40 protein-coding genes (1 of these 40 cut by a window edge) are annotated in these 53,135 nt (G+C 64.1%); 11 read left to right on the top strand and 29 right to left on the bottom strand.

Features of this window, described 5'->3' with window-relative positions; all coding sequences use genetic code 11:
- The 5 genes from iolD to ACP7EG_RS25230 form a co-directional block, all read right to left on the bottom strand.
- On the bottom strand, nt 1-1,719 hold a 1,719-nt coding region (gene iolD / locus ACP7EG_RS25250), incomplete at its 3' end, for a 3D-(3,5/4)-trihydroxycyclohexane-1,2-dione acylhydrolase (decyclizing) (RefSeq protein ID WP_426089803.1).
- Nucleotides 1,716-3,662 carry a bifunctional 5-dehydro-2-deoxygluconokinase/5-dehydro-2-deoxyphosphogluconate aldolase gene (locus ACP7EG_RS25245; RefSeq protein ID WP_426089801.1) on the bottom strand — a complete coding sequence of 649 codons (1,947 nt, stop codon included), beginning with the start codon at nt 3,660-3,662 and terminating at the stop codon, nt 1,716-1,718. The genes iolD and ACP7EG_RS25245, both read right to left, overlap by 4 nt.
- A gap of 8 nt (nt 3,663-3,670) precedes the next feature.
- Entirely contained in the window at nt 3,671-4,456 is a 786-nt protein-coding gene (locus ACP7EG_RS25240) for an ATP-binding cassette domain-containing protein (RefSeq protein ID WP_426056012.1), read from the bottom strand.
- A gap of 3 nt (nt 4,457-4,459) precedes the next feature.
- Nucleotides 4,460-5,581: an ABC transporter permease gene (locus ACP7EG_RS25235; protein WP_426089821.1), complete on the bottom strand. Its 1,122-nt coding sequence runs from the start codon at nt 5,579-5,581 to the stop codon at nt 4,460-4,462.
- 169 nt (nt 5,582-5,750) lie between these two features.
- Nucleotides 5,751-6,755 (bottom strand): sugar ABC transporter substrate-binding protein, encoded by a 1,005-nt coding sequence (locus tag ACP7EG_RS25230; protein WP_426089819.1) that lies wholly within the window; start codon nt 6,753-6,755, stop codon nt 5,751-5,753.
- Nucleotides 6,756-7,015: 260 nt separating this feature from the next.
- Here ACP7EG_RS25230 and ACP7EG_RS25225 point away from each other — a divergent pair, with 260 nt between their 5' ends.
- The 3 genes from ACP7EG_RS25225 to ACP7EG_RS25215 are packed head-to-tail and all read left to right on the top strand — an operon-like array spanning nt 7,016 to nt 9,926.
- Nucleotides 7,016-7,882: a MurR/RpiR family transcriptional regulator gene (locus ACP7EG_RS25225; protein ID WP_099759615.1), complete on the top strand. Its 867-nt coding sequence runs from the start codon at nt 7,016-7,018 to the stop codon at nt 7,880-7,882.
- Nucleotides 7,875-8,867: an inositol 2-dehydrogenase gene (gene iolG, locus ACP7EG_RS25220; protein ID WP_426089817.1), complete on the top strand. Its 993-nt coding sequence runs from the start codon at nt 7,875-7,877 to the stop codon at nt 8,865-8,867. Before ACP7EG_RS25225 ends, iolG begins: the two co-directional genes overlap by 8 nt.
- A gap of 36 nt (nt 8,868-8,903) precedes the next feature.
- Nucleotides 8,904-9,926, top strand: a complete 1,023-nt coding sequence (locus ACP7EG_RS25215) for a Gfo/Idh/MocA family oxidoreductase (RefSeq protein ID WP_426089799.1) — start codon at nt 8,904-8,906, stop codon at nt 9,924-9,926.
- A 13-nt stretch (nt 9,927-9,939) separates the two neighbouring features.
- Here the strand turns inward: ACP7EG_RS25215 and ACP7EG_RS25210 are convergent, their stop codons facing one another.
- Both ACP7EG_RS25210 and ACP7EG_RS25205 read right to left on the bottom strand, forming a co-directional pair.
- A complete protein-coding gene (locus tag ACP7EG_RS25210) occupies nt 9,940-10,236 on the bottom strand; it encodes a DNA-binding protein (protein ID WP_426089815.1) in 297 nt (98 codons plus the stop codon).
- Between the two features lie 187 nt (nt 10,237-10,423).
- The gene (locus ACP7EG_RS25205) at nt 10,424-10,621 is read right to left on the bottom strand and encodes a type II toxin-antitoxin system RelE/ParE family toxin (protein ID WP_426089798.1); all 198 of its coding nucleotides are present in this window, start codon (nt 10,619-10,621) and stop codon (nt 10,424-10,426) included.
- A gap of 230 nt (nt 10,622-10,851) precedes the next feature.
- On the opposite strand from ACP7EG_RS25205, the gene ACP7EG_RS25200 reads away from it, so the two are divergent.
- Complete coding sequence (locus ACP7EG_RS25200; protein WP_426089796.1) at nt 10,852-12,069, top strand: hypothetical protein; 1,218 nt, start codon at nt 10,852-10,854, stop codon at nt 12,067-12,069.
- Nucleotides 12,070-12,089: 20 nt separating this feature from the next.
- Entirely contained in the window at nt 12,090-13,118 is a 1,029-nt protein-coding gene (locus ACP7EG_RS25195) for a ParB/Srx family N-terminal domain-containing protein (protein ID WP_426089794.1), read from the top strand.
- 69 nt (nt 13,119-13,187) lie between these two features.
- Here the strand turns inward: ACP7EG_RS25195 and ACP7EG_RS25190 are convergent, their stop codons facing one another.
- The 5 genes from ACP7EG_RS25190 to ACP7EG_RS25170 all read right to left on the bottom strand — a co-directional run bounded on the left by ACP7EG_RS25190 (nt 13,188) and on the right by ACP7EG_RS25170 (nt 18,962).
- Nucleotides 13,188-14,297 (bottom strand): ABC transporter ATP-binding protein, encoded by a 1,110-nt coding sequence (locus ACP7EG_RS25190; protein WP_426089793.1) that lies wholly within the window; start codon nt 14,295-14,297, stop codon nt 13,188-13,190.
- 9 nt (nt 14,298-14,306) lie between these two features.
- The gene (locus ACP7EG_RS25185; RefSeq protein WP_071077886.1) at nt 14,307-15,182 is read right to left on the bottom strand and encodes a carbohydrate ABC transporter permease; all 876 of its coding nucleotides are present in this window, start codon (nt 15,180-15,182) and stop codon (nt 14,307-14,309) included.
- Nucleotides 15,179-16,063, bottom strand: a complete 885-nt coding sequence (locus tag ACP7EG_RS25180) for a carbohydrate ABC transporter permease (RefSeq protein WP_071077887.1) — start codon at nt 16,061-16,063, stop codon at nt 15,179-15,181. Before ACP7EG_RS25180 ends, ACP7EG_RS25185 begins: the two co-directional genes overlap by 4 nt.
- 113 nt (nt 16,064-16,176) lie before the next feature.
- Nucleotides 16,177-17,430 (bottom strand): ABC transporter substrate-binding protein, encoded by a 1,254-nt coding sequence (locus tag ACP7EG_RS25175; RefSeq protein WP_099759620.1) that lies wholly within the window; start codon nt 17,428-17,430, stop codon nt 16,177-16,179.
- A 245-nt stretch (nt 17,431-17,675) separates the two neighbouring features.
- Entirely contained in the window at nt 17,676-18,962 is a 1,287-nt protein-coding gene (locus ACP7EG_RS25170; RefSeq protein ID WP_081344739.1) for a maltoporin, read from the bottom strand.
- A 346-nt stretch (nt 18,963-19,308) separates the two neighbouring features.
- Between ACP7EG_RS25170 and ACP7EG_RS25165 the strand changes: the two genes are divergently transcribed.
- Together ACP7EG_RS25165 and ACP7EG_RS25160 are read left to right on the top strand one after the other, a co-directional pair.
- Nucleotides 19,309-21,222, top strand: coding sequence for a glucokinase (locus ACP7EG_RS25165; RefSeq protein ID WP_426089790.1), 1,914 nt, complete (start codon nt 19,309-19,311; stop codon nt 21,220-21,222).
- Nucleotides 21,206-22,291, top strand: a complete 1,086-nt coding sequence (locus tag ACP7EG_RS25160) for a LacI family DNA-binding transcriptional regulator (RefSeq protein ID WP_426089788.1) — start codon at nt 21,206-21,208, stop codon at nt 22,289-22,291. The genes ACP7EG_RS25165 and ACP7EG_RS25160 overlap by 17 nt, the downstream gene beginning before the upstream one ends.
- 34 nt (nt 22,292-22,325) lie before the next feature.
- On the opposite strand, the gene ACP7EG_RS25155 is transcribed toward ACP7EG_RS25160, so the two are convergent.
- The 5 genes from ACP7EG_RS25155 to ACP7EG_RS25135 all read right to left on the bottom strand — a co-directional run bounded on the left by ACP7EG_RS25155 (nt 22,326) and on the right by ACP7EG_RS25135 (nt 28,233).
- A complete protein-coding gene (locus ACP7EG_RS25155) occupies nt 22,326-23,966 on the bottom strand; it encodes a diguanylate cyclase domain-containing protein (protein ID WP_426089786.1) in 1,641 nt (546 codons plus the stop codon).
- Between the two features lie 232 nt (nt 23,967-24,198).
- The gene (locus ACP7EG_RS25150) at nt 24,199-25,131 is read right to left on the bottom strand and encodes a carbohydrate kinase family protein (RefSeq protein WP_426089784.1); all 933 of its coding nucleotides are present in this window, start codon (nt 25,129-25,131) and stop codon (nt 24,199-24,201) included.
- On the bottom strand, nt 25,128-26,342 hold the full coding sequence (locus ACP7EG_RS25145; protein WP_426089783.1) for an AGE family epimerase/isomerase: 1,215 nt from the start codon (nt 26,340-26,342) through the stop codon (nt 25,128-25,130). Before ACP7EG_RS25145 ends, ACP7EG_RS25150 begins: the two co-directional genes overlap by 4 nt.
- A gap of 68 nt (nt 26,343-26,410) precedes the next feature.
- Nucleotides 26,411-27,412, bottom strand: a complete 1,002-nt coding sequence (locus ACP7EG_RS25140; RefSeq protein WP_426089782.1) for an SEL1-like repeat protein — start codon at nt 27,410-27,412, stop codon at nt 26,411-26,413.
- A complete protein-coding gene (locus ACP7EG_RS25135) occupies nt 27,409-28,233 on the bottom strand; it encodes a tetratricopeptide repeat protein (RefSeq protein ID WP_426089780.1) in 825 nt (274 codons plus the stop codon). Before ACP7EG_RS25135 ends, ACP7EG_RS25140 begins: the two co-directional genes overlap by 4 nt.
- A gap of 152 nt (nt 28,234-28,385) precedes the next feature.
- Between ACP7EG_RS25135 and ACP7EG_RS25130 the strand changes: the two genes are divergently transcribed.
- A complete protein-coding gene (locus ACP7EG_RS25130) occupies nt 28,386-28,775 on the top strand; it encodes a DUF1090 family protein (protein ID WP_426089778.1) in 390 nt (129 codons plus the stop codon).
- A gap of 13 nt (nt 28,776-28,788) precedes the next feature.
- Here the strand turns inward: ACP7EG_RS25130 and ACP7EG_RS25125 are convergent, their stop codons facing one another.
- The 8 genes from ACP7EG_RS25125 to ACP7EG_RS25090 all read right to left on the bottom strand — a co-directional run bounded on the left by ACP7EG_RS25125 (nt 28,789) and on the right by ACP7EG_RS25090 (nt 43,277).
- Nucleotides 28,789-30,804 (bottom strand): SWIM zinc finger family protein, encoded by a 2,016-nt coding sequence (locus ACP7EG_RS25125; RefSeq protein WP_426089777.1) that lies wholly within the window; start codon nt 30,802-30,804, stop codon nt 28,789-28,791.
- Entirely contained in the window at nt 30,801-31,934 is a 1,134-nt protein-coding gene (locus ACP7EG_RS25120; RefSeq protein ID WP_426089776.1) for a VWA domain-containing protein, read from the bottom strand. The genes ACP7EG_RS25125 and ACP7EG_RS25120 overlap by 4 nt, the downstream gene beginning before the upstream one ends.
- Complete coding sequence (locus tag ACP7EG_RS25115; RefSeq protein ID WP_426089774.1) at nt 31,927-34,431, bottom strand: DUF5682 family protein; 2,505 nt, start codon at nt 34,429-34,431, stop codon at nt 31,927-31,929. The genes ACP7EG_RS25120 and ACP7EG_RS25115 overlap by 8 nt, the downstream gene beginning before the upstream one ends.
- Nucleotides 34,422-35,525, bottom strand: a complete 1,104-nt coding sequence (locus ACP7EG_RS25110) for an AAA family ATPase (RefSeq protein ID WP_099764172.1) — start codon at nt 35,523-35,525, stop codon at nt 34,422-34,424. Before ACP7EG_RS25110 ends, ACP7EG_RS25115 begins: the two co-directional genes overlap by 10 nt.
- A 17-nt stretch (nt 35,526-35,542) precedes the next feature.
- A complete protein-coding gene (locus ACP7EG_RS25105) occupies nt 35,543-39,283 on the bottom strand; it encodes a DUF4132 domain-containing protein (RefSeq protein WP_426089773.1) in 3,741 nt (1,246 codons plus the stop codon).
- 213 nt (nt 39,284-39,496) lie between these two features.
- On the bottom strand, nt 39,497-40,390 hold the full coding sequence (gene mmsB, locus ACP7EG_RS25100) for a 3-hydroxyisobutyrate dehydrogenase (protein ID WP_426089771.1): 894 nt from the start codon (nt 40,388-40,390) through the stop codon (nt 39,497-39,499).
- Between the two features lie 10 nt (nt 40,391-40,400).
- On the bottom strand, nt 40,401-41,915 hold the full coding sequence (locus tag ACP7EG_RS25095) for a CoA-acylating methylmalonate-semialdehyde dehydrogenase (protein ID WP_426089769.1): 1,515 nt from the start codon (nt 41,913-41,915) through the stop codon (nt 40,401-40,403).
- Between the two features lie 144 nt (nt 41,916-42,059).
- A complete protein-coding gene (locus tag ACP7EG_RS25090) occupies nt 42,060-43,277 on the bottom strand; it encodes an ABC transporter substrate-binding protein (protein WP_426089768.1) in 1,218 nt (405 codons plus the stop codon).
- A 121-nt stretch (nt 43,278-43,398) separates the two neighbouring features.
- Here ACP7EG_RS25090 and ACP7EG_RS25085 point away from each other — a divergent pair, with 121 nt between their 5' ends.
- The 3 genes from ACP7EG_RS25085 (at nt 43,399) to ACP7EG_RS25075 (ending at nt 46,881) form a co-directional block, all read left to right on the top strand.
- Nucleotides 43,399-44,316, top strand: a complete 918-nt coding sequence (locus ACP7EG_RS25085; protein WP_426089767.1) for a LysR family transcriptional regulator — start codon at nt 43,399-43,401, stop codon at nt 44,314-44,316.
- A 50-nt stretch (nt 44,317-44,366) separates the two neighbouring features.
- Complete coding sequence (locus ACP7EG_RS25080) at nt 44,367-44,897, top strand: isochorismatase family protein (protein WP_426089766.1); 531 nt, start codon at nt 44,367-44,369, stop codon at nt 44,895-44,897.
- A 106-nt stretch (nt 44,898-45,003) separates the two neighbouring features.
- Nucleotides 45,004-46,881, top strand: a complete 1,878-nt coding sequence (locus ACP7EG_RS25075) for a hypothetical protein (protein ID WP_426089765.1) — start codon at nt 45,004-45,006, stop codon at nt 46,879-46,881.
- A gap of 7 nt (nt 46,882-46,888) precedes the next feature.
- On the opposite strand, the gene ACP7EG_RS25070 is transcribed toward ACP7EG_RS25075, so the two are convergent.
- The 4 genes from ACP7EG_RS25070 to ACP7EG_RS25055 all read right to left on the bottom strand — a co-directional run.
- Nucleotides 46,889-48,052: a DUF1624 domain-containing protein gene (locus ACP7EG_RS25070; protein ID WP_426089764.1), complete on the bottom strand. Its 1,164-nt coding sequence runs from the start codon at nt 48,050-48,052 to the stop codon at nt 46,889-46,891.
- A 108-nt stretch (nt 48,053-48,160) separates the two neighbouring features.
- Complete coding sequence (locus ACP7EG_RS25065) at nt 48,161-50,248, bottom strand: TonB-dependent siderophore receptor (RefSeq protein ID WP_426089763.1); 2,088 nt, start codon at nt 50,246-50,248, stop codon at nt 48,161-48,163.
- Between the two features lie 71 nt (nt 50,249-50,319).
- On the bottom strand, nt 50,320-52,062 hold the full coding sequence (locus tag ACP7EG_RS25060; protein ID WP_426089761.1) for an ABC transporter ATP-binding protein: 1,743 nt from the start codon (nt 52,060-52,062) through the stop codon (nt 50,320-50,322).
- On the bottom strand, nt 52,059-53,135 hold the 3' portion of the coding sequence (locus ACP7EG_RS25055; RefSeq protein ID WP_426089760.1) for an ABC transporter ATP-binding protein. Its footprint extends 660 nt past the window's final position; only the last 1,077 of its 1,737 coding nucleotides appear in the window; its start codon lies beyond the right edge, outside the window — the gene reads right to left on this strand; it ends in the stop codon at nt 52,059-52,061. The genes ACP7EG_RS25060 and ACP7EG_RS25055 overlap by 4 nt, the downstream gene beginning before the upstream one ends.

Genomic DNA, 53,135 nt, shown 5'->3' with positions numbered 1-53,135 from the left:
TGTCGTGCGCGTGTCGTCCGTATTGATGCAGATCAGATACGTACGCGGTGCGGCGCGGGCACGCAGCATGGCCTGTTCCAGTTCAGCAATCGACCCCACGTGTTCGGAGAGCGCGCCCAACGACCGCGCATGCAGGGCAAAGTCGATGGTGGGGGCGCTGTCGGGCAACATATTGTTGAACGAGGCATTGCCGCAGGCCTGCTGCAATCGGTTGATGCAGCCGTAACCGCGATTATCGAGCACGACGATGATGAGTTTCTTGTCCAGCATGACGGAAGTGGCGATTTCCGAATTCATCATCAGGTAGCTGCCATCGCCCACCATGACGATCACCTCGGCATCCGGTTTCGCCATCTTGACGCCGAGGCCGCCGGCAATCTCGTAACCCATGCATGAGTAGCCGTATTCCATGTGGTAGCCGCCCGGTGTTTCCGTTCGCCACAGTTTATGCAGCTCGGCTGGCAAGGTGCCGGCCGCGCAGACGACGATGTCGCGGGTGGTGGAGTCCTCGGATGAACGCTGCACGGCGCCGATGACTTCGCCGTCATACGGCAAGCCGGCCACTTCCCTTTTCCCGGTGATGGATGCCACCGTCGCGCGCCAGGCCTTGCCCGCCTGCTGCGCACGGTCCATCCATTGTCCCGCACTGTTCCAGCTGCCCAGCAGCCGCGACAGGCCCTGCAAGCCAAGCGTCGCGTCCGCCTGCAAGCCCAGGCCCCGGCGTTTCAAGGCGTCAAAACTGTTGACGTTCAGGCTCACCAGTTGCGCCTGCGCAAACAGGGAGTTCGAGCCCGTGGTGAAATCCTGCAGGCGCGTGCCGACGGCCAGCACCACGTCCGCATCAAACGCCAGCGCATTCGCCGCAGGCGAGCCCGTCACGCCGATGGCGCCCAGTTGCAAAGGGTGGTCCCACGGCAAGGCACTCTTGCCCGCCTGGGTTTCCGCCACGGGAATGCCATGCCGTTCGGCAAACGCCTGCAAGGCGGCGCTGGCCTTGCCGTACAGCACGCCACCACCAGCCACGATCAGCGGCTGTCTGGCGTTTTTCAGCAATTCCACCGCTTCTTCCAGTTCCTGCTCGATGGGCGGCAAGGCGCGGAAACGCACGATGCGCGGCTCGAAAAAGTCGGCCGGATAGTCATACGCCATCGTCTGCACGTCTTGCGGCAGCGACAAGGTGACGGGACCGCAGGCGGCCGGGTCCGTCAATGCGGCAATGGCGCGCGGCAAGGCCGTCAGCAATTGCTCTGGATACACGATGCGGTCAAAGTAACGCGACAGCGGCTTGAACGCATCGTTGACCGAGACGCTGCCGTCGCTGCCATCTTCCAGCTGCTGCAGCACCGGGTCCGGTGCACGCGACACGAAGACGTCGCCCGGCAGCAAGAGCACGGGCAGGCGGTTCACGTGCGCCAGGGCGGCGGCCGTCAGCAAATTGGTGGCGCCCGGGCCGATGGAACTGGTGACGGCCATCATGCGCCGGCGCATGTGCGCCTTGGCATAGGCAATCGCCGAGTGCGCCATCGCCTGCTCGTTGTGGGCGCGATACGTGGGGAAGCTGTCGCGATACTGGTACAGCGCTTCGCCCAGGCCAGCGACATTGCCGTGGCCAAAGATGGCGAAGGCGCCGCCGAACAGGAGGTGGCCGTCCTCGGTACGCAATACCGACAGATAGCGCACCAGCGCCTGCGCCATGGTCAACCGAATAGTGGCGCTCATGCCGCACGCTCCAGCCGATTGCGCGTGCGTTGCCACAAGCTGATGAGTTGTTCGAAGTTGGCGCGCACGGCGGCGATCAGGCCCGCGTCGTCCAGGTCTCCGGCCAGCCAGCGGCGGCTCGGTTCCTGGAAGATGGTGCGCCCCACCATGAAGCCGCGGCAGGTCGTGCTGGCACTGGCCTGTTCAAAACTGGCGGCCAGTTTCTCGATCGGAGCATTCAAGCCCAGCAAGACGACGCCACGGCAATACGGATCGCGCTCGTGCACCAGCGCATCGATGGCTTGCCATTGATCGGCGCGCATGCTTTCCAGTTTCCACCATTCGGGGTAAATGCCCAGGTTGTACAGGCGCTTGACGGCGCGCAAAACCGTATCGTCGCCTTGCGGCAGGGATTCAGACGGTATGATTTCCAGCAGCAGTTCGTGACCGCTCACTTGCGCCGCGTCGTACAGGGCCTTGATTTGCGCTTCCTGTTCCAGCCGGTTTTCCACGGTGTCGTCCGGGTGCAGCTGCACCAGGCACTTGATCACGTGTTCCTTTGGCCAGCTGAGCAGATGCGAACCGATGGAGCGGCCCCAATCGAATTGCAGCGGATTCGATCCCGGCAATTCCACGGGACGGCCTATCCACCAGCCCCGCCCCGTCGCATCGTTGAGCGCGTCGACGCCATAGCGGCCATCGATCAGCACGCCCGTCTTGCCGGCCAGCTGCAAGGCCGTTTCCGTCTGCGCCACGGCTTGCACCATCAATTGCTTCAAGGCCGAGATACGCGACTCGGCTGCGCCCGTCTGTTGCGCCAGCTCAAAGAATTGCGTGCGGTGGTCGAAGGCAAACACGCACAGCTCGTCCCATTGCTGGCGCGCGACCGTCGTGCGGTGCAAACGCGACAAGGTGGCATCCTGGTCCGGTTGCGTCAGCTTGGCTGCATTGGCGAGGAAATAGTCGAGCTCGACGGGTGACGGCATGGCCGGTGCGCAGCCGTGGCGCGACACGACCAGGGCGCCGCAGCCATTTGCATAGCGGCAGCACGCCTCGTAATCCTCGCCGCGCAGCCAGCCTTTCAGGAAGCCAGACAGAAACGCATCGCCCGCGCCCAGCACGTTCAGCACTTCCACGCGCACGCCACGGTAGTTATACGCGTCATCCAAACTGGCCGGCACCACATTGTCGATGACGGCGCTGCCCAGCGGGCCCCGCTTGACGACCAGGGTGGCCAGGGTGGCGGCCCGCACGGCGCGCAAGCTGGCCATGATGTCGGCGCCGCCGCCGGCGATCATGAATTCCTCTTCCGTGCCGACGATCAAGTCGAATTGCGGCAGGATCGCCTGCAAATGGCTGGTCACGCCTTCGTTCGAAACGAAGCGCGTTTCGCCGTCCGCCTTGCCCGACAAGCCCCACAGCACAGGCCGGTAATCGATGTCGAGCACGGTGCGCACGTTGTTGGCGCGGGCCAGTTTCAATGCCTGCGTGCTGACGGCGTGCATGGCACTGGTAGAAAAATGCGTACCGGTGATCAGGAGCGCTTTGCTCGAGGCAATGAAGGCCGCATCCACCGACGCCAGGTCGATGGCCATGTCGGCGCAATTGTCCCTGTAAAAGATCAGGGGGAAGGTGTTTTTATCCTTGATGCCCAGCATGACGAGGGCGGTGAGCCTGTCGCGGTCGATGCCGACATGGCTGACGTCGCAGCCCTCTTTCGACAAAGTATCGGTGAGGAAACGGCCCATGTGGTCGTCGCCCACTTTCGACAGCATGGCCGATTTGAGGCCCAGGCGGGCCGTGCCGAAGGCAATGTTCGCCGACGAGCCGCCCAGGTACTTGGCGAAACTGGTCGCGTCTTCCAGGGTGCTGCCGATCTGCTGCGCATACAGGTCCACCGCCAGGCGGCCCAGGCAGATCACGTCGAGCGCGCGGCCCTGGGCAAATTGTGTCGGGTTATTCATGGTTATCCTTAAATCGTGACACCGTCGAGTTCAGCCATCAGCGTTTGCATTTCCGCACCGCCCGCCATCATGTCGAGTACTTCGTCCTTGGAAACGGTTTCCTTGGTGTAAGTGCCCAGCGACTTGCCCCGGTTCAAGAGGGTGAATGAGTCGCCCACGGGGTAGGCGTGGTGCACATTATGGGTAATAAAAATCACGGACAAGCCCCGCTCGCGCGCCTTGTAAATCAGTTTCAGCACATTGAACGACTGTTTCACGCCCAGCGCGGCCGTCGGCTCGTCGAGGATCAGCACGCGCGCGCCGAAGTGGATGGCGCGGGCAATCGCCAGGCACTGGCGCTCGCCGCCCGACATGGTGCCCACGGCCTGGTGCGGGTCGCGCACCATGATGCCCATTTCGGCCAGCTTGTCGCGCGCCGTGGTGGCCGCATACTCCATATCCATCACGGGCAGCACGCCGAACATTTTTTTGATCGGTTCGCGGCCCATGAAGAAATTGCGCGCCACGGACAGCAATGGCACCAGCGCCAGGTCCTGGTAGACGGTGGCCACGCCCAGGTCGAGCGCTTCCTTCGGCGAATTGAAGCAGACGGGCTTGCCGTCGACCAGGTATTGCCCGCTGGTAGGCCGGTGCACGCCGGCCAGGGTCTTGATCAGGGTCGACTTGCCGGCGCCGTTGTCACCCAGCAGGCAATGCACTTCGCCCGGTTTCAAGCGCAGGGTGACGTTTTGCAGGGCGATGACGGAGCCGAAACGTTTGCTGATGTTTTCCAGCGCAAGGATGTATTCGCTCATGGCTTATCTCGCTTCCGTGACACGTGCACGGACAAAGTTGTTGAACAGTACCGCGATCAGCAGCATGACGCCGAGGAAGACGCGGAACCAGTCCGAATTGATATTCGTATAAGTAATGCCGATCTGCACCACGCCGAAGATCAGCGCGCCGAAGCAGGCGCCGACGACGGAACCGTAGCCGCCCGTCAGCAAGGCGCCGCCGATGACGGCCGCGATGATGGCCTCGAACTCCTTTTGCATGCCGCGGTCGGCGGCAGCCGATCCCACGTCAAATACTTGCAGCGTGGCAAACAGGCAGGCACAGAAGGCGGTGAAGACAAACAGCGATACCTTGATGGTTTTCACGGGCACCCCCACGTTCTTGGCCGCGTTGGCATCGCCGCCGACGGCGAAGATCCAGTTGCCGATGCGGGTGCGGGCCAGGACGAAGCCGGACACCAGCGCCAGGCCGGCCCACCAGACGATGACCTTGGGTATGCCCTTGACCAGCGGTGCGCCATTGTCGAGCGCCGTGATCCAGCCCGCCTTGGCCATCCAGGCGAACAGCGAGGTGCCCACTTCGCCATGGAACAGGGTCGTGGCCAGCCAGTCGTCGGCGGCCAGCGCGCCGATGCCGCTGACGATGGTGCGGTTGGCAAACATGATGGACAGGGCCAGGGTCAGGCCGCGCAGGATGAACAGGAAGGCCAGGGTGACGATAAACGACGGCAAGCGCGTCTTGATGACCAGGTAGCCGTTGAGCCAGCCCAGCGCCATCGAACCGGCAAAGGCGAACAGGATGGCGGCCCACACGGGCCAGTGGAAATACACGGAAGGGATGGCGATCATCATGCCGGCAAAGCCGATCATGGAGCCGATCGACAGGTCGAATTCACCGGCGATCATCAATACGCAGGCGCCGATGGCGATGATGCCCAGGTAGGCGGCCACTTGCGCCCAGTTGATCACGCCGTCGAGGTTGAACATGCCAGAGTCGCCGGCCGTCAGGATGAAGAAGGCGAACACCAGGATGGCGCCCGAGATCGAGGCGAATTCCGGACGGCTGAACAGCCGCTTGAGCCAGCTGACCTGCCCCACGCGCTCATCGGTGCCCTGCTTTTGCGGCGGCGTGCCCGAGGCTGCCATGCCGCCCTGGTCCACGCTTAATTTCACGGTACTCATGCTATGTCTCCCTTGTTTATAGCAACCTGCCAGCCTCGACAACAATTCCAGGGCGGCAGGACCCGCGCGCCGGCAAGCATTGCCTGCGCGCGGGGACAACAACTAAGTCTTGATTGAATTGAAAAGCGGGTGCTTAACGGAACTGGCCGGCGTATTTCTCCACCTTGCCGATATTGTCCTTGGTGACATACCCAGGACCGGAACCGATATGGCGCGGGCCATACGATGGCGCCAAACCGTACTCGGCCAGGCGCGCCTTGAACTTGGCGTTATTGATCAGCTTTTCGCGTACCTTGGCCAGGTCCGTGGTCTTGTCCTGCTTCATGATGGCCAGCACGGCAACGGGGATGTAGCCTTGCAGGTAGGGTTGCTGGTCGATGGCAAACTGGATGCTGCCATCCTTGATCGCTTTCGAGATTTCATCGGACAGGTCGAAGGTGGCAAACCACATCTTGCCCTTCAAGCCCATTTTTTCCAGCGCCTTGAGCGAAGCGTGGGCCGAGGTGGGGCCCAGCGCCAGCACGGCTTGCGTCTTCGGATTGTTGCGCAGGTAGGCGCTCAGCTTGCTTTCGATGGTGGTCGGATCTTCGCCCGCATCCAGGGTGGCGGCCTTGAAGTCGACGCCGATCGCATCGGCAAAACCACGGCAGCGCTCGAACGACGATGGATTCGTCGCGTAATGATTGACGCAGACGAAGGATTTGATGCCGGCCGCCTTGGCTTTTTCGCCGGCGCCCTTGCCTGCCTCGTATTCAGGCTGGCCCACATGCATCACGGCGCCCAGCTGTTCGCTTTGCGCCAGGGTGCCCGAGTTGATCGTAATGAAGGGGATTTTCTTCGCCGCCACCAGGCCCAGCGGTTTTTGCAGCACGCTGAAATCGGCGATGCTGACGATCACGCCATCGTAGTTGCGGGCCGCCGATTGCTCGACCAGGCGCGCCATGTCGGCCAGGTCGCCATTCGGCGGGTTGCGGTAGTCGACGCTGACATTGAAGTCTTCACCTGCTTGCTTGACGGAATTTTTGATCGTATTCCACCAGGAATCGGAATCCGGTGCATGGCTGATCAACACGAATTTCTCGCCCGCCGCGTGGCTGGCGTTCATGCCCAGACCCAGTCCCAGGCCGAGGCCCAGCATGGCCAGGCTCTTCAGAAATCCCTTACGCTTATTGCTTTGCATGAATGTCTCCTTGAAGGATTAATTTTTATAGTTGCCAGCTTTTGAAGCGTGTCAACGGGGAGCCGGAAAGCCGGAAAGACCCGATGCACTGCGCACAGCTTAGGCCACAAAAAAGACAAATGCAATAAAATTTTCAAAATAAATTTAAATAGAAAATCATTTCTATTTTCTGAATTCACTCCTATAATTCTCGCCAGAACCAGCACAAAGGAAACAACATGGCAGCCACCGCCCCCATCGAACAACTGATGCAACATATCGCTGCCGAGTACGACAATCTGTCGCGCCAGTTGAAAGTCATCGCCCAATACATTGAAAAGCACCGGGCCAGCCTGATGCTCGAACGCATCAGCGACATCGCCACGGCTTGCGACGTGCAGCCGTCCGCCATCGTGCGTTTCGCGCAGCGCTTCGGCTACACGGGCTTTTCCGAAATGCAAGATGTGTTCCGCCAGGCGTACACGGACCAGGCCGGCGCCACACCCGACTACCAGCAGCGCATCCGCAAGCTCATTTCCACGCGCGACTCTGCCCTCAGCGCAGGCGACCTGACGCGCGAATTCGTCGGCGCCAGCCGTGCTGGCCTGGACGACCTGGCGGCAGGACTCGACGACGCTCAGCTGGAAGCGGCCGTCAATCTGCTGTTAAAAGCAGAAAATATTTATGTGATCGGCGTGCGCCGGTCCTTTCCGATCGCCTCCTACATCGCCTACGCGCTGGAACACACGGACAAGCGTGTGCACCTGATTAGCGGACTGGGCGGCATGCACCGCGAACAGATGCGCAGCGTGCGCGAACGCGATGTGGCGATCGCCATCAGTTTCTCGCCTTACGGCAAGGAAACCCAGCAGTGCATCAAGGCGGCGCAAGACAAGGGCGCCAAGGTCCTGGTGATTACCGACAGCAAGCTGGCCCCGCTCGCGCGGGCCGCCGACGCGCTGCTCACCGTCACCGAGGGCAGCGCCTTCGCCTTCCGCTCGCTGACCAGCACCATCTGCCTGTGCCAGGCGCTGTTCATCGCGCTGGCATACAAATTAGAGCTCGACATCGAAGAAATCCACACCCCAGGAGAACATGATGATTGAAGTAGCGTTGTTCGGCGCCGGACGCATCGGCAAAATCCACGCGGCCAACCTGGCTGCCCAACCCGGCGTGCAGTTCAAGTACGTGGTCGACGTCAACCAGGAGGCGGCGGCCGCGCTGGCCGACTTGCATGGTGGCAGCAGCGCCACGGTGGAAGCGGCGCTGGCCGACCCGGCCATCAAGGCCGTCGTCATCGCTTCCAGCACGGACACACACGCGGACCTGATCCTGCGTTCGGCCGCCGCCGGCAAGGCCATCTTTTGCGAAAAACCCGTCGACCTGACGCTGGACCGGGCGCGCGCCTGCGCCGCCGCCGTCAAGGAAGCCAAGGTCATGTGCATGCTGGGCTTCCAGCGCCGCTACGATCCCACCTTCAATGCCGTCAAGACACGGATTGAGGCGGGCGAGATCGGCACGCCGGAGCTGCTCATTGTGACCAGCCGCGATCCTGGCCCGCCACCGGTCAGCTACATCAAGGTCTCGGGCGGCATCTTCAAGGATATGCTGATCCACGATTTCGACATCTTCCGCTGGATACTCGACGACGAAGCCGTCAGCGTGCACGCCACGGGCAGCTGCCTGGTCGATCCAGCCATCGGCGAGGCGGGCGATCTGGACACGGCCGTCGTCACCATCCGCACGGCGAAGGGACGCTTGTGCCAGATCAATGCCTCGCGCCGCGCCGCCTACGGCTACGACCAGCGCTTCGAAGTGCTGGGCAGCGCCGGCATGCTGCAAGCGGGCAACCACAAGCCGACGGAAGTGACGGCCTATGGCGCCGTCAATGTCAGCGTAGACAAGCCGGAAGATTTTTTCCTGGAACGTTATCGCGTGGCTTACGCGCAGGAAATGGCGCACTTCTTTGACGCCCTCAGCCACGGCACGCCGCTGCGCACCACCGTCCACGATGGCTTGAAGGCGCTGGAACTGGCCGAAGCCGCTACCCTGTCGTGGCGCGAGGGTCGTGTCGTGACCCTGGCGTCGTAACTTTATAAACCAATAATAAAAATATCTGGAGACAGCATGTCATCCCCAACATTAAAAGTCGGCATCGTCGGCCTGGGCCGGCTGGGCCAGCGCCACGCCATCAACCTGGCGCAGCGCGTGCCGAATGCCGAAGTCGTGGCCGCCTGCAGCCCCGTGCAAGCCGAACTGGACTGGGCCGCCAGCACACTGGGCATCACCACCGGCTATGCCGACTACGACGCCTTGCTGGCCCATCCGGGCCTGGACGCCGTGTTTCTCGTCACGCCCACCTCGCTGCATGCGGACCAGATCATCGCCGCCCTGCGCGCCGGCAAGCACGTATTTTGCGAAAAACCACTGTCGCTGGACCTGGCAGACTGCCTGAGGGTGGAAGCGGAAGCGGCGCGCCACCCGCAGCTGACCATCATGATCGGCTTCGTGCGCCGTTTCGACGCCAGCTACCATGACGCGCAGCAAAAGATCGCCCAGGGCCTGATTGGCAAGCCCTACCTCGTGCGTTCACAGACCTGCGACCAGAACGACCCCAGCGGTACCTTCATGCGCTTCGCCCCCACCAGCGGCGGCATCTTCCTCGATTGCAGCGTGCACGACATCGACCTGGCGCGCTGGTTGCTGGGCAATCCCGTGCCCAAGCGCGTGTATGCGAGCGGCACCAACGCCATCCACACGGGCTTGCAGGCGTTCGGCGACGTCGACAACGGCCTGGCCACGGTCGAGTTTGCCGATGGCAGCATGGCCAGCTTCATGGCATCGCGCACCATGGCGCATGGCCATGAAACCCTGACGGAAGTGTTCGGTACGGGCGGCCGTCTGGCCGTGGGCAGCAATCCGCGTCTGAACAGGGTGGAAATTTCGGATGCGCATGGCGTGCGCAATGAATGCACGCCGGACTTCTATGCCCGCTTCGCCGACGCCTTTTTGATTGAGGCGCAGGAGTTTACGGATGCGGCGCTGGGCCGGCGCACCCTGTCACTGACCTTGCACGATGCGACGGAAGCGACGCGCATCGGCCTGGCCATGACGCAAGCCATGCGCGAAGCACGGCCCGTCGAGTTTTAAGCCGCCAGTGGACTCAGGCAGCCGGTGCAGAAAATGGACGTTCGGGCTGTTTGGGCTCCACAGCCAGGCGCAAGCCCATGGCATCGAGGATGGCCGTCAAGGTGCTCAGCGAGGGATTGCCCTCGGGCGACAAGGTGCGGTACAGCTGGGTAGGATTGAGCTTGGCCGCCTGTGCCACGGCAGGCACGCCGCCAAAGGCGCGCGTCAGCTGGCGCAGCACGGCCAGCAGTTCGCCGTGATCGCCATCGACGAGGATATTGTTGATCAATTCAAGGGCGAAGGCGGGATCGTCGCGGTACAGCTCAGCCATTGCCTCGTCATGCGAGCGGTCTCTCGGTGGTTTGCTCATGACCTCTTTCACATCCTCTTGCATGTCCTCTCTCCTTCCAGTCGTGCCAGCAGGCACAGGCGTATTCGATATCTTTCGGTTGCGTGCGCTTGTCGCCTCCGCACAGCAATAAAATGATCTGTTCCCCGGCAATGGCGTAGTAAATACGCTAGCCTGCACCCACATCGATGCGCAATTCCCACACGCCGTCGTGGCAAAACTTGTGATCGCCAAAATTGCCGGGAATCATACGCAGCACGCGCCGCACGATGGCCACCCTGGCCGTATTGTCGCGTTGGCGTTTCAGCCATTCCGTATATAAATCCCTGCCCGATGACGTCAGGTAGTGCCGGATCTCAAACATCATATTCGTCCATAAACGAAAAAAGATCAAGGAGAAAATCACGTGAATACAAAAGACCACGCCATCTTGCGACCAAACCGCGTGACGCAGGTGCCGAATGCCGGGATCACTGATGTATATCAAGATGCGTTCCCCAAGTTAGTGTAAAGAAATGATGTGGCGCGTACACGCCTTACACACATCCGATTGCGCTATACAATAAGCGCTGCCCAACCGCGAAAAATCCTGCCGCCATGACGCACAACGACAGCAACTCCCCTTCCCTCGCCCACGTGGCCGAACGCTACGTCAAGCTGGTCCTGGCCATGGGCCAGCACGATGCCTCATATGTCGATGCGTATTACGGCCCGCCCGCATGGCAGCAAGACGTGGTCAAACAGCCACGGAGTTTGAGCGATATCAAGGATGGCGCAAACGCGGCGCTGGCCCTGCTGGCTGATGACGCATCCTTGCGCGCCGTCAACCTGCGCAAGCAGTTGCAAGCCTTAGTGGCCAAGGCCGATATGCTGCAGGGAGCACGCCTCGATTTCGATACGGAAAGCGCATGCCTGTACGACGCCGTTTCGCCCCACCACAGCCGCGCTTGGTACGAGGCACTGGTGACGGAAATCGACGCCTTGCTGCCCGGCGACGGCACGGTCAGCGACAGGGTCAACGCCTTGCGCGCGCAACTCGTCATTCCCGCCGACAAGCTGCGCGCCGTCATGGAGGCGGCCATCCGCGCAGGCCGCGAACGCACCCTGCAGTACATCGCCCTGCCGGAAGGCGAAGATTTTGTACTGGAATTCGTCAGCAACAAGCCGTGGAGCGGCTACAACTGGTACAAGGGCAACTACCAGAGCGTGATCCAGATCAATACGGACTTGCCCGTGTATATCGATCGCGCCGTCGATCTCGGTTGCCACGAAGCCTATCCGGGCCACCACGTCTACAACGTGCTGCTCGAGCGCGACCTGGTGCGCGGCAAAGGCTGGATGGAGTACTGCATTTATCCGCTGTATTCGCCGCAATCCTTGATCGCCGAAGGCACGGCCAACTACGGCATCGAACTGAGTTTCACGGATGCAGAACGACTGAATTTCGAGCAGCAAGTGCTGTACCCGCTGGCCGGCCTGGACCCGGCGCTGGCGCCCCGCTATGCGCAACTCAATGCGCTGCTGGCCAAACTCGGCTACGCCGACAACGACATCGCGCGCCAGTACCTCGAAGGCAGCATCACGCGCGAAGAAGCGCTGGAATGGCTGGTCAACGTGCGCCTGTATCCGGCCGAGAAATCGGCGCAGCGCCTGCAGTTCTACGATGCCATGGGAGCCTATGTCATCAACTACAATCTGGGCCAGGACATGGCGAAAGCCTATGTCGAACGCCAGGGCGGTACGCGCGCCCAGCACTGGGCCGCCTTCCGCGATTTGATGTCCTCGCCGCGCGTGCCCAGCGCGCTGCTGGCATGAGGCGCACACAGGAGAGTCGCATGCACACCACCCACACTGCCAGCGCCCTGCTGCTGGCCCTGTTCTTCAGCCAAACGGCGTGGGCCAAGGATGCCGCCCTCGCCACGGCACCGACGCCGAGTGCACGCCAGCAGGCGCTGATGGCCACCGTCGTGGGCAGCGCCGCCCATCCGCGCATCCTGCAGGTGCGCCTCGATGAACTGCATCCGACCCAGCCCGCCATCGGCTACGACCAGGTGTACTACAAGCTGGGACGCTATGCGGCCGAAGAAAAACACATCGCCGACATCGCCAGGCCGAAGAAATTCGCTGACCTGTGCGAAGCCAATGGCCAGGGCGACGTCTTGCCCGACACGGCCAATGTGCCAGGTGCCACCCTGGCCGCGCCACCGGCCAGCTACCGCTGCAAGGCGGCCGTGGGCAGCCGTCCGGACGACATGAAGAGCGTCGTCATCGGCCCGCGCGGCGTCGTATACCTGACCGATGGCCACCACACGTTTTCCACCTTTTGGGAGGCCGACGGCGGGCGCAATCATCAATTGAAAGTCTGGGTCAAGGTCAGCGACAATTTCAGCGCGCTGGGCGAAGCGGCGTTCTGGAAGCGCATGCGCGCAGAAAACAAGGTATGGCTGAAAAATGGCAGGAACCAGGCCATCACGCCGCAGCAACTGCCGGCCGCCATCGGCCTGGCGGCGCTGGGCGACGACCCGTACCGCTCGCTCGTCTACTTTACGCGCGAGATCGGCTACAAGCCGCCTGCCCAGGCCGCGGAATTTCTCGAGTTTTACTGGGCCGGCTGGTTGCGCGACAAACCGGCGCTGGACCTGGCGCGCATCGACCTGCTTGATCGCGCCGCGTATGCCGGCGTCATCCTGCAAGCGGCGCAGGCCATGGTGGCGCTGCGGCCTGATGACATCGTCAGCGGCGGAAAGAGCGCCGCTGACCTGGGCGCACTGGACAAGGTCGAGCGAGAAACGCTGGAAGAATTGACGCAGAACAAAGGCAAGCTGGGCTACGCCATCGCGTACAGGAAATCGCTGGCGCAATAATCGCCGGCGCAAACAACAACGGCCCGCCTGTCAGCTGACAGGCGGGCCGTTTTCTATGGCAAGTGCCGTTTACGCGATGCGTTCGCCATTGGCCGGATCAAACAGGGCCGCTTTCGACAGGTTGAACGACAGCTGCATGGTCTGCCCCGGCAGCACGGCTTCGCGCGGATGCGTGCGGCAAGTGACGGCGGCGCCGTTCAGACGCGTCGTCAGCAAGGTGTCGGGGCCGGTCGGCTCGACCAGGTCGATCAGACAACCGAGTTCCTGGCCCACGTCGCCGTGCGCGCTGCTCATGTCCGTGATCTGTTCCGGACGCACGCCCAGAACCACCTCGCGGCCCGCGTAGGCGCGCAGCTTGTCGGCATCGAAAGGCAAGGCCAGGCGCATGCTCTTGCCCGCGTTTTCAATGGCGACAAATACCTCGTTACCCTCGATGACAGGCTTGACGGTAATGAAATTCATCGATGGCGAGCCGATGAAACCGGCCACGAACAGATTCGCCGGATTGTCATAGATTTCCTGCGGCGTGCCCAGTTGCTGCACCACCCCATCCTTCATGACGGCGATCAGGTCGCCCATGGTCATCGCTTCGATCTGGTCATGCGTGACGTAGACGATGGTCGCTTTCAGGCGCTGGTGCAGCAGCTTGATCTCGGCGCGCATTTCCACGCGCAGCTTGGCGTCCAGGTTCGACAGCGGTTCGTCGAACAGGAACAATGACGGCTTGCGCGAAATGGCGCGGCCCATGGCCACGCGCTGGCGCTGACCGCCCGACAGTTGCGCCGGACGGCGGTCCAGCAAGTGCGTGATCTGCAGGGTCTCGGCGACGCGGGCGACGATTTCTTCCTGCTCCGCCTTCGGCACCTTTTTTACATTCAGGCCAAACGCGATGTTTTCGCGCACCGTCATCGACGGATACAGCGCATACGACTGGAACACCATGGCGATGTCGCGGTCCTTCGGCGGCAGGTCGTTGACGACCTTGCCGTCGATGAGGATTTCGCCCGAGGTGACGCTTTCCAGGCCGGCCACCATGTTGAGCAAGGTCGATTTTCCGGAGCCGGAGCCGCCGACGAGGATCAGGAACTGGCCATCCTTGATCTCGATGTCGATGCCTTTCAGGACTTCGACGCCATTCGTGTACACCTTGCGGATACCGCGTATCGATAAACTGGACATATTATTTCCTTAACCTTTGACTGCGCCTGCGGTCAGACCGCGCACAAAATATCGGCCTGCGACCAGATAGACCAGCAGGGTAGGCAGCGCGGCAATCACCGCGGCCGCCATGTTGACGTTGTATTCCTTCACGCCCGTGGACGTGTTGACCAGATTGTTCAAGCCCACCGTGATCGGTTGCGAATCGCCGCTGGCGAAGACGATGCCGAACAGGAAGTCGTTCCAGATCTGCGTGAATTGCCAGATGATGCAGACGACGAAAATCGGACCCGAAATCGGCAGCACGATCTTGCGGAAGATCAGGAAGAAGCCGGCGCCATCGATGCGCGCCGCCTTGATCAGTTCTTCCGGCACACCGATGTAGTAGTTACGGAAGAACAGGGTCGTGAAGGCCGTGCCATACACCACGTGCACGAAGACGAGACCCGTGGTGGTATTGGCCAGGCCGAATTCGCCCAGCAGGCGCGCCATCGGCAGGATCACTACCTGGAACGGAATGAAGCAGCCCACCAGCAAGGCGGCGAACAGCATTTCCGAACCACGGAAGCGCCAGTGCGCGAACACATAGCCGTTGAAGGCGCCCAGGAAGGTCGAGATCAGCACGGCGGGTATCACCATCTTGATCGAGTTCCAGAAGAACGGCTGCATGCCGTCGCAGGTGACGCCCGTGCAGGCCGAAGACCAGGCCTTGGACCAGGAATCGAACTGCCACACGTGCGGCAAGGCCAGCAGGTTGCCGCTGCGGATCTCGTCGAGCGATTTGAACGACGTCGACAGGGTCACGTACAGGGGCACGATGTAGTACACCGCGAACAATATCAGCAGCAGGTACAACACCACCCGTCCCAGGGTGAGTTTGTTGTTACGTGTAGGAGTGTGTGTCATCTCATCGCCTTTGCGCTGCGCGTTTCCAGGTACATCAGCGGCACGAGTACGGCCACGATGGTGGCCAACATCATCATTGCCGATGCCGAGCCCAGGCCCAGCTGGCCGCGGGTGAAGGAAAACTGGTACATGAAGATGGCCGGCACGGACGACGAGTTGCCAGGTCCGCCAGCCGTCAGTGCGATGACCAGGTCGAAGCTCTTGATGGCGATATGCGCCAGGATCAGCAGCACGCTGAAGAACACGGGCCGCATGGCAGGAATCACGATGCGCCAGTAGATCGTCGGCAGCGATGCCCCATCGACTTGCGCGGCCTTGATGATTTCATCATCGATGCCGCGCAGGCCGGCCAGGAACAGCGCCATGACGAAGCCCGACGATTGCCACACGCCAGCGATCACCACCGTGTAGATGGCCATGTCGGAATTGACCAGCCAGTCGAAGGTGAACGAGGTCCAGCCCCAGTCGTGCATGACCTTTTCCAGGCCCAGGCTGGGATTGAGCATCCATTTCCAGGCCGTGCCGGTGACGATGAAGGACAGCGCCATCGGATACAGGTAGATGGCGCGCAGCGCGCCTTCGGCGCGGATTTTCTGGTCCAGCAGGATCGCCAGGAACAGGCCGATGGCGATGCTGCAACCGATGAACAGGACACCGAAGATGCCGAGGTTCTTGAGCGAGGTCCACCAGCGCTCATTGTCGAACAGCTCGACGTATTGCACCAGGCCGGCGAACTCGTAGTTCGGCATCAGCCGCGATTCGGTCAGCGACAGCCAACCGGTCAAAAAGATAAAACCATAGACGAACAGCAGACTGGCGATGAGCGTGGGGCCCAGCACCATCTGCGGTATCCATCGGTCGAATTGCTTGCGTATGGACATAGGAGAGCCGTAGAGAGAACTGCGTGTGGCGCCGGCCTGGACGAACGCCAGGGCGGGCGCCTGCGATGCATGCGATGCAGCGGGCGCCGGCGGGAGTGCCGGCGCCGGCGTGATTACTTCACCTTTGCCGCTTTGGCCAATGCAGCAACCGCGTCTTTCGAGCTCATGTTGGTATTCATGAACTTGGCGATGACGTCGGTCACGGCGCCTTGCGTGGCCGATGGCAGCGCCATGCCGTGCGCGAACGATGGCACCAGGCCGCCGGTCTTGTTGGTGGCGTCCATGTCTTCCATCGATTTCAGGGCGCAAGCGTCAAACTTGTCCTTGGAAACGCCGGAACGCACGGGGATGGAACCCTTGTTCAGGTTGAAGATCGACTGGAACTTTGGATTCATGATGGCGTTGGCCAGGGCGATCTGCCCTTTCTTCGCATTCGCATCCTTTTGCGTGAACATGGCAAACGAATCGATGTTGAAGGTGTAAGCCTTGTCCGTGCCAGGCGCTGCCACGCACAGGTAATCCTTGCCCGGCACCTTGCCGGCGGCCGTGAACTCACCCTTGGCCCAGTCGCCCATGAACTGGAAGCCAGCCTTGTTGTTGATGACCATGGCGGTGGCCAGGTTCCAGTCGCGGCCGGCTGCATCCTTGTCGATGTAGGTCTTCACCTTGCCCAGGGTGTCGAACACCTTGAGCATGGTCGGGCCGGTCAATTCCTTCTGGTCCAGCTTGAGGATGGCCTTCTTGTAGAATTCCGTGCCGCCCACGCCCAGCGCGACCGATTCAAACACGGTGGCGTCCTGCCATGGCTGGCCGCCGTGGGCGATCGCGATGCCGCCCGATTTCTTGATTTTCTCGGCCGCATCGAAGAACGCATCCCAGGTGGTCGGGGTGGTGGCCACGCCGGCTTTTTTCAGCACTTCCGGATTGACCCACATCCAGTTGACGCGGTGGACGTTGACGGGAGCGGCAACGTAGTGGCCCTTGTATTTCATGATGTCGGCGACGACTTTCGGCAGCACGGCATCCCATTTGCCTGGAACGGCGGCATCATCGATATTCGCCAGCACGCCTTCCGCGCCCCACTCCTGGATCGATGGACCCTTGATCTGGGCGGCCGTTGGCGGGTTGCCGGAAATGACGCGGGTTTTCAGCGCGGTCGCGGCGTTTTCGCCAGCGCCACCAGCCACGGCGAAGTCTTTCCAGCCGAAGCCGCTTTCCTTCACGATTTGCTGCAACTGGCCCACGGACTTCGCTTCGCCGCCGGAGGTCCAGTAGTGCAACACTTCCACGTCGGTCGCAAAGGCGCTGCCGGCAAATGCCAGGGTGGTCAGTGCGGCCAGTTGGGTAATCTTGAATTTCAGTTTCATCTCCACATTCCTTTTTTGATCAAGCTTTTAGGGGGCTTCGGCATACGGGGGCCGAAAAAGGTGAAATCTGCGCCTGTACCGGCGCTCTTGTACTCAGACCCGCTTGCAAACGGGCATCATCTTCAGTGAAAAGACGGCGCAGTGATCCATGACATGCTTACATCGTATTTATATCACGGGACGGCGCCAAAAACGCATCCGCGAAGGATGCGCCAGGTTGATCTGCACTTACAAAGCCTGCAAACTTAGAACCAAGTTTCCACTTGGAAACCATACGACGTGCCGCTGGTATTGTTGTTGTAGATCGGGCCGCCGTTGTTCGACGCGTTGACCGAGGCGGTAGCCGCATCGTTCCATTTGCCGTAGGTCACAAAAGCGCGCAGTTCAGGACGCGACCATAGGCCAGGACCGGCCGAGATCGTCGGCGCGATGGTCAGCTTGGTCAGGCGCTTGGCCGGCTGGCCACCCGCTTGCGTCACTCTGTCCGTGCCCAGTTCGCCCACCAGCTTGAAGTTGTCGGTGAATGCATACACAGGACGCACGCCAACCGAGGTCCAGGTCGAGGAACCTTTGGCGTTCGACTCGTCTTTTTGCCACAGGGCGACGAATTCCATGCCGAAATTGGCCATCGGCTGGATCGCCATGTCATTGAAGATGCGCGTGCGTTTCACGTCCGAACCGAAATTGGTGTCGCCCGAAGCGCCGAACTGCGCGCCATTGCCGGTGCCAGGACCGACGCCGTACTGCACGCCGAAGGTGTTGCCGCCACCGAATACTTTACCTTGACGGTGGAAGGCCGACAGTTGCCAGCCGTTATTGCGCTTGCCCGTGAGGACGTCGTCCTTGCCTTCGCCGATGATGTAGGTCGCGGCCAGGTCCAGCGTGCCGTTTTCATTGACGGGAATTTCGCCAAAGATGAAGTTCTGGCGCACGGCCGACTTGGTGTTGACGCCGCCGTTCGGCAACGCGATCTTGATGTCGTTGTCCTTGAAGAAGGCATACGAGAATTTACCCGGGCCCGCAGGAATGCGGTCCAGGCCGGCGCCCGTGCCGTTCATGTTGATGTACTGCAGATCCAGCATGTGGATGTCAGGACGGTAGTAGAAGCGTTTACCGATCCAGGCCGTGCCGCCGTTCAGGAAGTCGAGTCCCTGCGCTTCGACGTAGGCCTTGACGATGCCCAGTTTGTTGTCACCGAAATCGGAGTTTGGCGCGTAAGCGTTGACCCAGATGGTGGCCAGGTAGTTCACGCCGCCGGACTTGGCGACGGACTTGGTGTAGCCGAATTCCGTGTAGGCGTCGCACTCATTGCCCAGACGGTATTTCATGGTATTGCCGCCCAGACCGAAGCAGCCTTGCGAGCCGCCGTCGCCCGACGTATTGCTGCCGGCGCCGGCGCGCAGGTAGCCGTGGAAGCCTTCGGAGTCGGATGGATACATTGGATCGGCGGCAGCGGAACCGCTGGCGATGGCTAAGACGATGGCAGCTGGCAGTGTCTTCAACACGGCCTTCAACATGGTGCGATGCAGCATGGTAAGTCTCCTCAGTAGTTATTTTTTATCTAGTCATTCGTGGCCGAATGTACTGGCCAGAATTCTTTCCAGCAGGGACATAGTAACTATACTACGAACAAATATCAACATATTATGTTGTAATCCTACGACTACTCTGCGACACTTTATTTGCGTACTGATGTGCGAGTTGACTGCCCTGTTTTTTTCCGCTGGCGCCAGCGTTTCTGGCACTGTGGACAGGCATTTGCGCAGGCACCCTGCATTTTTCGGCACGCGGCACGTATACGAATTAAAATCCTTGGTTTTTGCCCATAACGACAGTGCGCCGCCACGACCGCGCACGCAGACGAGACTAAGCACCGCCATGAAAATTGATGAAAAAATGGAAGTAGCAGGCAGCGATCCGGCGGAGCGTTTCAGTGAAGGGCCGCGTTTGCTGGCCGACATCGGCGGCACCAATGCCCGCTTCGTGCTCGAAACGCGCCAGGGCCACCTGGAAGCGGTGGCCGTGCTGCCCTGCGACGACTACGCTTCGCTGCTCGACGCCATCACCGCGTATATGGATAGCAGCGAGGCGCGTGCCGCCGGTTCGGCGCGCGTGCGCCATGCGGCCATCGCCATCGCCAATCCCATCGACGACGACAATATCCGCATGATGAACCATCACTGGTTCTTCTCTATCGAGGCGATGCGCGCCGCGCTGGGCCTCGACACGCTGCTGGTGGTGAACGACTTCACGGCGCTGGCCATGGCCCTGCCCTATCTGCGGCCCGACCAGCGCCAGCAGATCGGCGGCGGCATGGCGCGCGCCGACAGCGTCATCGGCCTGCTCGGTTCCGGTACGGGCCTGGGCGTGTCGGGCATGATTCCCGCAGAAGACCGCTGGATCGCGCTGGGCAGCGAAGGGGGCCACGTCAGCTTCGCCCCCTGCGACCAGCGCGAGATGGACGTGCTGTCGTTCGCCTGGCGCGAGCTGTCGCACGTCTCGGCCGAGCGCCTCGCCTCGGGGCGCGGGCTGGAACTGATCTACCGCGCCCTGTCAGACCGGGCTGGCTTGCATGACGTGCCGCCGCTGCTGGCGGCCGACATCACCAGCCGCGCCCTGAACAATGAATGCGACGTGTGCATCGAAGCGGTGGACTGCTTCTGCGCCATCCTCGGCTCCATCGCCGGCAACGTGGCCATGACGCTCGGTGCGCTGGGCGGCATCTACATAGGCGGGGGCATCGTGCCGCGCCTGGGTCCCCTGTTCGAACGGTCGCAATTTCGCGCCCGCTTCGAACAGAAGGGCCGCCTGAACGAATACCTGGCGCAAATTCCCACCTTTCTGATCACGGCCGAACTGCCTACTTTTCTGGGCATCGCCGCCATCCTGGCGCAAAAGCTCAAGCGCGCCCATTCCGGCGCCCCCGTGCTCGAATCGGTGCGCCAGGCGCGCGGGCGCATGAGCCCATCGGAATGCAAGGTGGCAGACTGGGTGCTGAAGGAGCCGAACGCCATGCTCACCTTGCCTATTGCCGAAATCGCCCAGAGGGTCGGCGTGAGCCAGCCGACCGTGATGCGCTTTTGCCGCTCGATCGGCGTGCAAGGCCTGGCCGACTTCAAATTGAAGCTGGCGTCCGGCCTGACGGGCGGCGCCATCACGGTGGCACACTGCCACGTGGAGATCTCGGACTCCGACGCGGAACTGGCGCGCAAGGTGCTGGGCAATAACGCCTCGGCCGCGCTGGCCCTGCGCGACATGCTCGACGTGAAGGCGCTGACGGCCGCCATCGAACTGCTGCGCAGCGCGCAGCGCGTGGAATTGCTGGCCGTGGGCAGCGCCCGCGTGGTGGCCGACGACATGCAGCACAAGCTGCTCAACCTGGGTATCGTCAGCAGCTTCTTTGCCGATCCGCAGGCGCAGGAAATGAGCGCCGCCATGCTGAAACCAGGCGACGTGGCGCTGGTCATATCCCGCTCGGGCGCCCTGCCCGACCTGCTGCGCACCGTCAAGGTGGCGCAGGGCTGCGGCGCGCGCGTGCTGGCCATTACAGCCAGCGGCTCGCCGCTGGCCAAGCTGGCCGACGTGCTGCTGACCCTGAACCACCCGGAAGGCAACCTCAATTTCGTGCCCATGATCGTGCGCCTGCTGCAGCTGATGATGCTCGATATCCTGTCCGTGGGCCTGGCCCGGCGCGACACGGCGCAGCGCACCAGCGCCGCCGAACTGGAAGAGGGTCAATTGCACGGCATGCGCATCAGCGGCAAGCTGAAATTCGGTGGCCACCTCGAATAAGGCGGCGCACGCCGCCCCCGCCTCCTCCGACGCCGCCAGCGGCGCCACCGTGCATGACGTGGCGCGCGTGGCCGGCGTATCGGCCATGACGGTGTCGCGCGTCATCAACGGACGCGCCAGCGTCAGCGCGGCCACGCGCGACAAGGTCGAGGCGGCGATCGCCAGCCTGCACTACCAGCCCAACCTGGCGGCCAGGGCGGCCCGCACGGGCACCCTGCGCATCGGCCTCTTGTACAGCAACCCCAGCGCCGCCTTCCTCAGCGAATTTTTAGTTGGCGCCATGGATCAATGCCGCCAGGGCGGCGGCCAGCTGCTGCTCGAACGCTGCGAAGACCTGGATAGCCAGCGCGCCGGCATCGCCTGCCTGGTGGCGGCCGGCGTGGACGGCATCCTGGTGCCGCCGCCCCTGTGCGATTCGCCAGAGGTGCTGGCGCAGCTGAACCAGATGGGCATCCCCGCCATCGCCGTAGCCACGGCGCGCCCCTCGCCCGATGTGTCGGCCGTGCGCATCGACGACTACGAAGGCGCGCTGGCCATGACGCGCCATTTGATCTCACTGGGCCACCGCGACATCGGCTTCATCGAAGGCGATCCGGCGCACACGCCCGCCCTGCTGCGGCGCCAGGCTTTCGAGGACGCCATGCGCGAAGCGGGCTTGCAGGTGCCGCCGCACAGAGTGGCGCAAGGCTATTTTACGTATCGTTCGGGACTGGACGCGGCGCGCAAGTTGCTGGCGCAAACACCGCGCCCCAGCGCCATCTTCGCCAGCAACGACGACATGGCCGCCGCCACCCTGGCCGTGGCGCACGGCATGGGCTTGCAGGTGCCGGCCGAATTGAGCGTGTGCGGCTTTGACGACACGCCCGTCGCCACCACCGTCTGGCCCGAGCTGACCACCATCCACCAGCCCATCGCCGACATGGCGCGCGCCGCCGTCAGTCTCGTCATCGACGAGATACGCCAGCGCCGCGCGGGAGAACCGGCGCCCGCCACGCATCGCCTGATGGAATTTACGCTGGTCGAGCGGGCATCGTCGGGTGTGTATGCGCCGCTGGCGGCAAAGGGATAGCGCAGACCTTGACGCTGCCAGAACAGGCGATGTCCTACAGCGCCTCGGTCAAGGCGGGGCTGCCGATGGAGGTGACGGCATAACCGTTGCGGCCAGCGCTTTTTGCCTGGTACAGCGCCGTGTCGGCCGCCGTCAATAATGTCCCTGCCGTCGTATCGCCCTGGGCGCTGAACGCCAGGCCGACACTGGTGGCGACATGCAGACCGATACCGCCGCAATCAAAGTGCACGACCATCTCTTGCACGATTTTCTTGCCCAGTATCGCGAGCTCGGACTGATCCGTCAGTTGTTCAAAAATGATGACAAACTCGTCGCCTGCAAGGCGCGCTACCGTGTCCGAGGAGCGGACGCAAGCTTTGAGCCGTTTGGCAAATTCAATCAACACCAGGTCGCCGATGCCATGCCCATAGGTATCATTTATTTTTTTAAAATAATCGATATCCAGATAGGCCAGCGCCAGGCCCGTACCAGCGCGCCGGGCGCGCGTCAATGCCGCGGCCAGCGCCTCGTCAAACATGCGCCTGTTGTGCAGGCCGGTCAGCATGTCGGTACGCGCCAGAGCAGCGAGGTTGCTCTCCGCAGCTTCCCTCTGCAGCGACAGCGCATAGAATGCACGGCTCAGTTTTCCGAACTCGTCTTTGCGGGCGATATCAAACACCGCAATATCGGCATGGCCGGAGCGTATGCTCGCCACATGCCGGCCCAGATCGCCCAAGGGTCGCAAGAGCAGCATCACCGCCAACCAGCCGGCACAACTGGCCAGCAAGGCGACACCTGACGAAGCAATGATGACTTGGGCATAAATATCGGTGATCGGCGTGAATGCCTCGCTTTCAGGGTAGACGGCACCGATGATCCAATCGGCCGCATGCAAATGCTTGTAGGTGATAATGGCCTGCACGCCCGGCTTGGTTTTTCCCTGCATCCAGCCGTCGAATCCACGCAATGCGGCCAGGGTGGAAGGCGTAGCTCCACCCTTTTCTTCACTCACCCGCTTCAGGATGCGCGCCGGGTCCGGATGGTGGAGTATCGTGCCGTCGTCGGTCAACATGAACAGATAACCGCTCTTGCCCGGCTTGAGCTGCTCCCACTGGCCGAAAAATGTCGGGCTCTGCAAATTGATACCGCCAGCGATCATATACAGCAATTTGCCGGCTGCGTCATAGATCGGTTCGGTTACCAGCACAATGGGCTTGCCCGACAGCTGGCTCTTGAATGGACGCGATATCACGCCTTCCCTGAGTCTCACGGTATCGATAAAATATTCCCGCGTGGCGAAATTGAGCGTGCCGACCACGCGCCGGTCATTCATGCTGGCAATCAATTTCCCCGTAGCATCAAAGGCGACGAGATTGAAAAATTCCTCGCGCAGGGTTGGATGCTTTTCAATAAATGCCTGCATCCGCTGCGGATGTTCAACCACATCCGCAGGTAGCCCTTCCGCCAGCACCCTGAGCAGGGCTTTCTTCGCATTCAAGTCGTCGTCGATATAGGCCGCCGCACTGGTCAGCAAGGCGTATTGCTGATTGCCGATGACGGATACCATCTGCCCTTGCGCGACAGACAGTGATGTGAGCGCAACAGAACCCGTCGCGCACAGCACCAGCACGCCCACGAGCACAGTCATCTTGAATTTGAAGCTCCTGGGATTGAAAAATTTCCAGATCTTATACATGCGGACTTCCTTCTCAGCGCCCATGCTCTGTAAAGCGCACAGATCCGGCCAGGTGGCGCCATGCATGGCACTGGGAGGAATGGCATATTGGTCAGCGAATGACTTGGAGTCCATCCCCGCAGATGAATACAGTTGCCGGGACAGGCTCTTGACATGGCGAGAAAGCAAATCTTACGCCTATTCTTGCAAGAAGGGCACCCTGGTGCCGCTGAATACGCACACGCTACCCACATCATCCCAATATAGTGCGCTCCAGCAACGATTCCACCAATTGCACCGACGGCGGGGCACCGCCGGCCGCCAGGCAAGCGCCCGCTCCGGCCGCGACGGCGAAGCGCAAGTGCTGGCCGCCGTCAGCATCGGGCCGGTACATCAGGCTGTACAGCAAGCCGCCGATGCTGGCATCGCCCGCCCCCACCGAGTCGACCACCTCGATGACGGGCGGCGCCGCCTGCCATGTCTGCTCGCCCTGGTACAGGGCCGCGCCCTGCGCGCCGCGCGTATACAAATACGTGGCTTGCCGATTCCAGCCGCGCAGCACGGCAAACGCGCCATCGATGTCATCGTGGCGGAACAGGCCCGCCAGGTCTTCATCTGACACTTTGATCACGTCGGCCAGTTCCGTCATGCGGCGCAGGGTGGCGTCGTAGCGCTCATCCATCATGATACGGAAATTCGGGTCGTAGCTGATCTTCACGCCAGCCGCCTTGAGTTCCTGCGCCAGCGCCACCAGCTTGCCCGCCAGCGGTTCGCGCGCCAGGCTGATGCCGCCGAAATGCACCCATTGCGCGCCCTGCATCCAGCCGGCAGGCAGCTGCGCCGCGTCGAAATGCAGGTCGGCGCTGTCGTCGCCGATGAAGTAATACGTGGGCGGATGCAGTTCATGCACGATGGCCAGCAGCGGCGACTTCGCATGGCGCTGCAAGAAGCGCATGTCCAGGCCCGCTACCTCCGTGGCAGCGGCCAGCGCGTCACCGAAGACGTCGAGGCTGACGGCACCCGCAAAGGCGCTGGGCACGCCCAGGCGCGCCATCACGCGCGCCACGTTCCAGGTCGAGCCGCCCACCTGGCTGCTCCAGGAGTCCGCGCCCGTGCGCAGCATGTCCGTCAGCGCTTCGCCGGCCGACACAAAAGTGGGGAAAGAGGAAAAAGCGGCGGCGCTCATGCTGCACCTTTCAGCACGTTGAGCACTTCATAGCAGGCGCCCATGGTGTGGTAATCGACCTTGCCGGCAGGGCTTTTCTCGTTGCTGATTTTTTGATTCTCGGGCGTCAAAATGCGGTACCAGGCGCCGTGTTCGTGGTCGACGAAGTGCGTCCAGCTGTAATCCCAGATCTTGTCGTAGCTTTGCCAGTAAGCGTCGTCGCCCGTGCGCACGGCCAGCACTGCCGCCGCCGCGAAGCTTTCGGCCTGCACCCAGAAGTATTTGTCGCCATCGCAGATTTCATCTTGCGGGCCAAAGCCGTAGTGGATGCCGCCATGCGCGCCATCCCAGGCCTTGGCCAGGGCCGTGTCGTACAGGGTGCGCGCGCGCGGCAGCAGCCAGTCGGACGGGCCGGCCATGAGCCGGCTGTGGCGCTCCATGATCAGCAGCAGCTTGGCCCATTCCGTGAAGTGGCCGGGCTGGTAGCCCCAGGGACGGAAGATATTGCTCTTGTCGTGCAGGTTGTAATCCCAGTCGATCGACCAGTCAGGCTTGTAGTGCTCCCAGATCATGCCGTTCGCCAGACCCGCCTGGCGCACCGTGATGTTGTGCGCCAGCGTCTCGGCGCGGTGCAGATAGCGCGCTTCACCCGTCGCCTCGAACGCGGCCAGCATGGCTTCGCAGGCGTGCATATTGGAGTTCTGGCCCCGGTAGCCGTCAAGCGTCGCCCAGTCGGCACTGGCCACGTCCGCATACAGGCCGTGTTCTGGCAGCCAGAAACGCTGCTCCATCAGCTCGAACGTTTCGTCCAGATACGCGCGCGCTTCCTGCATCCCCGCCTGCAAGGCGTGCGCATACGCGAGCAGCACGAAGGCCAGGCCGTAGCAGTGGTTGGCGCCGTCTTCCACCGTCTTGGCGCCGTCTTGCCATTTCAGTTGCCAGGCGTAGCCGCCCGTGGCCGGGTCGCGGTGCACGTCGCGCAGGAAGGCCACACCGTGGCGCAGGGCCGCCTGGTAATCGTCATCGCCAAAATGGCGGTAAGCCATGGCGTAATTGAAGATGAAGCGCGTGCTGCTGACCAAGTGCCGCGTGGCCGCGTCGTACACAGTGCCGTCATCGAGGAAGAAGTGATAAAAGCCGCCGCTCGCATCGATGGCGCGCGGGTGATAAAAGTGCATCGTGTGCAGGATATGATTTTCAAGCATCTGCCTGGAGCGGAAATCGGGATTCATGGGTCTCTCATGATATTGTTATCGATAACAATGATGATAGCATGCCGTATCCACTCCGTCATGCCCAGTCAGGGGGTCTTGGCCAGCCTGAGCTTTTCGCGCCACAGTGCCGCCTGGGCAGGGTCGGCCGCCTGTTCCAGTTCGCCCTTATCGTACACCTTGATCAGCCGTTCCATCGCTTCCACGTCGCCCTGCCTGGCCGCCAGCAGGTACAGCGCAAAGGGCTTGGGCGCCCGCCCTTGGCGGGTGGGTCCGCCACGGCCCTGCTCCAGCAGCCGCGCGAAGCCCGTCTGGCCCGGTGGACTCTTCGCGATGGCCGCCATTTCATACCAGCCCAAAGCCGCCTCGTCGCTCTGCGGCACGCCGTGCCCTACTTCATACGAGTAGGCCACGTTGTTCAAGCCCGGCGGGTCGAGCGCCTTGGCCGCCCGCATGTACCAGCCAAATGCTTCCTTGCGCTGCGCCTCGTCCCTGGCCGTCATCATCAGGCGGTAGCCGATTTCATTGTAGGCGTAAATAAAGCCGTTTTCCGCATAAAACTTCAGCCAGTGCAGTGCGTGCGCCCGTTCTTCCGCGCTGCTGTGGATATTCTCGAAGTGCATGGCCAGCGTGAAGTTGGCCAGTTCCACGCCTTGCGCGGCGCCCTTGCGCGACCAGTATTCGCCCAGCTTGCGGTCGATGTCCATGCCCTGCCCCAGCGTATAGGCCACGCCCAGGAAAGCCTGCGCCGGACCATAGCCGCCTTCGGCCGATTTCTGCATCCACGCCAGGCCGGCGTCGGCGTCGTGCGGCGTGCCCTCGCCGTCGTGCAGCATCTGCGACAGCTCCAGCTGGGCGACCGTATCGCCCCCTTCCGCTGCGCGGCGCGTCTTCTCATAGGCGGCGACCTTGTCCGGCGACAGGTCGGCCGGGCGGTTGATCACGGCCTGCACTCTGGCGCGCATGTCGTCGAGGCCGGACATGTCGAATTCGGCCAGCGCCGGATGCTGGCGCGGCGCTGGCAGGGACGCTGGCTGCGCCAGCACGCTCTGCGCCAGCGCCAGGGTCAATATACACAGGATGGTTCTCATTTCTTTTCGCTTTCCGCCAGCTTGCCGCGCCATTCGGCGGCGTCTTCGGCATTCGCCTGTTGTCCCAGTTCGCCTTTGACATACACGTCAATCATGCGCCGCATGGCCGGCACGTCCCCGCTCCATGCGGCCCGCTCGTACCAGATCAGGGCCCACTTGTCCGACTGTTTCACGCCCAGACCCAGCTCATAGGCATGGGCGAAATTGCGCATGCCAGCCGGCTGCTTTTCACGCGCCGATCGTTGATACCAGGCGAAGGCATCGATGCGCTGTGCATCGTCCGTGGCCGCCCGCATCAGATGCTCGCCGAGCGCGTTATAGGCGGGCACAAAGTGCTGCTCGTTCGCCGCCGCCTTCAGCCATTCGATGGCCAGCGCCTGTTCTTCGGCACTGCTGTCGCCATCGATGAATTCCAGCGCCAAAATGGTTTGCGCCAGTGCGTCGCCTTGCGCCACGCCCTTGCGCAACCAGTATTCGCCCTGCACGCGATCGATGGGCACCTTGCCGCCCACCGTGTAGGCCAAACCCAAAGCCGATTGCGCCGGCGCATAGCCGCCTTCGGCCGACTTGCGTATCCAGACCATCGACTGCGCCGTGTCTTGCGGCGTGCCGACGCCCAGCTGCAGCATGCGCGCCAATTCCAGCTGCGCCTCCACGTCGCCCGCTTCGGCCACACGCCGGGTCTCGGCAAACTCGGCGATGCTTTCCGGGCTGTGGCTGGCCACATCGGCCCTTGCCTCGATGGCGATCAGCTGCAGATCGAGCAAGGTGGGCGAGGTTTGCGCCAGAACAGGCAGCGGCAATACTAAAGGGATCAGCAAGAGTAATTTCCTGGGCATGCGGCGGAGTCGGGAAGAAGAAAACACGCATGGTAGCCGATGGCTCGCCAGAAAGGCGCGCACGGTACGGGAAGTTTGACAGGGTACGCCGGCAGGCTTACATTGCACGGGCTCACCACTTAGACAGGAACGCCATGAACCGCCTCGCCACCACCGCCTTGACCCTGCTGCTCGCCGCAGCCTCCGTGGGCGCCAGCGCCGCAGACACCCAGCTGGCAGGCTGCGCCGCCAAGCGCGAAAGCATCCGCAGCGAATTACGCCAAGCGCAGGAACAGGGTCTGTCCGACAAGGTCGCGGGCCTGACGCGCGCGCTCGACGAAGTCAACGCCCACTGCCGCGACAGCACCCTGATCGAACGCCACAACAAGAAGGTGCTGAAGGCGCAGGCGAAAGTGAACCAGACGGAGCGTTCGCTGCGCCTGGCCCAGGAAGCCAATAAAGAACCGAAGAAAATCGCCAAGCTGGAAGGCAAACTGGAAAAGGCCAAGGCGGAACTGGCCGCCCTGCAGGCGCAGCAGCCCTGACGGCAAGCCGCGGCTACCCGGCAGCCAGCGCGAGGCACGTCGTGCAGACATACGCCAGACGCAAGGCTTGCGCTGCGCGCGGCGTGCTGACGTAGCCCCCCAGCAGGCCGGCCGGCAAATCCAGGCCCAGCGCGCGCAAGGTGGCGCCATGGCGCGCCAGTTCGCCAGCCAGCTCGGCTTCCAGCCGTGGCCGGCCACTACGCGCCTGCAGTGCGAGAAGGTCGAGCACCTGGGCCAGCACCCGCGCTGCCGCCGAGCTTTGCTGCGGCACCGATGACGCCAGGCTGGCGCCCCCCAGGCTCTTGAAAAAGCGCGCCAGCGCCGACGGCAGCTTGCCTGCGTCGATCTCGAAATCGAGCGACACCACGCGCAGTTTGCCATTCTTGGCGATGAGCAGCGCCACCGGCTGCCAGCCACCTGGCTCGCCACGCGTGCGGCTGGCCAGCACGGCCCGGATATCAGCGCCATCGGCCACGGCCGCCTGCAGCCGCGTGATGCGCGGACGCAGCGCCGGCAGTGCCGGAATCTGCAAGTCCAGGGCGGCGCCACAGGTGTCGAACACCTGCCAATCGAGCCGCTGCCCCACTTCGTCGAGCTGTGGCCGCGCCACGGCCGCCGGACGCAGCACCACGCAATCGACGGGCTCCGGCGTCAAGCCGACGTTACCACTCATGAAAGCGGCCAGCGCCGTCCAGTCGCTGAAACCCAGACTCTGCCAGCGCGCATCGTCGAGCGCCCACAGCGGCGCCGCACTGGCGCGCACCCCGCTGTCCATGGCAAGCCGCCCATCGTCGGCCAGGGACGCGCCTGCCAACTGCCAGCTCGCCCCGCACATATGCCGGGCGCTGCCGGCGCCCGTCCACAGGCTGCCCGCATCCCATGCCGATTCGCGCGTAAACGAGCGGTCGCTGGCGTCAGGCCGCGCCAGCACGGCCTGCACGATCCGCCCCTCGCCCCCCTCGGCATGCTGCCAGAACGACAAGGTCAGGCCATGCGCGCCGCCGCGCGTTTCCCACCAATACGCGCCTAGCGGCAGCAGGTCGATGGGCGCGTCGCCGGCCGCATCAAAACTGCGCCGCGCCTGTCCGCGCAAGCGCTGCAAGAGCGGGCCAGGCGCATGTTCGAGCGCCGCGCACAAGGCGCCGATGGCCGCCATCTCTTCGAATGCCTGGCGCTCGCTGGCGTGGTAATCGCGCCGCACGAGCAAGTCCAGCGTACCGCCCAGGCCACGCAACAGGGCGGCAAGACGGGGCAGGTTTTCACTGCGTGCCGACATGGTCAGCGCGCGCAGCTGGCCGGCGGCAATCGCGCTGGCATGCGACAGGCCATTGTCGTACAGCTCACCGAGCAGCCGCCGCACCTGGGCCAGGAACACCAGCTCGGACGTAATCATGCCCGGCGCTGCGGCGGCAGGCGCCGTCGCGGCGCCGTCCGGCCAGGCAAACTCCCGTCCATGCTTGCGCCAGACGCAGGCCAGCGCATACAGGTGCAGCGCCTTGCGCAGGGCGGCCGGGGTATCGGACACCATGGCGTCCACACCGGCGCCGCGCAGATAGCTGCAGCCCAGCTTCAACAGGGGCAGCTCGATCTGCAGCCTGGCGTTGACGATGGTGACGTCCGCCTGGTCGCCTTGCGCCAGCCAGGCCAGCGCCTGGCGCACCGCCGGCTTGCCCGCCTGCTTGCAGACGGCCGCGCTGTCGAGCGCCAGCACCTCCTCCTGCACGCCGGCCGGCGGCGCCTCCTGCGCACCGTCCTGTCCACTCTCCTGCGGCAGTTCGCGCAGCCACACCGCAGCGGCCAGGATATGCTTGCACATGCCGGGCGCCGGGCAATCGCAGCGGCCCTTCTGCGGCCCGCCCGCATCGAGCGCCACCCGCTGGCCGTCGGCGACCAGGGCGCCGCCCACGTCATCCTGCCAGCCTACCTTGCCCGCCTCGATATCTTTCAGGGCGCGGCGCAGCAGGCCCGCGTTGGCCAGCGTCGCCAGGCTGTCGTCGTCAAAGCTGCGGTACACGGCGTGCCAGCTCATCCCATTACCCCGGCCAGCCATTCGGCAAAGTGTTGTGGCGTCAGTGCCGCCACGTGCATGCCCTGATCCGCCAGGCGCTGCGCCATGCCATGGTCATACACAGGCTGTGCGCGCGCGTCGAGCGCGGCCAGGCCCAGCAGGGTGACGCGCGACTCGGCCATGCGCTTGAGCGCCGCCAGCAGCGGCCCTGGCGGCGCCCCCTCCTCGAAATCGCTGATCAGGGCCAGTACCGTGCGCTGCGGATTGCTCACCAGCTGCTCGCAGTACTGCACCGCGCGGCCGATATTCGTGCCACCGCCCAGCTGCACCGTCAGCAGCACCTCGACCGGGTCGGCGGCCAGGTGCGTCAGGTCCACCACGCTGGTGTCGAACACCACCAGCCGCACATTCACGGCCGGCAGGCCGGACAGGATGCCGGCCACCACCGCCGCATAGATCACCGAATCCATCATCGAGGCGCTCTGGTCGACGCACAGGATGACGTCCCACGGCAGGCTGCGCTTGACGCGCGCATTGAAGACGGGCCGCGCCATCAGCAGGCGGCGGCTGGCCAGGTCATAGTGTTTCAGGTTGGCGGCAATGGTGGCGCGCCAATCGAAGTTCTGCGCGCTTTGCATCTGCGTGCGGCGAAAGCGATTGCGCCGCCCCACCACCGCGTTGACGAAATCCTTGCGCAGGCGCTCGGTGATTTCCTCGACCACGTGGCGTATCACGGCGCGCACCGTGTCATGCATGTCCGCGCCGAGCCGCCCGCGCATGCCGATCAGGGCGCGCGCCAGCGCCTGGTTCGGCTCCAGGCTGGCCAGCACGGCAGGGTCGCGCAGCAGGCCGCTCAATTCATAGCGTTCGATCGCGTGGCCCTGCACGCGCTCGTACACCTCCTGCGGAAACAGCTTGCGTGCCTGCGCCAGCCAGTCGATGGCGCGCAGCTGGCTGGGGTCCAGCGAACCGCCACCGGCGGCGCGCAGCATGCCCTTGCGCTCATACTCGCGGCCATACAGATAATCGAGGCTGGCATCGAGCCGGCCATCGTTGGCGGACCAGGCTTCCGTTTGCAGCGGCTGCGCGTAGCGTCCCAGCATCAGGCGCCAGCGGCGCAGCAATTCCTGTTGATGCAGATGTTCAGCCATGCGGCTTCTCCGTTGAAAGATCCAGCCAGACAGACAGCGCATCGCGCTCCAGGCAGGCGGCCAGCGCCGCGTTCAGGCGACCACCCGCCAGCATCTCATCTTCGCTGACGTCGTAGTGGAATTCGACCTGCAAGGCGTCCGGCGCAGCGCCGTTGAGCACCGCCAGCGCCTCGGCCAGGTCGCTCGTCTCCTGCGGCTTCAGGCCCGTGAAGGCCAGCCGCAAATCGGGCAGATACTGGATGAAACTGGCCTCGTCCCAGCTGCCGACCAGGGTATTGAAGCTGCGCCGCAGTCCCGGCTGCGTCAGCAGCAATTCAGGCGCGGCGGCCATCAGGCCCGACAGGAAGCGCACGGCATCCTGCGGCGTGGCGCCGGCGCCGAAGCGCTGTTCCAGCAAGCGCGACAAATCCTGCTCACCCCAGGCGCCATCGAGGAACAGCAGCGCGGCGGCAGCGCCGCAGATGCCGGGCGCACAGGCGCGCGTCGCCGTCAGGGCCTGCAGGCGCCGGTGCAGGTCGCCGGCTTCGAAAGCCAGGCCAGCCTCCTGCACCGGCAAGGCGCTGCGTGCGGCACGGCCAAATTCGCGCAATGCCAGCAACTGTCCCACTTGCGCGCCTTCCCCGTCCCTGTCCGTATCGGCCAGTCCGGGCAGCAGGAACAGCGCGGCCGGCCAGACACGCCGCATCAGCGCCAGCACGCCCGGATGTTCGCGCACGCCCAGCGGCTCGCGCGCGCGCCACAGGGTCACCAGCGCATGGCCGCAAGCGACGACGGAGGCAAAATCGGCATCCTCATCGAGATGGCGCGACAACAGCGACAACAGATCGGGCAGACGTTCATGCAAGCCCACCAGGCAGGCACGCACCAGCAGGGCAGCGGCGCTGCCGGCCGAACGGGCCCGGCCCGCGGCGCCCAACGCCTGCTCTTCGCGCAGCAGCCGCGCCAGCGCCACCTCGGCCAGGGTGCTGCCATCGGCGGCCAATTCGATCAGGCGCGCTTCGACCAGCGGCGTCCACGCATACGTCCATTCCTCGAACAGCAGTTCGAGCCGGCTGCCGGCCATGAAATCGGGGCCGCCTTGCCAGCGCGCCAGGTCCGTGTCCAGATACTGCATCAGATGAAAGAAGCGGCTGCGCCGGCGGTGGCGTTCCTTGCGGTACAGGTCCAGCCGCGCCAGCCGCTTGTCGCCGTCGTCGAGGCGCAAGCCGTGGCGATGCGCAGCCGCGCGCGCGTCTTGCACCAGCGGCGGCGAACCGGCCGATGGCGGCACGTCGCCCAGCCGGCTGCCCGTCATCTGGCGCCGCACGTCGTCGAACAGGCCTTGCATGCCATCGTCAATGGCGCCCTTGACGAAGCAGGAGCGCATGGCGTCGAGCACATCCTGGCGGCCTGGCCCCGCATGGCCGCGCAAGGCCGCGAGCCTGGCCGCCTGCAGCACCGCCGCCTGTACCTGCGCCGTGGAAATGCGCTCCTGCACCCCGCGCGCCCGGCTATCCTGGGCCAGCCTGGTCAACTGGTCCACGGCAACGGCAAGCTGATGATCGCCAGGTGCCGGCGACTGCAGGGCATCCCAGACGGCCTGGTAGTAGGCGGGCGCCGGCATGCCGGCGCCGTAGCCATTCAGGGCATCGAGCCGCTCAAAGCTGTAGCGTATCAGCCAGCTGGTGCCGGTAATGGCTGGCGCGGCCGGCGCGGCAGGTGTGGGATTGGCGTCAAGCAGTTCGATCAGCGCGCTGGTGTGAAAGCCGCCGGTGACCACCACCACGGGGCCATCGACCTGCTTGCGCCAGCGGGCGATATGCGCCGCCATGTGGCGTTCGCGCGGCAGGCTGCCCTCCGCTTCCAGCACGGCCGGCTCGTAATCGAGGCGGGCCATGGCGCAGTATGAAAACACGTCGCCAAACACGCTGCGCCAGTCCGCCAGCGCGGCGCGCGAGCGCGCCTCGAACAGGTGATCCCACAGTTCGTCCTGGTCGCGGCAGCCGGCGCGCGCGGCCAGGGCGTTCAGATAGCTGCTGTGGGCCAGGTAGCGCTCGGCCATCAGGCTGCGCGCATCGGCATCGGGCTGCGCGTCCGCCGTGCCCGCGCGCGCCTGCCACGGCAGGTCGATGAAGGCCAGCTGCGCCTGCACGGCCGCCCCCTCGCGCAGCGCCACCCATTCGGGACTGTAATCGCAAAACGGGAAAAACGCCGATGCCGTGCGTGCGCCCTCTGCGCCTGCCGCTGGCGTCTGGCACAACAGCGCCACGGGCGGGCGCGTGCGTTCGTCCAGCAGCAAGGGCAGCATGTCCGTGAAGCCTTCCGGCCCCTCGATCAGCACGGCGGCCGGGCGCAATTCGCGCAGCATGGCCTGCAATGCCTGCGCGCACGCCGGGCTGTGGTGGCGCACCGGCGCAAAGTACACGCCCTGCCCGAACAGCCTGGCGCGCGCGGCAGCCACGCCGGCCGGCAAGTCCGGCGGCAAATTCGGCTGCGAATCCGGCTGCACTACAGCCATAGCTGGCGCGCCGCGTCGCCGAAGCTTTTCCACAAATCGTCGCGGCGGCCACGTTCGCGCACCACCGTGTCGAAATAATGGCGCACGCGCTTGAGGTCATCGGCGTTGTCCTTCAGGACCACGCCCTGCAACTGGTTGGCCAGTTCGCGCGGGCGCAGGGTGCCGTCGCCGAAATGCAGCGCCTCCAGCGAGGCCGCATAGACCAGGTTGACCGCCTCGGCGCTCGACATCACCGCCTCCGGCGTCTTGATGGCCGTGCCTTCGCGGGTCTGGCCGGCGCGCAGTTCCTGGAACGTGGTCACCAGCAGTTCGACCACGTCGCGCTTGACGATGACGGCGGCGCCGATGGCGTCCAGTTCGCGCTGCAGCTGCTGCATCACCAGTTCGACTTCGAAGCCATGGTCGCGGATCGGCTTGACGGTTTCGAAGTTGAAGCGGCGTTTCAGCGCCGACGACATTTCATGCACGCCACGGTCGCGCAAGTTGGCGCTGGCGATGATATTGAAGCCGCGCCGCGCATGCACGCGCGCGTCGCCGCCCAGTTCCGGAATCATCAGCTGCTTTTCCGACATCAGTGAAATGAGCACGTCCTGCATCTCGGGCGCGCAGCGCGTGATTTCTTCGAAGCGCACCAGCTTGCCCGCTTCCATGGCCTGGAACAAGGGCGACGGCACCAGTGCGCGCCGGCTCGGCCCTTCGGCCAGCAGCAAGGCATAGTTCCACGAATACTTGATATGGTCTTCAGTGGTACCGGCCGTGCCCTGTATCGCCAGCGCGGAGTCGCCGCTGATGGCCGCGGCCAGCAATTCGGACAGCAGCGACTTGGCCGTACCCGGCTCGCCCACCAGCATCAGCCCCTGGTGCCCCATCAGGGTGACGATGGCGCGGTCGACCAGCGGATCGTCGCCATAGAATTTGCGGCTCACTTGCAGCGCCGCGTCGCCCAGGATGAAGCGGCGCACCGCGCGCGGCGACAGCTGCCAGCCCTGCGGGCGCGGATCGGTATCGGCCGCCTTCAGACGTTCCAGCTCGCTCGCGTAGCGCTGTTCGGCGCTGCGGCGCACCACCTGGTTATCGTTATGTTGTTCCGTCATGATGTTGCTTTCTTTGCTTACCACGGCATTTTACTTTCCCATTGCGCATCATAGCCGCCGCACGCCTTCGACACCGCCAGATAATCGGCATAGGTTTCGGCCAGCAGCACGGACGGCACGTCGGCCAGCGGCACCGCCTCGTCGCGCCAGGAGCGCGGCAAGGGATAGAATTGCAGCGTTTTCAGGGCAGCCGTCATCAATTCCTCGGGCAGGCTGCTGCCGGAAAATTCGATCACTGCGCGCAAGCCGGCGCTGATGAAATCCTTGTGATACTCGGTGAAGACGCCGCCATCCTCGGCCTGGCCGCGCTGATAGCCATGCTTGCCGAAGGCGCCGCGCAAGCCGAAGGTGTCGCCCACCCAGCCTTCGCGGTCCGCGATGTGCCGGCCCGCCATCAGCGATGCGTCGGGCAATTGATGCGCCAGCTGCTCGAACAGGGGCTTGACCTTGTAATCCTTGAAATGGCGCTGCCAGGCGGCGATCTGCGGCGCGTCCAGCAGCGAGGCGTGCGCCAGGCGCAGCCGGCTGCCTTCGGGCAGCGCGACTTCCTCGTCGTCCGCGTCGAGCAGGCTGCCATCGTCGCTGGGGCGCAGCAGGGTGCGGCCTGCGTCGTCCTCCCTGATCCACACCAGCGCCTGCACCAGGCGGCCCGCGATCGGATGGCCGAGCAGATAATCGCGCCACTCCTGCGCCGGCCAGACACGTCCAGCGCACATGGCTTCGTACAGACGCGCCGTCTGCATGGTGATGACTTGCTTGAGTTCTTTCTTGCACACGGATAGCTGCTGCTTGGCTTCCTTGGCCAGTTCGGGCGATTCGTCCTGGCGCGGCTCGGGCAAGGCCTTGATCTCCTTGCCGTCGGGGTTGTGCAAGCGCGGCTTCATGGCGCCGTCCAAGGTCACCTGGAAGACCCGCTCGCCATACGACAGATCGAGGCGGCCGCTGTCGTCGAAGCCGCCGGTCGGGATGGTGCGGTCGCCCAGCTGGTCATGGCTCCAGCCCTTGCCTTGCGCGATGCGCTCGACCAGCAGACGCGCCTTTTCCTGCACCGAGGCGGTGCGGTAGCGCCGCGCGATCCCCAGTAATAACTGGATGACGGCCGGGTCGTAGCCGTCAGCCAGACCGTCAAGCATCGCTTCGATCTGCGCGCGGCGCGGGTAATGGTCGCGCATATACGCTTGCAGCAGGCTGATCGCCACATGGCCAGGCGTATGCGCGGCCAGCGCCAGGATGCCCTTCTCGCCGATGGCGCTGCCCAGGTATTCGGCCATCTTGTTGCGGCGGATCTGGTCGAACACCTGCTCTTCGCTCATCTTGCCCTGCGCGGCATAATACTCGGGATAGCGCCTGGCCTGGTCCTGGTAGCTCAGGTAGGCCTGCGGCGCACGCGCCTGCGCTTCGGCGGTCGCCACTTCCAGGCTCGGGCCGCGCAGATCCTCGGTGATGAACAGGCGCAGCACCGTCTCGCCCAAGGCGGCGCGGCTTGCCGCGTCGAGCAGGCCCAGATAGCGCAGCAGCAAGGCGTTGCCGCCCGGCTCCTTCAATTTGCAGGCCAGTACCACCCACCAGTGGATGATGTCGGCGTCGACCGGCGTGCCATCCAGCCAGCGGCAGGCGGGCAGCGCCTCGAAGACGAACCAGGCCAGGCCGACGGGCGCCTTGCCCTTCAAGCCCTTGCGCGCGGCGGCCAGCAGGATCTCGGGCGACAGGCGCGGACTCAGGTCCTCGCCCAGTTTTTCCAGCGCCGTCATCAGCGCGGCGATCACGGTCTCGCGCGTCTCCTTGTCCAGCGCCTGGTACAGCGCCGGGACGGCAGCGCGGTAATCGAGGTCAGCCAGCCACCGCGCCGCGCCGATGCGCATGTCCTGCTTGCTCGATCCCAGCGCCTCGGCCACGCGCTTGCCGATATCGGGCAGACTGGCCAGCACCTGCTGCGCGCTGGCGCGGTGCTGCTTGCCCTCGCCCAGCGCGATCTCCATCACGCGCGGCAGCCATTGCGCCGGCAGCACCGGAAAGGTGGCCAGCACTTCCAGGGTGGGACCCAGCTCGGGCGCCACGCCCCGGCGCCTTTCGACGGCGCGCAAGCCCAGGCCCTGCTCGATCAGTTCGGGGCGTTCCGCGAACAGCGGCCAGACCATGTCCGCCGCCAGCACCTGCTGCGGCTTGGCGCCCCACCAGTTGCTGGCCATGCAGGCCATGGCCACGCTGTCATGCTCGTCGCCGGCCTCGCGCATGGCGCGCGCCAGCAGGCGCAGGTCGAAGGTGGACAGGTCCTGCCGCGCCAGCCATCGCTGGAAAAAGTCATCGTGCCAGAAATGAAAAATATTGCGCCGCGTGGCCAGCAGCCAGCGCGCCATGTGCGCCACGCCAAAATCCGGCAAGGCAGCCACCTTGCCCTGCAGCTCGACAGGTTCGCGCGCCAGGTTACTTTGCAAGGGGCCCTCGTCGCCCTTCGCTGCCTCGCCATTGAACACGCGGATGGCCGCTTCCAGCCAGGCCGGCTTGAACGCCTCATAGCGCTTCAGGCGCTCCTGCATCCACTGGTACTTGTGTTTGGCGTGCTGGTTGTCTTCGCGCTCCTGCCGTGCTTCGGCGCGGTACTTTTCCAGCAGTGCCGTATGATTGGCCTGCAGCAGCTGCAGCGCGGCGTCGCCCAAGCGCGCCGCTGGCGGCGCGGGCGGCAGCGGCGGCACGGGAAGTTCCGCCGCGCCGGCATCGCTGGCCGCGCCCAGCCACGACAGCGCATTGCGGATGGCCGCCTGCACCGGCTTGCTCGCCTCCTGCGCCAGCGCCTGTTCCAGCAGCGCACCCTGCCGCGGCCCCAGGCTGCGGCCCAGCAGCTCGGCCGCCTGCACGCGCTCTTCCGTCTTGCCCGTCAACAAGCATTGCTGCAGCAAGACGGCCCTGCGTTCCACGGGAATGGCGGCCAGATGCGGAGCCGCTTCGATGCGCACGCTCTTGCCGCCATCGACGGCCAGGCGCACCAGGATGGCGGCAAAGGCGTCGGCCAGCGCCGGCGCGGCGCCCACACGCCTGGCCAGCTGCACCTTGCCGCTGGCCGACAACAGCGTTGGCAATTGCTCCACCTGCGCGGCATGCGCGAGCATGTAAGCGTCGAGCGCGCCCGGCGCCAGCAGGCGCTGCAGGCAGTTATCGCGCACGTATTCGTTCAATTCGCGCCGCTCGAACACCAGTTGCAGCGCGCCTTCTTCCGCCTCGCCATCGGCGGCCAGCAGGCGCGCCAGCAGCACCACGTCCCAGCCGCGCCGGTTGACCGTGGTCGCCTGTGCGCGGGTCTCGGAAAAACTGGCGAACAACGCATCGCTGAACAGGTAATCGAGCCACTGCGGCACCGCGGCGCCCGTGCGTTCCAGCGTATCGCCCCCGTCGGCGGCCTGCAGCAGCTTGCCCAGGCGCACCAGCAGCGCCGCGTCCAGTGCCGCCGCATCGGACTGGGCGTAGAACTGGTGCCGGTGGCGCAGACTTTCATTGGCCATCGCGCCATCCTTGTTACTCAAATTATGGGTATAAAAATGCGAGTACAGGCGCCCGGGCTTGCCCAGCAAGGTGCCGCCGCGCGGCGCCGCCGCCTGCACATCGAGCAGCACGCCTTCCTGGCGCCCTTCGCAGACGAACTCACAGGCGCGCTCCCACAGCGCAGGCGAGATCTGCGCCAGACCGCGCAAGCCCTTCTTCAACTGCGCCTGCTCATCCAGGCCTGCTACGCCCTGCGCCAGTGCCAGTATTTTTTTAAACATCGGAGATCGTCTTTCCTGTTCATCAAGGCCCTTGCCGGGCGTGTTTTCTTTTCGCAATCGGCGTCCGTATCGGCAGCCTGCATCTTGCATCAAACTTGCTTCCAATCAAGTTGCTGATTGTATATTCTTACCGTCCTGATAGCATGTACGTTTGGATGACGATCAACAAAAAAAAAGCGCTCCCGCAGGAGCGCCATCGCCACGACAGCGGCCTTATGCCGGCGTATCCTGCAGCCGGTAGATGCTGGAGAAATCGAGCCCGCCCGATCCTGCCTTGCTATGCATGTCATACAGCGTGCGCGCCAGGGCGCCCAGCGGTACGCTGGCGCCCGACGCCTCGGCACTTTCCACGGCCAATCCCAGGTCTTTGAGCATCAGGTCGACGCCAAAGCCGCCCGCGTAGCCGCGCGACGCGGGCACGTTCTCGGCCACGCCCGGACACGGGTTGTACACCTCCAGGGTCCAGTTGCGGCCCGAGCTTTTCGCCATCACGTCCGACACCACCTTAGCGTCCAGGCCATTGGCCACGCCCAGGCGTATCGCTTCGCTGGTGCCGATCATCAGAATCCCCAGCAGCATGTTGTTGCAGATCTTGACCGTCTGGCCGCAACCCGAGCCGCCCGCGTGGAAAATCGCCTTGCCCATGATCTCCAGGTAAGGCCGCGCCGCCGCCAGCGCCGCGTCTTCACCGCCCACCATGAAGGTCAAGGTGCCGTTGGTGGCGCCCGCCGTGCCGCCGGAGACGGGCGCGTCCAGCATGGGCATGCCCTTTTCCTCGGCTGCGCGGCCCACCTGGCGCGCCGCCTCGGTGGAAATCGTCGAACAGTCGATCAGCAGGGTGCCGGGCCGCGCCTGCGCCAGAATGCCAGCGTCCCCCAAATACGCCCCCAGCACATGGCGGCTGGCCGGCAGCATGGTGATGACAATGTCGGCCGCCTGGATCGCCGCCGCCTGGTCATCGGACACCAGGCCGCCGCCTTCGGCAAACTGCCGCACGCTGGCCGGCAGCAAGTCAAAGCCCGTCACCGCATGGCCGGCGCGCACCAGGTTTTGCGCCATGGGCAGCCCCATGTTCCCCAGGCCGATGAAAACGATATTGGTGCTCATCGCCGCCTCCTTATTTCATCGAGATGGTGGTATTGACGCCGCTGCCGCCGTCGTCCGGGGCGAACCAGCGTGCCGTGACGGTCTTGGTCTGCGTCCAGAAGTACAAGGCTTGCTTGCCGTTCGGCCCCAGGTCGCCCAGTTTCGACGCCCGCGATCCCGTGAAGCTGAAATAGGCGACGGGCACGGGTATGGCCACGTTGATGCCCACTTGCCCCACGTCGATCTCGTGCTGGAACTTGCGCCCCGCCCAGCCGGACGAAGTGAAGATCGAGGTGCCGTTGCCGTTCGGGTTGGCGTTAATAAAAGCGATGGCCTGGTCCAGCGTATCCGTTTCGACCACGCACATGGCGGGGCCGAAGATTTCCTGCGTGTAGACGGAGTTCGATGCCGCCACCTTCGAGAAAATCGTCGGTCCCATGAAGTTGCCGCCCTCGTAGCCGGCCACCTTGAGGCCGCGGCCATCGAGCAGCAGCTGCGCGCCCTCGTCCACGCCCGCCTGTATCAGTTTTTCCGCGCGCTGCATGGCCACTTTCGAGACCATCGGCCCCAGGTCGGCATCGCGGTCGCTACCCGGCCCCACTTTCAGCGCTTGCGAACGAGCGACGATTTCCGGCAGCCAGGAACGCGCCTCGCCCACCAGCACGACGACGGAATTGGCCATGCAGCGCTGGCCGGCCGCGCCAAAGGCGGCGCCGATCAGGTTATTGATCGCCTGCTCCTTGTTGGCGTCGGCCAGCACCACGCAATGGTTTTTCGCGCCCATCATCGATTGCGCGCGCTTGCCCGATTCGCTGGCGCGGCGGTACACATGCGTGCCCACGTGAGTGGAGCCGATGAAGGACACGGCCTTGATGTCGGGATGGTCGCACAGCATGTTGACGACGTCGGCGCCGCCATGCACGACATTCAATACACCGGCCGGCAAGCCCGCCTGGTACATCAGTTCGACCAGGTACATGGTCGATGACGGGTCTTGCTCCGACGGTTTCAGGACAAAAGTATTGCCGCAGGCGATAGCGATGGGGAACATGAAGCATGGCAGCATGACGGGGAAATTGAAGGCCGTGATGCCGGCGCCCACGCCCAGCGGCTGGTAGATGTTGTAGACATCGACACCGGTGGCCGCGTTTTCCGCGATTTCTCCCAGTTGCAGGGTGGCGATCGAGCACGCGTGCTCCACCACTTCCAGGCCGCGCATGACTTCCCCTTCCGCGTCGGGCAGGGTCTTGCCGTGTTCGCGCGTGATCAGTTCGGCCAAAGCACCAATGTTTTCGCGGATCAGGTGCTGGTACTTGAGCATGATGCGCATGCGCGCCGCCAGCGGGGTATTGCGCCAGGTTTTAAACGCTTCCTTGGCTGTGGCGACGGCGAGGTTGACTTCGTCCGGCGTGGCAAACGGCACTCTGGCGACGATTTCCTGCGTGGCCGGGTTGACGACGTCGCGCCATTCGCTGCTGTTTGATGCGTGATGCTTGCCGCCGATGTGCAGGGGGATGGCGGGGATTTGGGTGAGGGCTTGGTTCATGGTTGAGACTCCGGGTGTGCGATGTTCATAGGACTCGACGGAGCAGCGGAAATCTGGGGTCAGTTCCTTCGGAATCGGGATTTTCCCCACTAGGGAAAATCCCCCCGCCGGGTCTGACCCCGGCTCTCTGCTGCTCAGCCACAATTATTTTTTAACGAGATTGCACGCGGCCGCATCCATCGGCTTGAACGCCTGGTCGGCGGGGATGGTGGACAGCACTTTCAGGTAATCCCACGCGCCTTTCGATTCGGCCGGGGTCTTCACCTGCACCAGGTACATGTCGTGGATGACGCGGCCGTCGGGACGGATCGAGGCGTTATTCATGACAGCATCCTTGATGGGCAGCTCGCGCATTTTCTGGGCGACGATCTTCGAGTCGTCGCTTTTCGCCGCCGCCACCGATTTCAGGTAGTGGTAGACGCTCGAATACACGCCCGCCTGCACCATGGTCGGCTTGGCGCCCTTGTTGAGCGCCTCGAAACGCTTGGCGAAGGCACGGCTGCGGTCATCGTAATCCCAGTAAAAACCGTCCGCGTAGACCAGGCCCTGGGCCGTTTCCAGCCCCAGCGCATGCACGTCGGAGAGGAACACGAGCAAGGCGGCCAGGCGCTGGTCCTTGCCGCTGCCGATGCGAAATTCGCGCGCCTGCTTGATGGCCGAGACCACGTCGGCGCCGCCGTTGGCCAGGCCGATCACCTGCGCTTTCGAGCCTTGCGCCTGCACCAGGAAGGACGAGAAATCGGAGGCGTTGAGCGGATGGCGCACGGCGCCCAGCACCGTGCCGCCATTGCGCTTGACGACTTCGCTGGCGTCTTTTTCCAGCGAATGGCCAAACGCGTAGTCGACGGTGACGAAGTACCACGATTTCTGCCCCAGTTTCGTCAGCGCCGCCGCCGTGCCGGCCGCCTGCGAATAGGTGTCGAACATCCAGTGGAAGCCGTTCGGCGAGCAATCTTCATTCGTCAGACGCGTGGTGGCCGGGCCGCTGAACATGGCGATGCCGCCCTTTTCTTTCATCAGCTTTTGCACGGACAGGGCCACCGAGGAATTGGTGAGATCGGCGATGGCGTCAACCTTGTCGCGGTCTATCCATTCGCGCGCCTTGGAGGCGGCGATATCGGCCTTGTTCAAGTGGTCGGCCGAGAGGATTTCGATCTTCATGCCCTTGCATTCGGCTTTTAAACAATCCTCGACGGCCATCTGGCTGGCGACGACGGAGCCGCGCCCGCCCATGGCCGAATACGGGCCGGACATGTCGGTGAGGATGCCGACCTTGACGACGCCATCGGAAATCTGCGCCTGCGCGCCGCCAAAGGAAAGGGTGAGCGCCAGCGCGCCCATGGCCAGAACGGTTTTTTTCATGCGTGTCTCCAGGTGGATGGGTTTTCTTATATGTTTAGATGCATTCTGCATGTGTAAAAATATGCGCTCAAGTGAAATTAATGCATAATTCCTTTGCAAAAATGCACAGAGAGGGATTGCCATGCTCGATTGGGACAATGTACGGGTCTTCCTGGAACTGACGCGCAGCGCAGGACTCGTCGACGCGGCGAAAAAGCTGGGCATCGACCATTCCACCGTGTCGCGGCGCATGCGCAAGTTCGAGGAGCAGGTGGGCACGCAGCTGTTCGACCGCAATTACGTGGGCTACCAGCTGACGCCCGAGGGCCACCGCCTGATGGAATACGCGGAAAACATGGAAAGCACGGTGTTTGCCGCCACCGAGGAGCTGGGCGAACATAATCGATTGCTGTCGGGCCAGGTGCGCCTGGGCGCTACCGAAGGCTTCGGCGCCATCGTGCTGGCGCCGCACCTGGCGCAGTTTTGCGGGCGTTACCCGCACATCAGCGTGGACCTGATCGCCGTGCCGCGTTTCGTCAGCCTGTCCAAGCGCGAGGCGGACGTGGCCATTTCCATCGAGCGCCCCCTGTCCGGTCCGTATGTGGTGACGAAGCTGTCCGACTATCGCCTGAAACTGTACGCCACACCAGGCTACCTGGCGCGCCACGCGCCGATCACCAGCGTGGCGCAGCTGGCGCAGCACCCGATCATCGGCTACGTGGACGACCTGGTCTTCAGCGCGGAGCTGCGCTACATGGATAACGTGGCGCCCGATTCCCTGCGCGCGTTTCGCAGCACCAGCGTGATTGCGCAATACCATGCGGCGCGCGCGGGCCAGGCGCTGGCGATCCTGCCCTGCTTCGTGGCGCAGCAGTCGAACGAGCTGGTGCCCGTGCTCGATGGCGAGATCGACCTGCTACGCGCCTTCTGGATGATCTCGCCCAGCGAGCGGCGCAATATCGCCCGCGTCAGCGCCCTGTGGAATTATCTGCGCAGCGCCATCGATTTGAATCACGCCTACCTGATGGGCGAGACGGCCACGCCCAGCTGGCCAACTTGAGCCAACTGCTACGCGCTACACTGTCGCCACATAGGAATAAGGAGAACACCATGCTGATGGATGCGAACCAGGCCGTACTGGTCATTGTCGACCTGCAAGGCCGCTTGATGCCGGCCATCCACGATGCCGGCCTGTTGCTGGCGCAAAACCTGCGCCTGGCCAAAATTGCCCGCCTGCTCGACGTGCCCGTGCTGGGCACGGAACAGAACCGCCAGGGACTGGGGCCGAACGTGGAAGAAATCGCCGCGCTGTGCGAACGGACCTTGCACAAGACGCATTTCGGCGCCTGCTTTGATGGCTTGCAGGACATGCTGCCCGCCGGGCGCAAGCAAATCGTCGTCACGGGTTGCGAAGCCCATGTGTGCATGCTGCAAACGGCCATCGGCCTGCTGCAGCTGGGGTATGAAGTCATCATCGCCATCGACGCCGTCGGCTCGCGCCAGGCCGCCAGCCGCGATGCGGCGCTGGCCCGTCTGGACAAGCTGGGCGCCCATCTGGTGACGGTGGAAATGCTGGCCTTTGAATGGTTGCGCGACTGCAAGCATCCGCGTTTCCGCGAAGTATTAGCGCTGATTAAATAGAACGCAGGTTTAAGCCAGATCAAGCCTGACGGCCTTTCATTTGCTAGCTTGGTAACAGCGCCGCCACTCTGAGCGGCGCGCCTTCCACATGAGCAAGGGAACCATCATGGCCTATATCCTGCGGGGCAAACTGTGCGGCTTGATCTGTGCCGAGTGTCCTGAACCGTTGTCGCACGTCATCGTGCGCCTGTACCGCCCGCGCGCGTCGCAAAACGTCACGGCCCTGGCCGTGGCCAGCGCCAAGGAAACCTTCGCCATTCTCACGGACGAGGAAGTGCAGGCGAAAGCCCCCTCCCTGCTGGCCGAAACGCGCACTGACGACGATGGCAACTACAGCTTTACCCTGGGCGACAAGGAACAATACCAGGGCGAGGCCGTGGAAGTGGACGTGTTATGCCCCACCGTGCCGCATCTGAAACCGGGGCCGAAAGACCCCGTGCCGCTGCAGTTTTCCATCACCACCATCCAGCCGCGCTGGCGCCAGGCTGACAATGATTTCCTCGCCGTCTGGGACTATTGCCTGCCGCAGCGCTTCTGGTGCCTGGTGCGCGTCCGCTTCGGCGCCTGGACCATCTGCGGCCGGCTGCGCACCTGCGACGCACCCCACACGCCGATCGCCGGCGCCACCGTGCGCGCCTTCGACGCGGACTGGCTGCAGGACGATGCACTGGGCGTGGCCGTGACCGATGCCAGCGGGCGCTTCCGCATCGATTACCTGACATCAGACTTCACGCTGACGCCGTTTTCACCGTTCATCAACGTGGAGTTCGCCAGCGGCCCCGACGTGTATTTCACGGCGCAGCTGGGCAGCGTGACCATCCTGTCGGAAACGCAAGCCAACGGGCGCCAGCCGGGCCGCGAGAATGTGGGCCACTGCTTCTGCGTGGAATTGTGTTCAAAAGACGTCTTGCCACCCGACGTGGAAGGCGTGCCCCACTGGCAGCAGGTGGAAGTGTTCGATATCCACCCGTTTCCCTCGCTGGCCGGCTTTTCCCCGCAAGGCTATGCGGGCGGCGCCGGCGCGTCCTACGTGTTCGCCGGCGGCGTCACACTGAAAGGCAATTGCCCGCTGCGCAATAGCGCCATCCCCGCCAACCCGCTCGAATACCGTTTCCTGATCGGCGAATGGTCCTGGCCCGGCGGCAGCGACGACCCGACAGCCATCCCCACGGTGGCGCCGGCCAGCCTGGCGCCTTTGAGCCAAGTACTCGGCACCCTGGTCGGCTATGTGTTTTACACGAATGGCCTGGGCCTCGCCGACTCGGCGCAAGTGATCGTCGATGCGGGCGACCTGAAGCCTGGCGGCTGGATAAGGGTGGACAGCAAACCCGTCACCGTGGACATGCGCGACGGCACGACAGCCACCGTCAACGTGGCGCCCAACATCTTCCTGCGCACGTTTGACTTGCTCACTGTGAATACGCCGGCCATCACCAGCCTGCATCCAGCCAAGCTGCCGGGCGGCTTGCCCATCCTCGACGCGGGCCGCAGCCTGACGGCAGCCGAGAGCGAGCCGATACGCCGCTACCGTCTGGGCTTCGAAGTGCGCGACGGCATCAGCCTGGCGCTGGTTGCCACGGATGGACTCGATTCCATCGTCTTCGATAACTCGCCCGTCATCGTGGCGCTGGACCTGGAAGAGTTGCGCAGCAATGCCTGCAACCCCATCGCGGGCGGCCTCGTACATATCCTGTACACGATCGACCATCCGCATTTACGCTTTTTCAATATCACGATTTCCAACAACAACGGCATCGCGCACCCGCCGCCACCGCTGCCGTCCGCCAGCTTCACGCCGCCGCCACCACCGAACAATTATTTGTTCCGCGGCGGCGCGGGTGGGCCTCATCTGTCAGGCAACAATGGCGGTTTTCCCGTCAACGTGGCGCTCGACCCGCCGTGCGCCTACCGCGTGGCCATCGAATGGCAGACGCGGCATTACCTGGCGTCCAGCCACAGCATCGACAGGCTGTATTGTAAATAGGCCTGACTCAGAAATAGCGCACCCACGCCTGCTGCGACGTGCGCTTGTAGTGCGCAAACGCGCGGCAGGGAAAGTACAGCACGGGCATCAGGGCCAGCGCGATCAGCCAGACTTGCCAGATATGCTCGACGCCGTAACGGCCAGCGTGATTGGCGCCCAGCATGGCCTTCAAGGCCAGGCCGATGGCCAGCAGCAAGTATAAATGCAGCAAGTAGTAAAACATGGGCGCGCCACCGAACGTGGCGCAAGCCCGCGTGAACGAGTTGTCCAGCGACTCCAGCCAGGCCAGGCCCAGCAAGCCCAGGCCCAGGGTGAACAGCAAAAAGTCCAGCGACGGCGGATACTTGGTGAAGTTCAGCACGCTCATGGCCGTGCGCACGGCCGTGTCGCCCGCCGCCCATGGCAGGGTTTCGCCATACAGATTGAAGCCACGCAGCACGGCCAGCAGCAGCAAACTGCCCGCGCCCAGCGCCAGCAGCAGGCGACGGCGCCCCTCCGGCGAACGGCTGCGCGCGTACAGCGGCCCGGCCGCATAACCAAGCACGATCACGCCTATCCACGGCAGCAGCGGATAGCTGACCTTGATTTTCATGGCGCCATCGGCGACCAGGTAGCCGCGTTGCAGCAGCACCGTCAGCAGATAGTAGCCAAAGCTGCCCTCTTCCGCACGCAAGCCCGTGAGCAGATGCTGGCCCGCGATAATCGCCACGCCCAGCAGCGCCAGCACTTTCAAAGGCAGCCGGTGCAGCACTGCCAGCGCCATCATGGCCAGGCCGATGACCCAGATCACCTGCAGATACAGCACGGCGGGTGGAAACGCCCCGCTCCAGGCGAAATTGACGAACACCAGTTCCAGCACCACCAGCAGCAAGCCACGCTTGAACAAAAAACCGCTAGCGCTGCGGGGCCCGGCAGCCGGATGCGCATACAGCCAGGCCGAGAGTCCCGTCAGGAAAACGAACATGGGCGCACACACGTGGGCCGCCAGGCGCGTGAAGAACAGGGCCGGATCGACGTGGGCCGCATCCATCGGGTCGCTGACCTGATGGTGTAAAAAGACCGTTTCGCGCACATGATCGAATAGCATGATCAGCATGACGAGGCCGCGCAGTACGTCGATGACGGCGATGCGGGTGCGCAGGGTGGCGGGGGAAGTCAGGGAGGCAGTCATTTATTCATTTTTAAATCTAAGATTAGAAACGGCATGCTTACCCCAACGGCAGAAACTGGGGTCGGACCTTAAGGTCCGACCCCGGCACTTTGCTGTTGGGTGAATACATCAAAACATGTAATGCGCATTCAGGGTCACCATACGCTCGGCCCCCGGCGCCACCCACAGCTGGCTGTAGGAACTCGCATAGTAGCTGCGGTTGAACAGGTTTTCCACGTTCAACGCCAGGCGCAATTGTGCGTTGGGCGAATACGACGCCAGCAATCTGGCCGTCGTGTAGGCCGGCAAGGTGAAACTGCTGCTGGCGGCTACGTCGCCCAGGCGCTCGCCCACGTACTGCACGCCGCCGCCCACGCTGGCCGTGCCCGTACCCAGCGCAAATTGCTGCGTGGCCAGCAGGTTGGCGCTGTGGCGCGGCACGTTGGCCAAGCGGCTGCCCGTCACTATCGTAGTGTCGCCGCGCGTGACGCTGGCGTCCGTATAAGCATACGCGCCCGAGACGCGCAAGCCGCGCGCCACTTCGCCCGACACGTCCAGCTCCAGGCCCCGGCTGCCCACCTCGCCCGCCGCGATGGCAAAATCCGTGTTGGCGGGATTGGTGGTCAGCACATTGCTCTTGCGGATGTCGTACACGGCCAGCGTGCCCGTCAGCTTGCCCGTTTCCAGCTTCGCGCCCAGCTCATACGCGCGGCTGCGCTCGGCAGGAAAAGCCTGGTTATCGATGCTGATGCCGCTGTTGGGCCGGAAACCCTTGGCCGCACTCGCATACAGCGACCACATTTTCGACGGCTGATAGACGAGGCCCGCGCGGGGGCTGGTGGCCGACAGCGACTGCCGGTTGCTCGTGTTGAGGCGATGGTTCGTCACGTCCTGCGTGTACGTATCGTGGCGCACGCCGACCAGCGCCTTCCACTGCGCGCCCAGGTCCAGTTGATCTTGCGCATACACGCCGCGCGCCTTTTGCGCTTCCTGCGTGTCGATGGACAGGGCCAGCGGAGCGGCCTTGCCGCCATACACGGGATTGAAAATGTCGATGGCATAGGCATTCGCGGCCGAGGGATTACGGCGCAGCTGTACCCGATGGTCGTCGAAGTGATAGGCGTCGACACCGGCCAGCACCTCGTGCGCCAACGCGCCCGTTTTGAACTTGCCCAGTACTTCGACCCGTGCCGACACGTCGGTGGCCGAGAAATCGCGGTGGCGGCGCTGGCGGTTCAAGGTGCGGCCATCGGCCAGCAGCTTGTTCGCCTCGGTCGAATAGCCGCTCAATGCGCTGTCGCGGTAAGAAGCACCCGCCTGCAGCGTCCAGTCGTCCGACAGCGCGTGATGGATAAATAACTGCTGCCCCAGCGACTTGACCGTCATGGGCCCGTCGCCCGGTTCGCCCAGGAAGCGCGCGACGGGGACAAGACCCAGCTGGCCATTCACGGCCACCACGCCGCGGTCGAACGGCGCGCGCTGCCGCACCGCTTCGATTTCATACGAGACAGTGGTGTGCTCGCCCGCCAGCCAGAGGAAGGAGGGAGAAAACAGGCTGCGCTCGACTTTCACCGTATCGCGGAAGCTGTGCCCTTCTTCATGCGCCGCGTTCAAACGGTAGGCAAAGCTGTCGCTCAAGGGCCCCGTCAAATCGACGGCGGCGCGGCGCGTGTGGAAACTGCCGAGGGAAACATCGGCGCCGTATTCCGGCACGAACTTCGGCTTTTTCGTCGTGATGTTCACCGTGCCACCCGGCTCGCCCCTGCCGTACAGGGCCGACGCGGGGCCTTTCAGCACTTCCACATTCTGCGTATTGCCGGCGTCGCGCAGGCCGTTGTAGCCCCGGCTGGAACTGAAACCGTTGACCATATAGTCGGAACCGAAATTCGGGTCGCCCGTAAAGCCACGCATGGCGTAACTATCCCACAAGCCGCCCAGCGGACTTTGTTTTGCAATACCGCTGGCCAGGTCCAGCGCGCCGGCCAGGGTCGTCACGCCCGCATCGCGCAGCAAGTCGCCGGTCAGCACGCGCACGCTTTGCGGCAAATCCATCAGCAAGGCATCCGTCTTGGTGGCGCCCGTGGCCGACAGGCTGCGGTAGTGCTGGCGCTCGGCGCTGACGGTGACGACATCGGGCACAACGGGTCCGTCCGCCAGGGCCAGCGGACTGGCAGCGGCCAGCAGCAGCGCCATCGGGCGCCGTAAAAAGAGACACATGGGGAATCCCTGAAAGAGAATGGAATGCAAATGAATTGCATTATAAATGATAATTCACTCTCAATAAAGACCTATACTTCCAGATGCCATCCCCGTGCCTGGCCCGCCTGGCACTGCATGCCGCTGTACACGCCGCCCAGCCGCAGCAATTGCGCATGCGTGCCCCGTTCGACGATGCGCCCCGATTGCATCACCAGGATCTGGTCTGCCTGCGCGGCAATCGCCAGCCGGTGCGTGGCGACCACCACGGCATGGGTACGCGCCAGGTCGGCCAGGGTGGCGATAGCGCGCCGTTCGCTGATGGCGTCAAGCGCCGACAGCGGTTCGTCGAACAGCATCAGCGGCGCGGGTTTCAACAACGCGCGGGCGAACGCCAGCCGCTGGCGCTCGCCACCCGACAAGGTCCAGCCGCCTTCGCCTACCACCGTGTCCAGGCCCTGCGGCAAGGACTGCGCCAGCGATGCCAGACCGGCCGCCGACAGGGCCGCCAGCAGATCCTCCGCCACGATCTGCCGGCCCAGGCTCAGATTGTCGCGCAAGCTGGCCGGCAGCAGCCAGGTATGCTGGAACATCGGTGTCGCCAGTTTTGCCAGCGCGGCGTCGTCATTGGTGCGCATATCGACGCCGCCGGCCAGCAGCACGCCGCTATCGGGATCCAGCTGGCGGCACAGCAATTGCAACAAGGTCGTCTTGCCCGAGCCGGAAGCGCCCGCCAGCACTGTCAGGGAACGCTGAGCAATCTCCAGCGAGACGGCATCGACGATGGGGCGTCCGTCGCGCCGCACGCAGACATGGCGCGCCTCGACGGCCGGCGCGCCCTGCTCCGGCACACGGCCGGGCAACGCCAGCACGGGCAATTCCCGCTCCGCCAGCACGCCATCAAACTGGCGCAGGGTGTGGGCCACCTGCTGCAGGGCGGCGCCCGTGTGCACGACGGCAGCCATCGCCTCGGCCAGCACGGTGGCGACGATCAATGTCGCCAGCAGCGCCGGCACATCGAGGGTGCCGGCCAACACCTGGTGCAAGCCGATGGCCAGCAAGAGTGCATACGCCAGCTGCGCCGCCACGGTAAAACCGAGGGCGGCGGGGAACAGCAAATGCTGGGAGCGCCGTTCCGCCTGGCGCTGTTCCATCAGCGACTGTTCCAGCATGGCGCTGCCCAGCTCGGACCGGCCCGTGGCGCGCAGCACGGGTTGCGCCGCGATATATTCCAGTACGCGGCCATTCGCTTCGGCGCTGCTGGCCGCCAGCGCCGTCTCGGCCCGGCCGCCGCAGGCCAGCGCCCAGCGATACACGAGTAGCAAGGGCGGCATGGCCAGCAGCAGCACCGCACCCAGGCGCCAGTCGACGGCCAGCCAGAGCAGCCCTACCACCAGCGGCGCCAGCACGGCATCGAACAGGGGCTGCAGCAAGTGCGCGGGAGCGCCCATCACGGCCATCACGCCGCCGGAGGCCAGCTGGCGCATATCGCCGGCGCGGCGCGGCGTGCACCAGGCCAGCGGCAGGCGCACGATTTTATCGGCCAGGCGCCGATGCAGCGCATGCGCGCAGTGGGCGCCGGCAGCATAGCCTTTCAATCGCGTGACATGGCGCAGCGCGGCGCTGGCCGTTACCGACAGCAGAAATAGTACCAGCCATGCACCTTCCGCTTGCCCCGGCTGCGGCGCCAGCCAGGCACGCAGCAGCGGCAGCAGCATGCACAGGGCCAGCGCACCCAGAATACTGTTGGCCGCCATCAGCGCCAGCGCAAGGCGCAACTTGCCGGCGGCCGCGCCATCAAGCAGGCGCAATAGCAAACGCACGGTGGCGATCATGGCGTCACCTCGTCAACCCCGCTTTGCGCCGCCCACAGGGCCGCATACCTGCCCCGCGCGGCCAGCAGCTGCGCATGCGTGCCCCGCTCGCACAGGCGTCCGCCATCGAGCAGTACGATCTGGTCGGCCTGCACGATGGTTTGCAGCCGGTGCGCCACCACCAGCACCGTGCGTCCCGCCAGCAAGGCCGACAGGCCAGCCTGCACCTGCGCTTCCGACTCGGGGTCGAGGGCAGCCATCGCCTCGTCCAATACGACGATACGGGGATCGGCCAGCAGGGTGCGGGCGATCGCCAGGCGCTGCGCCTCGCCGCCCGACAGCACCAGGCCTTCGCCCAGCAAGGTGTCATACCCTTGCGGCAAGGCCGTGATGCGGGCATGGATGTGCGCGGCGCGCGCCGCCGCTTCCACCTGGGCGTCGCTTGCCTCCGGCCGCCCCAGGCGGATGTTGTCGCGCGCGGACAGGCGCAGCACCTGCGTGTGCTGCAAGACAAACCCCACACGCGCATACAGCACGGCGGAATCGATCTGGCGCACGTCGACGCCGCCGATGCGCACGGCGCCTGCCGTCACGTCCCACAGGCGCGGCAACAGCATGGCCAGGGTCGACTTGCCGCCGCCCGACGGCCCCACCAGGGCTGTCACGCTGCCCGCAGGCAGGCATAAATCGATGCCGTGCAAAACATCGATACCGCCCGGATAGGCAAAACACACCTGTTCATAACGCACATCGTCGCCGGCCGGCAGCAACGGCGTCGCCGCCTGCGGCATGGGCGCCTCGGCCAGCAAGGCGCCGATCCTGTGCGCCGCCGCCAAGCCTCCCTTCAAGTCATCGGCGCCGTGCCCCAGCGCGGCGACGGGCGCGCACAAGGCCATGCCCAGCAAGGCAAACGGCAGCATCTGCGCGGGCGCCATCGCCGCCGTTTGCGCGCACAGCCAGGCTCCACTCACGACAAAAGCCAGCACGACGGGCGGCGACAGCAGCACATCGACCAGCGCGCCCATGCCGCCCCAGCGCCGCACCCAGGCCAAAAACTGCCGCGCATGGCGCGCCGCCACGGCATGGAAGCGCGC

Origin of the sequence: Janthinobacterium sp. PSPC1-1 (assembly GCF_049897625.1) — a bacterium.
Lineage (GTDB): Bacteria > Pseudomonadota > Gammaproteobacteria > Burkholderiales > Burkholderiaceae_D > Janthinobacterium > Janthinobacterium tructae.
This window is presented reverse-complemented; position numbering and strand designations above follow the sequence as displayed.

Excerpts from the sequence above, each read along its gene's own strand:
- ACP7EG_RS25245 (WP_426089801.1), bottom strand. The coding sequence starts at position 3,662 with ATGAATAACCCGACACAATTTGCCCAGGGCCGCGCGCTCGACGTGATC.
- ACP7EG_RS25240 (WP_426056012.1), bottom strand. The coding sequence starts at position 4,456 with ATGAGCGAATACATCCTTGCGCTGGAAAACATCAGCAAACGTTTCGGC.
- ACP7EG_RS25235 (WP_426089821.1), bottom strand. The coding sequence starts at position 5,581 with ATGGCAGCCTCGGGCACGCCGCCGCAAAAGCAGGGCACCGATGAGCGC.
- ACP7EG_RS25230 (WP_426089819.1), bottom strand. The coding sequence starts at position 6,755 with ATGCTGGGCCTCGGCCTGGGACTGGGTCTGGGCATGAACGCCAGCCAC.
- ACP7EG_RS25225 (WP_099759615.1), top strand. The coding sequence starts at position 7,016 with ATGGCAGCCACCGCCCCCATCGAACAACTGATGCAACATATCGCTGCC.
- iolG (WP_426089817.1), top strand. The coding sequence starts at position 7,875 with ATGATTGAAGTAGCGTTGTTCGGCGCCGGACGCATCGGCAAAATCCAC.
- ACP7EG_RS25215 (WP_426089799.1), top strand. The coding sequence starts at position 8,904 with ATGTCATCCCCAACATTAAAAGTCGGCATCGTCGGCCTGGGCCGGCTG.
- ACP7EG_RS25210 (WP_426089815.1), bottom strand. The coding sequence starts at position 10,236 with ATGGCTGAGCTGTACCGCGACGATCCCGCCTTCGCCCTTGAATTGATC.
- ACP7EG_RS25205 (WP_426089798.1), bottom strand. The coding sequence starts at position 10,621 with ATGATGTTTGAGATCCGGCACTACCTGACGTCATCGGGCAGGGATTTA.
- ACP7EG_RS25200 (WP_426089796.1), top strand. The coding sequence starts at position 10,852 with ATGACGCACAACGACAGCAACTCCCCTTCCCTCGCCCACGTGGCCGAA.
- ACP7EG_RS25195 (WP_426089794.1), top strand. The coding sequence starts at position 12,090 with ATGCACACCACCCACACTGCCAGCGCCCTGCTGCTGGCCCTGTTCTTC.
- ACP7EG_RS25190 (WP_426089793.1), bottom strand. The coding sequence starts at position 14,297 with ATGTCCAGTTTATCGATACGCGGTATCCGCAAGGTGTACACGAATGGC.
- ACP7EG_RS25185 (WP_071077886.1), bottom strand. The coding sequence starts at position 15,182 with ATGACACACACTCCTACACGTAACAACAAACTCACCCTGGGACGGGTG.
- ACP7EG_RS25180 (WP_071077887.1), bottom strand. The coding sequence starts at position 16,063 with ATGTCCATACGCAAGCAATTCGACCGATGGATACCGCAGATGGTGCTG.
- ACP7EG_RS25175 (WP_099759620.1), bottom strand. The coding sequence starts at position 17,430 with ATGAAACTGAAATTCAAGATTACCCAACTGGCCGCACTGACCACCCTG.
- ACP7EG_RS25170 (WP_081344739.1), bottom strand. The coding sequence starts at position 18,962 with ATGCTGCATCGCACCATGTTGAAGGCCGTGTTGAAGACACTGCCAGCT.
- ACP7EG_RS25165 (WP_426089790.1), top strand. The coding sequence starts at position 19,309 with ATGAAAATTGATGAAAAAATGGAAGTAGCAGGCAGCGATCCGGCGGAG.
- ACP7EG_RS25155 (WP_426089786.1), bottom strand. The coding sequence starts at position 23,966 with ATGTATAAGATCTGGAAATTTTTCAATCCCAGGAGCTTCAAATTCAAG.
- ACP7EG_RS25150 (WP_426089784.1), bottom strand. The coding sequence starts at position 25,131 with ATGAGCGCCGCCGCTTTTTCCTCTTTCCCCACTTTTGTGTCGGCCGGC.
- ACP7EG_RS25145 (WP_426089783.1), bottom strand. The coding sequence starts at position 26,342 with ATGAATCCCGATTTCCGCTCCAGGCAGATGCTTGAAAATCATATCCTG.
- ACP7EG_RS25140 (WP_426089782.1), bottom strand. The coding sequence starts at position 27,412 with ATGAGAACCATCCTGTGTATATTGACCCTGGCGCTGGCGCAGAGCGTG.
- ACP7EG_RS25130 (WP_426089778.1), top strand. The coding sequence starts at position 28,386 with ATGAACCGCCTCGCCACCACCGCCTTGACCCTGCTGCTCGCCGCAGCC.
- ACP7EG_RS25125 (WP_426089777.1), bottom strand. The coding sequence starts at position 30,804 with ATGAGCTGGCACGCCGTGTACCGCAGCTTTGACGACGACAGCCTGGCG.
- ACP7EG_RS25120 (WP_426089776.1), bottom strand. The coding sequence starts at position 31,934 with ATGGCTGAACATCTGCATCAACAGGAATTGCTGCGCCGCTGGCGCCTG.
- ACP7EG_RS25115 (WP_426089774.1), bottom strand. The coding sequence starts at position 34,431 with ATGGCTGTAGTGCAGCCGGATTCGCAGCCGAATTTGCCGCCGGACTTG.
- ACP7EG_RS25110 (WP_099764172.1), bottom strand. The coding sequence starts at position 35,525 with ATGACGGAACAACATAACGATAACCAGGTGGTGCGCCGCAGCGCCGAA.
- ACP7EG_RS25105 (WP_426089773.1), bottom strand. The coding sequence starts at position 39,283 with ATGTTTAAAAAAATACTGGCACTGGCGCAGGGCGTAGCAGGCCTGGAT.
- mmsB (WP_426089771.1), bottom strand. The coding sequence starts at position 40,390 with ATGAGCACCAATATCGTTTTCATCGGCCTGGGGAACATGGGGCTGCCC.
- ACP7EG_RS25095 (WP_426089769.1), bottom strand. The coding sequence starts at position 41,915 with ATGAACCAAGCCCTCACCCAAATCCCCGCCATCCCCCTGCACATCGGC.
- ACP7EG_RS25090 (WP_426089768.1), bottom strand. The coding sequence starts at position 43,277 with ATGAAAAAAACCGTTCTGGCCATGGGCGCGCTGGCGCTCACCCTTTCC.
- ACP7EG_RS25085 (WP_426089767.1), top strand. The coding sequence starts at position 43,399 with ATGCTCGATTGGGACAATGTACGGGTCTTCCTGGAACTGACGCGCAGC.
- ACP7EG_RS25080 (WP_426089766.1), top strand. The coding sequence starts at position 44,367 with ATGCTGATGGATGCGAACCAGGCCGTACTGGTCATTGTCGACCTGCAA.
- ACP7EG_RS25075 (WP_426089765.1), top strand. The coding sequence starts at position 45,004 with ATGGCCTATATCCTGCGGGGCAAACTGTGCGGCTTGATCTGTGCCGAG.
- ACP7EG_RS25070 (WP_426089764.1), bottom strand. The coding sequence starts at position 48,052 with ATGACTGCCTCCCTGACTTCCCCCGCCACCCTGCGCACCCGCATCGCC.
- ACP7EG_RS25065 (WP_426089763.1), bottom strand. The coding sequence starts at position 50,248 with ATGTGTCTCTTTTTACGGCGCCCGATGGCGCTGCTGCTGGCCGCTGCC.
- ACP7EG_RS25060 (WP_426089761.1), bottom strand. The coding sequence starts at position 52,062 with ATGATCGCCACCGTGCGTTTGCTATTGCGCCTGCTTGATGGCGCGGCC.